The following is a 55267-nucleotide window of genomic DNA, read 5'->3' on the forward strand; positions in this document are numbered from 1 at the left end:
TGTAACAGGCGTTCACGGTGCCACCGTTCGGCGGTCCGGCGTCCTTGTCGGTCCACTCGTAGCCGGAGTGGACGTCCGGCGACCCGTACGGCCACGCCAGCATGAAGACGTGTCCCAGCGTGTAGTTCGCGCCGTCCTTGTAGTTGAGGGTGTCCCCGCCGCGCTCGGTGTCGTGGTTGTCGACGAAGACCGCCGACTTCCCCGACTCCATGTACCCCCACCCCTCGCCGTAGTTCTTCAGATACGCGAGGTTCTCGTTGTTGAAGACCCGCTTGAGGTCACGGGCGTACCGGAACTCCTGAACATCCCCCGATCCCAGGTACTCGCTCGGCGAGACCGCCTCACCCGCCCCGTAGATCGCCTCCAGCTTCCAGTAGACGCCGGGGTTCGACAGACGTGACTTGATGTTGGCGAGGTCGGCGGCCGGCATGTGCTTGGCCGCGTCGATGCGGAAGCCGTCGACGCCGAGCGAGAGAAGGTCGTTCAGATAGGCCGCGATGCGTCCGCGTACGTAGTCCTCACCGGTGTCCAGGTCCGCGAGCTGGACCAGCTCGCAGTTCTGGACGTTCGCCCGGTCCTGGTAGTTGGTGATCTGCGACCGGCAGTCGTCCATGTCGGCGCCGGAGTAGATCCCCGGGTAGCCGTACTTCGTATACGACGAGCCTCCGGTGCCGGTCCCGTCCGCCGAGGCCATGTGGTTGATCACCGAGTCGGCGACGACCTTGACGCCCGCCGCGTGACAGGCACTCACCATGCTGCTGAACGCGGCGCGGTCGCCGAGCCGTCCGGCGATCTTGTAGCTGACGGGCTGGTACGAGGTCCACCACTGGCTGCCCTGGATGTGCTCCTGGGGCGGGGAGACCTGGACATAGCCGTAGCCGGCCGGGCCCAGGGTGTCGGTGCACGCCTTGGCGACCGACGAGAACTTCCACTCGAAAAGGACAGCCGTGACGTCCTTGTCCCCCGGCGGGGCCGCCTGCGCGGGGCCCACCGGTGCAATCACACTCACCGCCGCGCCCGCCACAAGGGCGAGCGCCGCGGCAAGAGGTCTGCCGGCCATGTTTCCTCCTGCATGGGGGGAGGTGCGGGTGACGGTGCAGCCTTGTCCGGCAACGCGCCGTGCCCGTAAGGCCTTTGATGGTTCCGATGATGTCTCTGACGGTTCTTGCTGCAAGAACGCAGAAAGTTATTGCGGTCGCGACCGTACGAGCCTCCCCGGCCCAGGGTCAACCCTTTGGACACACTCTCGTCGCGCCGCAGAAATCTTGCCGTTTCCCAACTGCAAGACCTTTCGCAAGTTTTGCAGTGGTGTTACGTTCAACCATGACTCCGGGCCGGTCGGCCGGGGGCCCGGCAGGTACGGGCCCCACGCGCCCGGCCGACCGGTCCGGTCACGCGCCTACCGGCGTGCCTGCGCGGTGGTGCCCCGGACCACGAGCTCGGGCTGGAACACATATTCCGTGCTCTGTACGGGACTTCCCTGCAGCTCCTCCAGCAGCGCGCCGACCGCCGCGGCCGCCATCGCCTTCACCGGCTGGCGGAGCGTCGTCAGCGGCGGATCCGTGAACGCCACCAGCTGCGAGTCGTCAAACCCGACCACCGAGAGGTCGTACGGCACATCGAGTCCGCGCTCCCGGGCCGCCCGGACCACGCCGAGAGCCATCATGTCGCTGCCGCAGACGATGGCGGTGCACCCCTTGTCCAGCAGCGCACCGGCCGCCGCGTGGCCACCCTCGACGCTGAACAGCGAGCGCTGGACCAACTGTTCGGCCGCCGCGGCTGTGTAGCCCAGGATGGAGCGGAGAGCGTCGGTGAAGCCCTCGGCCTTACGGTGGGCGGGCACATAGCGGAGCGGGCCGATCGCGAGGCCGATCCGCTCGTGCCCCAGCTCGGCCAGATGGTGCACGGCCGTCCGCATCGCCGCCCGGTCGTCGCAGGAGACGCACGGCGCGCTGATGTGTTCGCTGTAGCCGTTCATGAGGACGAACGGGACTCCCCGGTCCACGAGTTCGGCGTACCGTGCGTGATCGGCCGAGGTGTCGGAGTGCTGCCCGGACAGGAACACGATGCCGTTGACACCGCTCTCCTGGAGCTGTTCGACCAGCTCCTCCTCGGTCGCGCCGCCCGGCAGCTGGGTGCAGAGCACCGGGGTGTAGCCGTGCCCGGCCAGAACCTGCTCGACGGCCTGGGCGAAGGCGGGGAAGATCGGGTTGGTGAGCTCGGGGGTCAGCAGGCCGATGAGGCCCGCGCTGCGCTGCCGCAGCCGTACGGGCCTCTCGTATCCGAGCACGTCGAGCGCCGCGAGCACCCGCTGACGGGTGCCGCTCGCCACCCCCGGTTTGCCGTTCATGACCCGGCTGGCGGTCGCCTCGCTGACCGACGCCTGGGCCGCGATGTCCGCGAGCCGCGGGGCGGCGCCGGACTGGACGGCGCCGACCCGCGACGGGGAAATCGTCACACCGTCCACCACACAGCGCTGTCCGCGGGCAGTTCGGCCTCGCCGTCGGCCGGCTCCACGGCGCTGCTGGCCAGCAGGACCCGGCCGGGGGCCGGTATCCGTACAGGCGCGCCCGTCGTGTTGACGGTGCAGACGAAGCCGCCCGGGCGCCGCAGCGCGAGCACCCCCTCGGGGGCGTCCAGCCACTCGACCGCGTCGCCCGCGCCGAGTGCGGGGTGCTCACGGCGGGCCGCGAGGGCGCTGCGGTACAGCTCCAGGGTCGAGTCCGGGTCACCGGTCTGCGCCTCGACGCTGAGACCGGCCCAGCTGTCCGGCTGGGGCAGCCAGCTGCCGCCCGCGCCGAAGCCGTACGAAGGGCCGTCGGCGGTCCACGGGATCGGCACCCGGCAGCCGTCGCGGAAGCCGTCCTGGCCCTCGGTGCGGCCGAACGCCGGGTCCTGGCGGACCTCGTCGGGCAGGTCGGTGACGTCGGGAAGTCCCAGCTCCTCGCCCTGGTAGAGGTAGGCGGATCCGGGCAGCGCCAGCATCAGCAGGGTCGCGGCGCGGGCCCGCCGGAGGCCCAGTTCACGGTCGCCGGCCTCACGGATCTGGGTGCCGGCCGACGGGCCCGCGAAGCGGGTGGCGTGCCGGGTCACATCGTGATTGGAGAGCACCCAGGTGGCCGGGGCGCCGACGGGCCGCATGGCGTCAAGCGACGCATCGATGACCCGGCGCAGCTCGGCCGCGTCCCAGTGGGTGCCCAGGTACTGGAAGTTGAAGGCCTGGTGCAGCTCGTCGGGGCGCACGTAGTTGGCGGTGCGCTCGACGGTGGGGGTCCATGCCTCGGCCACCGCGATGCGGTCGCCCGGGTACTCGTCCAGGATCGTGCGCCAGGCGCGGTAGATCTCGTGGACACCGTCCTGGTCGAAGAACGGCATGACATCGTTGCCCAGCAGCTTCAACTGGTCGCTGCCGCCGATGTCGGGCAGACCCGCCGCCTTGACCAGGCCGTGGGCGACGTCGATGCGGAAGCCGTCGACGCCCATGTCGAGCCAGAAGCGCAGGATCGAGCGGAACTCGTCGGCGACGGCCGGGTGTTCCCAGTTGAAGTCGGGCTGCTCGGGGGCGAAGAGATGCAGGTACCAGTCGCCGGGGGTGCCGTCCGGGTTCCGCGTACGGGTCCAGGCGGGGCCGCCGAAGATGGACTCCCAGTCGTTGGGCGGCAGTTCACCGTCGGCGCCCTTGCCGGGAAGGAAGTGGTAGCGGTCGCGCAGCGCGGATCCCGGGCCCTCCTTCAGCGCACGCTTGAACCATTCGTGGGCGTCGGAGGAGTGGTTGGGCACCAGGTCGACGATGATGCGCAGCCCGAGGTCGTGCGCGTGCCGGATCAGCGCGTCGGCGTCGAGGAGCGTGCCGAACATCGGGTCGATGGCCCGGTAGTCGGCGACGTCGTAGCCGGCGTCGGCCTGCGGCGATGCGTAGAAGGGGCTCAGCCACACGGCGTCGACGCCGAGTTCCTTGAGGTACGGCAGTCGGCTGCGGATGCCCGGAAGGTCGCCCATGCCGTCGCCGTTCCCGTCGGCGAAGCTGCGGGGGTACACCTGGTAGATGACGGCGTCTCTCCACCAGTCCGCGCAATCCGCGGGCAGGTCGGCGTGATGGGCGTCAGCCAGGTACTGGGTCATTCTCGATCCCTCTGAGGCTCGGTGCAGCGATTCGGGCGGAACATCAGGCAGCGGGGGCACCCGGCCGGTCAGGCAGCCGGGTGCCCCGGTTCGTGGGGTCAGGACTTGGCGGCGCCGGCGGTGAGGCCGGTGACCAGGTGGCGCTGGACCAGATAGAAGAACAGCGACGCGGGGATGGCGATGAGCACGGAGGTCGCGGCCATCAGGTCCCACTGGGTGTCGTGCTCGCTGATGAAGGTGGTCAGGCCGATGGCGAGGGTGTACTTGTCGTCGCTGAGCATGAACACCGACGCATAGGCGACCTCGGCCCAGGCGGTGAGGAAGGTATAGAACGCGGCCACCGCCAGGCCCGGCCGGGCGAGCGGCAGGATCAGCCGGTAGAAGGTGCCGAACGGGGTGAGTCCGTCGATCCGGCCGGCTTCGTCGATCTCCGCGGGGATGGTGTCGAAGTACCCCTTGAGCAGCCAGGCGCAGTACGGGATCGCCGTGGTGCAGTAGACCAGGATCAGGGCCCAGTAGGTGTCCAGCAGACCCAGGTTGGCCAGGATGTTGTAGAGCGGCACCATGAGGATGGCGACCGGGAACATCTGGGTGACCAGGAAGGTCCACATCAGCTGGCGGTGGCCGGGGAAGCGCATCCGGGAGACCGCGTAGCCGGAGCTGGCGGCGATGAAGACGCCGAGCAGGCAGGTACCGAGCGCGACGATCAGCGAGTTGACGAACCACTGGAGGAACGACGTGTCGTTCAGGACCGTCGTGTAGTTCTCGAAGCTGATCTTGTCGGCGATCTTGCCGGGGTGGAGGAAGTCGGTCTTGTCCGGGCCGAGCGAGATCCAGGCGATCCAGCCGATCGGGAAGGCGGCGATGAAGCTCGCGATGATCAGCACGGTGTGGATCAGCACGGATGCGGAACGGGGACGCTCTCCGCGCTTCAGCTGCCGCTTGTCCGCGGGACGCTTGCGGGGCGGGACGGCGGTGGCCGCCTCTGCCGCTCCCGCGACCGGAAGTTCTGCTGTGGTGCTCATGGGGTTGGCTGCCCTCTCTTTCGTCATGGCTGGTTCCTTATCCGGGGCGGCCGTCAGACGGCCTTCTCGTTGCGAGCCAGCCAGCGCCGGTAGAAGGAGGCGAAGACGATGAGCATCGACAGGATGATGACGCCGTACGCGGCGGAGCCGGCGTAGTCGCGCGGGTCCTGTCCGAAGCCCAGGCGGTACGCCCAGGTGACGAGGATCTGGGCTTCGGTGCCCGAGTTGTTGCCGAACAGCAGGAAGATGACGACGAACTGGTTGAAGGTCCAGATGACGCCGAGCAGGACGACGGTGCTGCTGACCGAGCGCAGGCCGGGCAGCGTCACATAGCGGAAGCGCTGCCAGGGCGTTGCGCCGTCCACCTCGGCGGCCTCGTAGAGCTCGGGCGGGATCGACTGCAGGCCGCCGAGAAGAGAGACCATCATGAAGGGGACGCCGACCCAGGTGTTGACCATGATGGCGGCGGTCTTCTGCCAGAAGGGATCACTGAGCCAGGCCGGGGTGGGCAAGTGGGCCCATTCCAGAGCCATGTTGAGGACGCCGCCGTCGTCGGCGAGGATCAACCGCCAGGCGAAGACGGTGACAAAGGTCGGCACCGCCCACGGCAGGATCAGGACCATCCGGTAGAAGGTGCGGCCGCGCATCTTGCGGTTCAGCAGCTGGGCGAGCCCCAGGCCGATCCCGTAGTGCAGGGTCACACAGACGATCGTCCAGACGATGGTCCAGGTGAAGTGGGGCCAGAACTGGTGGTCGCCGCCGGAGAGGATCTCCGTGTAGTTGTCGAAGCCCACCCACGAGAAGCTGTCGGGGATCTTGTTGACGCCGATCGTCCGGCCCACGTTGGTGCTGTCGGCATCGGTCAGCGACAGGTAGATGCCGCGGCCCAGGGGGTAGAGCACCAGCACGCCGATGACCGCGACGACCGGGGCCACCATCGCCCAGGCATACCAATTCCGGTTGTACGACTGCCTGATACGGCTCATCGGCCCCGGGCGCGGTGCATTTCCACGCTGGGTCTTTCGGCTTCCGCCCTCGACGGCGACGGTCATCTTCGACACCTTTACGACAGATTCTTGAGCGGGTGTACGGCGTGGTGGTACGGACCGCCCCGAACGGGGGCGGGGCGGTCCGTACCACCACGGGCGGCCGTCCGTCCCGTCCCTGTGCGGGAGCGGTCCGGACGGCCGGTGGGTGCCTTAGGAGAAGTCCTTGAGCAGCTTCTTGTAGGACTCGGCGGTGGTGTCGAGGCCCTTCTGGGTGCTCACCTTGCCCTGAAGGATCGCGGTGAGGTTGGTGCCGAGGTCGGCGAAGAGCGAGCTGTACTCGGGCAGTTCCGGACGGGGCCGGGCGGAGCCGGAGAGGATGCTCTGGAACTCGGCGATGCCCGGGGTGGCCTTGACCTCGGCGGTGTAGGCGGAGGTGCGGGTCGGCAGGGTGCCGTTCTTCAGCGCGATCTTGGCCTGGGTCTCACCCGAGGTCATGAAGCCGACGAACTTCTGGGCCGCGACCTGGTGCGCCTTGTCGGAGCCGGCGTAGACGGCGAGGTTGTGGCCGCCGGTCGGGGCGCCGGCCTTGCCGGTGGAGCCGGCCGGGACGCCGGAGATGCCGAGGTTGGCCTTGTCCTTGAAGGCGGCGCCCTTGTAGATGTTCGTCAGCTCCCACGGGCCCTGGACGATCATCGCCACCTTGCCGGTGTTGAACGCGTCCATCATGTGGGCGTAGGAGTCGGCGGTCACATCGAGCTTGGCGACACCCGGCGAGGCGAGCAGAGCCTTGCTCTGGTCGACGGCCTTGACGGCCTCGGGCGAGTTGACCGTGATCTTCTTCCCGGCGGCGTCGACCATGTCGGTGCCCTCGCCGAAGAGGTAGGGCAGCTCGAAGTAGGCGTCGGCGCGGAGCTGGAAGCCGTCGACTCCGGCCTTCTCCTTGACCGCCTTGGAGACCTTCTTGACCTCGTCCCAGGTGGTCGGCGCCTTGTCGAAGCCGGCCTTCTTCAGGATCTCCTTGTTCCACATCAGGCCGAGGGAGTCGGTGACGAACGGGGCACCGTAGGTCTTGCCCTGGTACTGGGCCTGCTTGAGCAGCGAGGGAGTGATGTCCCCGGTGTCCTTGAGCGCGTCCGTGCCGTCCAGCGGGGCCAGGAACTGCGACTTCGCCCACGAGGCGGTCCAGCCGACCTCGGCGCGGATGATGTCGGGAGCGCCCTTGCTGCCGGCCGCGGTCTGGAACTTGTTCTGCGCCTGGTCGAACGGGACGTTGACGTACTTGACCTTGATGTCCTTGTTCGCCTTCTCGAACTCGGCGATCATCGCCTTGTACGTCGGCGCTTCGTTGGTGGCGTTGGACGTGTCCCACCAGGTCAGGGTGACCGGGCCGTCGGCCTTGTCACCGCTGTCGCCCCCACCGCACGCCGTCGCTGCCAGTGCCAGTGCCGCTACCAGAGCGGTGGCCGCTATGCCACGCCGCATGTGAACTCCTTCAGAGATGCCCGAGATGGCGGAGGCGACCAGGCCCCCTGCCGACCGCTCCCTCGCGGCGCCGGGTTCGGCAGGAACGTAACAAGGATGAAAGAGAGCCGAAAGACCTTGCGGCAATTTTCTGCAAGAGCGGAGGATCGTTACATCCATGTGTCCTGAGGGTTGCCATAGCATCGCTTGACGGCGGCCCACTTGCGCTACTCGGGGGCACCCCGCAGAGGGTTGCAAAGACCATCGCAAGCCCTTGCAGAGACTGTTATTTTGGTCCTCAGCCCACCGTCACTACGCGCCCGCACCCACGTTGACCTCGTTAGATGTACGTCCCCCCGCCCCGGACAGTAACGAGAGGGACCCCTTATGACCCACGAGCTCGCCGCCGCCATCGGCCTTCCGGCGCCCACGGCCGCCGAAGGGCCGCACCCTGCAAGCTCTTCCACCGAGAGCCCGGGCTGGTGGCGCGATGCCGTCATCTACCAGGTGTACGTGCGCTCCTTCGCCGACAGCGACGGTGACGGCATCGGCGATCTGCGCGGGGCCACCCAGCGTCTGCCGTATCTCGCACAGCTGGGCATCGATGCCGTCTGGCTCACGCCCTTCTACGCCTCCCCGCAGGCCGACGGCGGCTACGACGTCGCCGACTACCGGGCCGTCGACCCGCTCTTCGGTGATCTCGCAGACGCGGACGATCTCGTACGCACCGCCCACGAGTTGGGCCTGAGGGTGATCGTGGACGTCGTCCCCAACCACACGTCGGACCAGCACCCCTGGTTCCGGGCCGCGCTCGCGGACCATGCCGGAGGAGCGGCCCGCGCGCGCTACCACCTCCGGCCGGGCAAGGGCCCTGCCGGCGAGCTGCCGCCCAACGACTGGGAGTCGGTCTTCGGCGGCCCCGCCTGGACCCGGACACCGGACGGTGAGTGGTACCTCCATCTCTTCGCGCCCGAGCAGCCCGACCTCGACTGGGAGAACGAGGAGGTGCACGAGGAGTTCGACTCGGTGCTGCGTTTCTGGCTGGACCTCGGCGTCGACGGCTTCCGTATCGATGTCGCGCACGGCATGGTCAAGGCGGCGGGCCTGCCGGACATCGGCCACAAGGAACAGGCCAGGCTGATCGGCGCCCAGACACTGCCCTTCTTCGACCAGGACGGCGTGCACGAGATCCACCGCTCCTGGCGCAGGCTCCTCGACTCCTACCCCGGCGACCGGATCGGCGTCGCCGAGGCCTGGGCCCCGAGCCCGGACCGGCTCGCGCTGTACGTACGCCCCGACGAGCTGCACCAGGCCTTCAACTTCCAGTTTCTGCGGTGCCCTTGGGACCTCGAGGCGATGCGCAGCGTGATCGACGAGTCACTGGCCGCCACCGCCTCGGTGGGGGCGCCGACCACCTGGGTGCTCTCCAACCACGACGTGGTCCGCCACACCACCCGCTACGGCGGCGGTCAGCACGGGCTGCGCCGGGCCCGCGCGGCCGCGCTGCTCATGCTCGCGCTGCCCGGTTCGACATACATCTACCAGGGCGAGGAGCTCGGACTGCCCGAGGTCACCGACCTGCCGGACGAGGTGCGCCAGGACCCCGCCTTCTTCCGGGCGGCGGGGCAGGACGGCTTCCGCGACGGCTGCCGGGTGCCGATCCCGTGGTCCGGCCAGGAGCCGCCGTACGGCTTCGGCCCCGGAACCAGCTGGCTGCCCCAGCCCCGGGCCTGGCGGGAACTGTCCGTGGCGGCCCAGACCGGCGACCCGTACTCGACGCTCGAGCTCTACCGCTCGGCGCTGGCGCTGCGCCGTGCGCTGCCGGGCGGCCCGATGCGGTGGCTGCCGGGGCCCGAAGGGCTGCTCGCGCTGTCCCGTACGGGCCTGGTCTGTACCCTCAACACCACCGGATCGGAGATCGAACTACCCCTGCCGGGACGGCTGCTGATCTCCTCCGAGAGCATGGAGCCGGTGGGTGACACAGCCCGTATTCCGGCTGATTGCTGTGCGTGGTGGGCAATCTGACGTGCGACCGGTAAGGTCCAGTCCCGTGACCGCACGGCTTGCCGACATCGCAGCCCAGGCGGGGGTCAGCGAAGCCACAGTCAGCCGCGTGCTCAACGGCAAGCCCGGTGTGGCCGCGGCCACCCGCGAATCCGTACTCGCCGCGCTCGACGTGCTCGGATACGAGCGCCCCGTGCGGCTGAAGCAGCGCAGCGCCGGCCTGGTCGGCCTGATAACACCGGAGCTCGACAACCCGATCTTCCCGGCGCTCGCCCAGGTCATCGGCCAGGCTCTGACCCGGCAGGGCTACACCCCGGTGCTTGCCACCCAGACCCCGGGCGGCTCCACCGAGGACGAGCTCACCGAAATGCTGGTGGACCGCGGGGTCTCCGGAATCATCTTCGTCTCGGGCCTGCACGCGGACACCACCGCCGATATGCAGCGCTACGACCAGCTGCGCGGACAGGGCGTCCCCTATGTCCTCCTGGGCGGCTTCTCGCCCAAGGTGAAGGCCCCCTTCGTCTCGCCCGACGACCGGGCCGCGATGCATCTCGCCGTGACCCATCTCGCCTCACTCGGCCACACCCGGATCGGCCTGGCGGTCGGCCCGAAGCGTTTCGTTCCCGTACTGCGGAAGATCGAGGGCTTCCAGCAGGCCATGGAGGCCCGACTCGGTCTTGCCCCCGAGGAGTCCGAGGAACTGATCCAGCACTCCCTCTACACCCTCGAAGGCGGCCAGGCCGCGGCGGGCGCCCTGATCGGGCTCGGGTGCACCGCAGTGGTGTGCGCGAGCGACATGATGGCGCTCGGCGCGATCCGGGCCGCGCGTGGGCGGGACCTGAATGTGCCGCGCGATGTCTCTGTGGTGGGCTTCGACGACTCCCCGCTCATAGCGTTCACGGACCCGCCGCTGACCACCATCCGGCAGCCGGTGCAGGCCATGGGACAGGCCGCTGTCCGCACCCTCCTGGAGGAGATCGGCGGGACTCCCGCTCCGCACAGCGAATTCGTCTTCATGCCGGAGCTGGTGGTACGGGGATCGACCGCCGCGGGGCCCGTACAGCGCCCCTCACAGGGACCCGGTGGAGACCGTCGTCCCTAGGGCGTAGACAATGCAAACAGGACCAGACCGGGGGATGATCAGTGTGGAGCCAGCATCTGGCAGACTCTCGTCCCATGGGTGAATCGACCGTGAAAACTATGGAAGGCCGGACGGCCACCCCGTCACCCATGGCGGACGAGGTCACCGAAGCGCCTTCGCGCGGCCGGCTGCAACAGCTACGGTCGCCGAGCCGCCCGCGGATCTGGTTCGAAATCCTGCTGATCGCGGTGAGTTACTGGACGTATTCGCTGGTCCGCAATGCCGTTCCGGAACAGAAGGCACAGGCACTGCGCAACGCGGACTGGATCTGGGATGCCGAGCAGTCACTCGGCATGGCAGTGGAGCAGTCGGTCAACCACGCCGCGAATTCGGTGACATGGCTGATCGTCTCGATGAACTACTACTACGCCACGCTGCATTTCATTGTGACGATCGGCGTGCTGGTGTGGCTCTACCGCAGCCATCCGGGCCGCTATGCGGCTGCCCGTCTTGTCCTGTTCGCCACGACAGGCGTGGCGCTGGTCGGTTACTACCTGTACCCGCTCGCGCCGCCTCGGCTGATGAACGGCAACGACTTCATCGACACGGTCCTGGTCCACCACACCTGGGGCTCGATGGCCTCGGGCAACCTGAAGAACATGTCGAACCAGTACGCCGCGATGCCGTCGATGCACATCGGCTGGTCGCTCTGGTGCGGCATCATCATTTTCGCGCTGGCCTCGGCGCCGTGGGCGAAGATCCTCGGTCTGCTCTATCCGACGTTGACGCTGGTCGTCATCGTGGCCACCGCGAACCACTTCTGGCTGGACGCGGTGGGCGGCATGATCTGCCTGGCCTTCGGCTTCGTGTTGTCGTACGCGTGGTTCCAGGCGTATCCGCACCAGCTGTCGCGGCGGGTCCCGGCGGTGGAAGAGGAGGCGAGCCGCCCGCGGGTGGTTCGCGCGCTGGGGTTCTCGCGCCGCTAGGGCGACCTGGGGGGCGCCGATGCCCACGCCCGCCAGGGGGCGATGCCCAGGCCGACGCCAGGGTGCGACCCCGGGCCCGCACCCTGGCATCCCTGCCCCTACGCCCCGTAGAACAGCTCCTCCACGACCGCCCGCGCCCTCCGCGTAATCCGCCGGTAGTCGTCCAGCATGTCCCCCACATGTCCCGGCCCGTACCCCAAGTACCGCCCCACCGCCCCGAGTTCGCGCCCGTCCGACGGGAACGTGTCCCCCGCGCGGCCGCGGACCAGCATCACGCCGTTGCGCACCCGCGTCGCCAGCACCCACGCCTCGTCCAGGATCTGCGCGTCCTCCGTCGCGATCAGGCCCGCCGCGTGGGCAGCCGCCAGCGCCTCGCGGGTCCGCGTCGTGCGCAGGCCCGGTTCCGCCCAGCCGTGGCGCATCTGGAACAGCTGGACCGTCCACTCGACGTCGCTCAGCCCGCCCCGGCCCAGCTTGGTGTGGAGCGTCGGGTCCGCGCCCCGCGGGAGGCGTTCGGACTCCATCCGGGCCTTCAGCCGGCGGATCTCGCGTACGGCGTCGTCGCCCAGACCCTCGGCGGGGTAGCGCAGCGGATCGACCAGGTCCACGAACCGCCGGCCCAGCTCCATGTCGCCCGTCATCGGCTCCGCCCGCAGCAGCGCCTGGCTCTCCCACACCAACGCCCACCGGTGGTAGTACGCCTCGTAGGAGGCGAGCGTGCGCACCAGCGGGCCGCTCTTGCCCTCCGGCCGCAGATCCGCGTCGATCAGCAGCGGTGGATCCGTCGTCGGCACCTGCAGCAGCCTGCGCATCTCTGTGACGACGGTGTTCGCGGCGCGGGCCGCCTCCTGCTCGTCCACCCCCTCGCGCGGCTCATGCACGAAGAGCACATCCGCGTCGGAGCCGTAACTCTGCTCGTGCCCCCCGAAGCGGCCCATGCCGATGACCGCGAACCGCGTCGGCAGCGTGTCGCCCCAATGCTCCCGCACCGCCGCCCTGAGCGCGCCCGCGAGCGTCGCCGCGTTCAGGTCGGTGACCGCGTTCCCCACCCGGTCCACCAGTGACCCCGGGTCCGCCTCGGCCGGGCTGTCCTCGGTGCCGTACGAGCCGATCAGATCGGCCGCGGCGGTACGGAACAGCTCGCGACGCCGTACGCCACGGGCCGCGGCGACCGCCGCCTGCGCGGTGTCCGCGCGCCCGACAGCCGCCAGGATCTCTTGTTCCAGATGGTCCCGGCCGCGCAGATTGAGGCCCTCCGGGTCGCCGAGCAGAGCCACCGCCTCGGGCGCCCGCAGCAGCAGATCGGGAGCGAGCCGCCCGGCGGACAGCACCCGGGCCAGGTTCTCCGCGGCCGCGCCCTCGTCCCGCAGCAGCCGCAGATACCAGGGCGTCTTGCCGAGCGCGTCGGACACCTTGCGGAAGCCCAGCAGCCCGGCGTCCGGGTCGGCCGAGTCGGCGAACCAGCCGAGCAGCACGGGCAGCAGGGTCCGCTGAATCGCGGCCTTGCGGGTCACGCCCGACGACAGGGCCTCCAGATGGCGCAGGGCGGCGCCGGGATCGGCGTAGCCCAGAGCCTCGAGCCGCTGCCGCGCCGCCTCCGGGCTGAGCCGCGTCTCGCCGGGCGTGAGCTGTGCGACGGCGTCGAGCAGCGGCCGGTAGAACAGCTTCTCGTGCAGCCGCCGCACCACCGACGCGTGGCGCTTCCACTCCCTGTTGAGCTCGGCGACCGGGTCCGTACGCAGTCCGAGTGAGCGGCCGATACGGCGCAGATCTGCCTCGTCCTCCGGCACCAGATGCGTACGCCGCAGCCGGTACAGCTGGATGCGGTGCTCCATGGCGCGCAGAAAGCGGTACGCGGAGTCCATCTGCGCCGCGTCCGCCCGCCCCACATACCCGCCTGCCGCCAGTGCCCGCAGCGCATCCAGCGTGCTGCCGCTGTGCAGGGTCGCGTCGCCGCGCCCGTGCACCAACTGCAGCAGCTGTACGGCGAACTCGACGTCCCGCAGCCCGCCGGGACCCAGCTTGAGCTCGCGCTCGACCTCCGCGACCGGGATGTTGTCGACGACGCGGCGGCGCATCTTCTGCACGTCAGCGACGAAGTTCTCGCGCTCGGCGGCCTGCCACACCAGCGGTGAGACGGCCTCGATGTACTCCTCGCCGAGCGCGGGGTCACCGGCGACCGCCCGGGCCTTCAGCAGCGCCTGAAACTCCCAGGTCTTGGCCCAGCGCTGGTAGTACGCGAGATGGCTGGAGAGGGTGCGCACCAGCGGGCCGTTGCGCCCCTCGGGCCGCAGATTGGCGTCGACGGGCCAGATCGTGCCCTCGACCGTCGTCTCGGAGCAGATCCGCATCAGGTGGGAAGCCAGCCGGGTCGCGGCCTGCATGGCCTTGCTCTCGTCGGCGTCCTCGGCCGGCTCGCCGACGAAGATGACGTCCACGTCGGACACGTAATTGAGCTCGTGGCCACCGCACTTGCCCATGGCGATGACGGCGAGCCGGCACAGCGCGGCGTCGCCGGGCGCGGCGGTCCGGGCGATGGCGAGGGCGGCCCGCAGCGTGGCCGTCGCAAGGTCGGCCAGTTCGGCGGCGGTCTCGGCGACATCCGTCGTGCCGCACACATCGCGGGCCGCGATGGAGAGCAGGCACCGCCGGTAGGCGATCCGCAGCGTGACCGGGTCGTTCGCGTCGGCGAGGCCGCGCTCGAACTCCTCGACACCCGGGTGCAGATCGGCCGCCTCGTAGGTGACGAGGGCCTTCCAGTCGCTCGGATGGCGGGACAGATGGTCGCCGAGCGCCTCGGATGCGCCGAACACTCCGAGCAGCCGGTCGCGCAGGGGCTTCGCGCTGACCAGGGTGTCGAGGAGACTCTGCCGGACCGCCGGTTTCTGCGCCTCCACGAGCCGTACGAGGCTGCGGAGCGCGAGGTCGGGATCGGCGACCGCGCCGAGCGCGTCGAGGAGCACCGGGTCGGTCCGTACGGATGCCATGTCGGGGAGGCCGAGGAGCCGCTCGGCGGCGGAGGGATCGGTGAAGCCGTGCCGCAGCAGCCGCGTGAAGGTACTGCTTCTGCGTCCCGGCACCGTCATTCCGGCGTCTCCCGTCCTGCCCGATCAAGGTATGTCCGGCTCGATCCCGATCAAGGTACGGAGTCGAGCCTAGCCGCAGGGGCCCTCGGGGGACCCCGGTGATCCTCACCGTTGTGCGCGGCCCGGCATCCGGCGGGATGACCGCCGGCCGATGAGTACGGGGGCCGGGCGCGGTCAACACATTCGGTGACCCCGAATGCGATAGGACCGCGCCATGCCTGAAAGCACGCACCTGCCCGAGCGGACCCCGGTGGCCGAGCTGGACGCCCGCTACAGCGACCCGAAGGCCACTGCCGCCGACTGGGCCCTGGCGGTCGCCCTCCTGGAGGCCGCCGAGATCTTCTGGCTGTCGACGGTCCGCCCCGACGGCCGCCCGCACGTCACCCCGCTGATCGCCGTGTGGCAGGACGGTGGGCTGCACTTCTGCACCGGCGCCGACGAGCGCAAGGCCAAGAACCTCCGCGACAATCAGGAGGTGGTCCTCACCACCGGCGCCAATGCCCTCAAGGAGGGCTACGACCTGGTGATCGAGGGCGCGGCGGTGCGCGTGAGTGACGAGACGCGACTGCGCTCACTGGCCGCCGCGTACACCGAGAAGTACGGTGCGGACTGGCAGTTCGACGTCCGCGACGGCACCTTCGTGGGCGACGGCGGCCCCGCCCTGGTCTTCCGCGTGGAGCCGCGGACGGCCTTCGGCTTCGGCAAGGGCGATCCGTACGCCCAGACCCGCTGGCAGTTCACTCAGTTCGCACAGTGATTCGCACAGTGATGGGAGCAGCACCGATGGAATGGACGCTCGAAGTCGTCGACGTTCCGGTCACGGACCTGGACCGGGCGAAAAGCTTCTACGAGGACAACTGCGGTTTCAAGGTCGACACCGACACCCGCATCGGCGACGACATCCGCATCATCCAGCTGACCCCACCGGGCTCCCGCTGCTCGATCGCCCTCACCTCGGGCATGCCCCCCGCCCCGGGCCAGCGCGAAATGGAGCCCGGCTCGCTCCAGGGCCTCCAGCTGTGCGTGACGGACATCCACACGGCCCACGCCGAACTGTCCGACCGCGGCGTGGAGGTCAGCAACGTCCAGCACCTGGGCGCGAACGGCTGGGAGGACGGCAGCGGCGACACCTGGAACTCGTTCATGTTCTTCAGGGACCCGGACGGCAACGGCTGGGTGGTCCAGCAGGCCCCGGCACCGCTGGCCGACCGCTGAACGGGACGACTGGGCGGATCTGACGGGCCGCAGTGGGCCAGTGTTCCGGATTCATCGGTGCGCAGAAGTGGCAGGTGCCGGGCGGTTCAGCCGAGCGGCATGTCCAGTACGGCCTTGCGGTGGCTGAACGTCTCCAGCGAGTAGCGGCCGTGGTAGTTGCCCATGCCGCTCTCGCCGACACCTCCGAAAGGCAGATCGGACACCGTGAGATGCGCCAGCGGGAGGCCGAACCCGACGCCACCCGAGGAGGTCTCCGCCAGCAACCGGTCGCGGGTTGTGGCGGATTCCGTGAACGCGTACAGCGCCAGCGGCTTGTCCCGCTCGTTGATGAACGCAATGGCCTCGTCGAGGCCGGCGATCTCCACGATCGGCAGAATCGGGCCGAAGATCTCCTCGGACATGACCGGGGAGTCCGGCGCCACTCCCGCCAGTACGGTCGGGGCGAGGTAGCGGCTCGCGCGGTCGTGCTCGCCCCCGACGACCGGACGGCCCGAGCCGAGGAGGCCGGTCAGCCGGTCGAAGTGCCGTTCGTTGACGATCCGGCCGTATTCGGGCGAGGCAGCCGGATCGTCGCCGTACGTCTGCTGCACAGCCGTCTCCAAGGCGTCCTCGAGCTTGCTCGCGGTCACCGGGTCGGTGAGCACATAGTCCGGGGCTACGCAGGTCTGCCCCGCGTTGAGGAACTTCGTGGCCACGAGCCGGGAGGCCACCGTCTGCAGGTCCGTGCCCTGGTCGACGAATGCGGGCGACTTCCCGCCGAGTTCCAGAGTCACCGGGGTGAGGTGCTCGGCGGCCGCGCGCATCACGATGCGGCCCACGGTTCCGTTGCCGGTGTAGAAGATGTGGTCGAAGTGCTGCTCCAGCAGGGCGGTGGTCTCGGGGACGGCACCTTCAACCACGGCCAGCGCGTCGCTGTCGACGAACTGCGGCAGGAGCTCGGCGATGACCCGGGAGGTGGCCGGAGCCAGCTCGCTCGGCTTGGCGACGACGCAGTTGCCCGCGGCGAGCGCGCCGACCACCGGCGCGAGCAGCAGGTGCGCCGGATAATTCCACGGCGCGATGACCAGTACGACACCCAACGGGTCATGCACCGTCCATGCCGTCGCCGTACGGAGACGTTCGGGAACCTCGGCGGGCTCGGGCCGCAGCCACTCCTCCAGGTGTTCCAGCGTGTGGTCGATCTCGCCCACGGTGGAGCCGATCTCGGTACGGAACACCTCGCGCTCGCTCTTGCCCAGGTCCGCACGGAGCGCGGCGACGAATTCCTGACTGTGCTCGGTCAGCATGGTCCGCAGGCCGATCAGCTGCTCCCTACGCCAGGAGAGCGGCTTGGTACGCCCGGTGCGGAAGGTGGCACGCAGCCGGGCGACGACATCGCCGGGGTGTTCAGCGTTTGAGTGCACCATGGCTCCTCGATACGGATGTAGGTGTATCTACCAACAATGCGATGCGGCCAGCACTTCCCTCGTCGCCGAACAGATTTCGGCAGCCCTCGCCGACTCGGCACCCGTGGCGTCGCGCCTCAGTGCGCCCCCGTCTGTGCGGGAAAGTCCTGCTGGAGCCACCTTGCCGGTTCCCCGGCGGGGCGGCATCCGGTGAGCCGCCGGCCGGGCTACGGCCCCGCATGGGCGTTCTCGCCGGTGGGAACCCGCGCTGCGCGCGCCGCCGGCAGAGCGGCGACCACCTCGACCTCGAGCAGATACTCCGGTGCGAAGAGGGCGGGCACGCCCACCAGTGTGCTGGCGGGCGCCTGCCGGATGCCCGCCCGCAGCGGTCCGAAGATCGCGGGCAGCAGTGCGGGGCGGTAGTCCACGACGTAGACGGTTTCCTTGATGATGTCGTGCCGGGTGGCGCCGACCGCCGCGAGAGCCGCTTCGATGTTGCGGGCGATCTGTGTGGCCTGGGCCTCGTGGTCCCCAGGCCCCACGGCCCGCCCTTCGGCGTCCCAGGCGACCTGGCCGGAGAGATGCACCAGCCACTCGCCGTCGGTGGTGACGACCTGGCTGATCATCCCTGACGGGCTGTGCACGGCGGGGGGATTGACGCGTTGTATGGGCATGATCGTGTCCTTCTGGGATTCAGGAGGCCGTTCCGGCCCAGGCGGTCAGCGCCTCGCGCCGCTCGTCACGGCGTGCGTCGATGTCGGTCGTGCGCGTGGCCCAGGCGACATGGCCGTCGGGGCGTACGAGGACTTCGGTCACTCCGTCCAGGTCCGCGTGGTCGTCCCGCTCGGTGACGTTGGCCGCGGTGACGCGCGAGCCCCACCCCGGCGTGACGGCATCCTCCAGGTCCGGGTCGCCCGCAAGGTTGAAGTGGACGAAGCGGCCCGCAGGGAGCAGGTCGTAGACCCGTGTCGCATCCGACGCGGCGGCGGTCAGCACGATGTCGGGCATCCGCCGTCCCACCAGCGGGTCGGCCCCAGGCGTCGCGGGCCGATAGACGGTGCCGAGCGCGGAGACCTGTGCGGCGAGAGTGCGGTTGACCTCCTCTATGCCGAGGAGTTCGTTGAGGAGCTTGCGCAGGGCCGCGCCGGGGCGCTGGTATTGCCGGACGAGCGTCAGTTCCGCCAGCAGGGTCTGGACCTCGGTGTTCTCGGTGACCGCCTGTCCGACCGGATTGCGCTCCTCGTCATAGCTGTCCAGCAGCCGGACCGGCGCCCAGCCGTTGACCACGGCGGCCAGCTTCCAGCCGAGGTTCATGGAGTCCTGGAGGCCGGTGTTGAGCCCCTGGCCCGCCGCGGGGAAGTGGATGTGGGCGGCGTCGCCCGCCAGCAGGATGCGGCCGGAGCGGTACCTTGCGGCGAGCCGGGTGGCATTGCCGAAGCGCGACAGCCAACGGGGCTCGGCGATACCGCAGTCGGAGCCGCAGACCCGGATCAGCGAGGTGCGGAACTCCTCCAGGGTCACGGGCTCGCCGGCAGGCACCCGCATCCGCTCCGGGTCCAGATAGACCAGCCGGGTCAGGCCGCCCTCGAGCGGCGCGACCAGCACACCCCGGGCGCTGGCGGCGCCGAGGACCACGGGGTCGGCGTCGATCAGCGCGAAGTCGCCGAGCACACCGGTGAGGGTCTCGTCGGTACCCGGGAAGTCGATGCCGGCGGCCTGCCGCACCACGCTGCGTCCGCCGTCGCACCCGACCGCGTAATCGGCGCGCACGGTCTCGACGCTGCCGTCGCGGCCGCGCACCTCCACGTTGACCCCGTCGCCGTCCTGGCTCAGCCCGGCGACCTCGTGTCCGCGCAGGATCTCCACACCCAGTTCCAGGGCCCGCTCCTCGAGCAGCGCCTCGGTGCGTGCCTGCGCGAGGAACAGGGTGTAGCCGTGCCGGGAGTCCAGCCTGGAGAAGTCCAGATGGGTGGGGAGCTGGGCGAAGTGCCAGCCGGGCACCGTCCGGCCGAGCGGGAGGAACCGGTCGAGCAGCCCACGCTGGTCCATCAGCTCCACGCTGCGCGGGTGCAGGCTGAGCGCCCGCGAATCCCGCTGCGGTTCGGCGCGGCGCTCCAGGATCCGGGTCCGCACACCGGCCAGCGCCAGCTCGCACGCGAGCATCAGCCCGGTCGGGCCCGCACCCACGACGACTACATCGACGTTCATCGGAGTTGTCCTCCCACATTTAGTGAACGGCGTTCACGTGAACAATGTTCACTACAGGGAGGTCCATGAGCTCCCCGTCAAGCCCGGCGCGTGGGCGAGAGCAGCACGGTGAAGGGGCGTACAGATGTCGCGGTTCGGGTGATTTCTTGGTTCACATCACTCAGCGTGGCCACCCGCACCTACTCTGAACAGCAACGACGTCGGCACGCAGCGTTACTGTCCGGGCCGGGTCAGCGTCGGTCCGGACAGTGCGAGTGCGCGGAGGAGGGCGGCATGGACGACGGTACGGAGCAGCAGAGTTGGGACGACGAGAGCGGGGCGGTCCTCAGGGCGGTCGGCCGCCAGCTCAAGGCGTGGCGGGAGGCGGCGGGGCTCCGGCAGGCGGAGCTGGGGACGGCCATCGGGTACAGCGAGGAACAGGTCTCGTCGGTGGAACGCGGACGCCGAGCGCCGAAAGAGGCGTTCTTGGTCAGAGCGGATGACGTCCTGGGGGCGGGCGGCAAGATCTCCGCGATGCAGAGGGATGTGGAGGAGGCCAGGTATCCGAAGAAGGTCCGGGACTTGGCGAAACTGGAGGCAGAGGCGGTTGAACTCGGCGCGTACAACAGCTCAGTTATCCAGGGGCTGTTGCAGACGGAGGACTACGCGCGGGCACTGTTCGGCGGTCGGCGTCCGCTGCTCAGCGAGGAGGTCATCGAGCGGGCCGTCAGCGCCCGCATGGCCAGGCAGGAGTTCGTCGACAAGACGAGGACGCTGCCTGTTTTCAGCTTCGTACAGGACGAGGTGACCCTACGGCGCCCGCTCGGCGGCAGAATGGTGCACCGACGGCAGCTCGAACGGCTGTTGGAGGTCGGGCAGTTCCGAAACGTCGAGATCCAGGTGATGCCGACAGACCGGGAAGAGCATGCTGGCCTCACCGGCGGATTCCGGCTCTTCAAGCTCCGGAGCGGCGCCACCCTCGGCTACACGGAGGTACTGCGCTTCACCCGCCTGATCTCCGAGCCGAGGGAGGTGCAGTTCCTGGAGATGCAGTATGGAAGCATTCGGGCGCAGGCTCTTACTCCACGGGAATCGCTGGCCTTCATCGAGAAAGTGCTGGGAGAGACATGAGCATCGAGCCCAAGCTCGACTGGTTCAAGAGCAGCTACAGCAGCGCCGAGCCCGACTCTGACTGTGTCGAGGTAGCAGGCACCCCCAGCGCCATCCACGTCCGCGACTCCAAGAACACAACCGGTCCACAACTCGCCTTCGCGCCGGAGGCATGGGCAGACTTCGTCACGCACACAGCCAACCGCTGACCGCTCAGGTGGCACCGGGCATGGACTGGACGCTCGAAGTGGTCGTGGTCCCCGTCTCGGCCGTGGACCGGGCCAGGGACTTCTATCGCGACAAGCTCGGCTTCGAGGTCGACGTCGACGTCGACAAACAGGTCACCGCAGACATGCGCATCGTCCAGCTGACGCCTCCCGGCTCCGGGTGCTCGATCGTCATCGGTGAGGGCATCGGAGGCCCGGACGGCGGCCCGAAGCCCGGCTCCTACGCCGGGCTGCAGCTCGTCGTCGCGGACATCAAGGCTGCCCACGCCGAGCGCATGGCGCACCCCGGCCACACAGACATCGGCGGCCAGGGACGCGGAACCAACGCTTCCGCGCCCTCAGCCGCCGCATGAGGTGATCCGAGACCGCATCACGGTCAGGGCTGGGGCGGTTCTTCCCGGCGGTCCGAGCCGTACTGCTCCTTCAGCTTGTCCTGGCCGGTGTCGACCTGGCCGCTGTACTTGCTCTGGGTCTTGTCGTCGACGTGGTCACCCGCCTTGTCGACGCCCTTGTCGGCCTGTGCCTCATGCCCCTTGAGCATGCTCTTGAGCTTGTCCATCATGGACATTCGGTCATCCTCCTCGCGCATGGGCCCCCACACCTCCAGGGTCACCGCACACCACGCGCTTCGCATCCGCACGGACGGCCGGGCTCCTGTCGGGCCCGGCCGTCCGCTGCGTACGCCCGGCTACAGCACCGGCAGGTTCTTGCGGAGCTCGAAGGCCGTGACCTCGCTGCGGTACTCCTCCCACTCCTGCTTCTTGTTGCGCAGGAACTTGTACCGCATGGCACAGTCCTCGACTGATTCACGCAAAGGAGCCTGTGGCCTGCCGCGGAGCGGTCAACTCTGGTCGTTGTTGGTCACTGTGGGCCGCCCCTCGACGGCCCACAGACGGCCCGGCTCGGGCCCCAAGGGTTGCTTACGGCCCTTCATACGCGCTTGACTCGGGGGCATCCTGTTACGGACCAAGCCGCGGATCACTCAAGGGTGGCGCAATCAACGAAACGCGGGACAAGGACGCGCTACTTGGCCACACTTGGGCCCATGACGAATACCCAACGCCGCATCCTCTGGGGTGGCACAGTCGCCATAGGCATCCTGCTAATCGGAGCGGGCGCTTTTCTTGGCCTTGAGAAGGCAGAGAAACTGAGCGGTATTGCCAGTGCAGTCCTTGGCCTGATCAGTGTTTCGATAGGCATCTACCAGCTATTCAATTCGACCACCCCAAGTATCACACCAACGCAAACGCAACGCGGTGGAGATAATTCGGTCAACCTCCAAAGCGGAAATGACATCAACATCGGGGATAGCAACAGATTTGGACAGCCGTAGATGGGATGGGAGTACAGCAGGCAGGAATCCGGCGATGGTTCACTGAATCTTCAGGCTCGGCGAGACATCAACGTCGGACTTGGATATCGTGACGTCAAGGACATTGCCAAGGATACGGCCATGGAAGTCTTTCAGATGAACTTCGAAAGACTCTCTCGGGATGCACACAGCCTGGCCTATTCGCGAGCGTCAGAGTTTTTTGACAATTTCATGACCGAGGCGCTTATTCGAGATCCCAACATTCTCAACCATCTGCAAGATCCAGGCACTCAAGCGGCCATCCTTGAGGCGCAGTCTGGCTACGCGAAGACGGGCGACCGGGATCTGGGTGAAATACTGATTGAGATTCTGATCGAGCGAACTAGAAATGACGCACGAGACACTTCACAACTTGCCATGACTAGAGCACTGACGGTCGCCCAGAATATCTCCAAAGGCCATTTCTCGCTACTTTCATGCAATATGACACTTAAGCAGCTCAGTTTTTCCGAAATCGAGAGTGTTGACAGTCTAACGACACAGCTAGAAGGAGCCCTCTCCCCCTTCGTGGACGATCTATATAGAGTTGTGCCGACAGACCTTGACTACTTGACTGGACTCGGATGTGTCATTGCAACTGCTGGCTCTATGTCCCCCGGAAGGTACGTGGGAATCAACTATCCGGGACTTTTCACTAGAGGCTTCAATGATAAGGAGCTGGTTCACGCTGAGCTACTCATCGGAACACCACTAGTGAAACCCCTTGAGGGAGATCCAAGCCGGTATAAGATTGACGCCATTACGAGCCTTGAACTTCAACCCCTGATCGATTCCTACGACCTACATGATATTCACGATTTGGCGCTGGCGGCCTTGAAGGCCACGGTCCTAGATGAGCGGGAGATCGAGCGAAGGCTGATTGCCAGCAACCGGGCGCTGGAGTCAATTTTCAATCGCTGCACAAGCCTTGAACTCGACGGTTACGTAAACACAGCCATTGGATCGGCAATCGCCCATTCCAATATGCGACGAATCATTCCAGAATTCACATTGCCCTTCTCAAGCTTGTTGGGCTGAATCTGGCTCCGATTACTTTACTTCGTGCTTCCTCGGGCCTTTTTGGACAGTCGGATGCCTGGGACAGCGCGCACGATGGCTTGCGTTGGCCGTCCCCGGCCGTGGGAAGCTGAAGGTAGTGGGCCCACGAGCGTGATCATCGAAGGGGAGGCTGCTAAGTGCCGCAGGCCAGTCCGCGAGGAACGTACTTGCAGGTCTCTGAGGCTCTGCGTCAGAAGATCGAGGAGGGGGAGATTGCTGAGCAATTGCCCTCTCAAGCGAAGTTGATGAGCGCCTTTGGCGTGAGCCGCAGCACCATCGAGCGAGCACTCAGCGCGCTCAGGGGGAAAGGCGTGATCGAGTCCGTCCAGGGGGCCGGGTGGTACGTGGCGGGGACCGGCGACCGGCGTCCGCTGGTCGAGAGGGTGACTGACCTCCTGCGTGCCCACGGGGTCGAGGTCGGCGATCGCTTCCCCACTGAGCAGGAGCTGTGTGACCGGTTCCAGGCTTCGCGGACCGCGGTCCGTTCCGCCATCGCGCAGATGGAGGGGCAAGGCCTCATCGGCAAGGGGGCGACGCGAGGGCGCGAAGTTCGGGCTCTGCCGGTCGGTCAGAGGGGCCAGACGGCATGACGACAAGCGAGCGCACCGCGTTCGACGCCGCGGCGGCAAAGAGCATCTTGCGGAGGGCATGCGCCCTCGCCGACGTGGACCCCGACGGCATCGAGATGCTGCGATTCGGTGATCACGCCGTGTTCCGCATCGACGGCGGCCGGATCGTCTCGCGGGTGGGCCGCAGCCCCGACCGGCTGCCGTCTGTGCGGAGAGAGGTTGCCGTAGCGGGATGGCTCGCGACCGAGGAGTATCCGGCCGCGCGACTGGTCACGGAGGCGGAACAGCCTGTCGTCGTCGACGGGCACCCCGTGACCTTCTGGGAGGGGCTGGCCGACGGGGACACATACGCCAGTACGCGGGAGATGGGTGAACTACTAAGGCGACTCCATGAGTTGGAGCCTCCGACTTTCTCCCTGCCTCAGCTCCGCCCCTTCGACAGGGTCGAACAGCGTCTGGAACGCGCCGTGATCCCGGCCGAGACCCGCGGATATCTCACCTCTTTGGCAGAGGAATTGGCATCCGAGTACGACCGCCTACGGTTCGCCCTCCCGGCGGGTCCGCTGCATGGTGACTTCAACATCGGAAATGTCCTGCGCGACGCCAAGGGACGCCCAAAGGTCATCGACCTGGACGGCTTCGTGACCGGCCCACGGGAGTGGGACCTCATGCAGACGGCGATGTACTACGACAGCTTCGGCTGGCACACGGAGCGCGAGTACGCCGACTTCGCGGACGGCTACGGCTTCGACGTCCGACAGTGGTCCGGGTATGCCGTGCTCCGCAGCGTCCGCGAGCTGCTGATGGTCACGTGGCTCTCGCAGAACGCCGGCACGAATCCGCGCGCAGCCGACGAAGTCGAGAAGCGCGTAGAAACCCTGCGCTCAGGCGGCTCGCGCCGCGACTGGGCACCGTTCTAGGACTGTGCCCCGACCTGTCGCCAGAGGCGGAAGCCGCGGGCCTGGTCCGTGAAGTCGCGGAACTCCGCGGCCCGCTTCATGCCGGCGGTAATGCGCCCCTGGAACTCCTGCACATACTGCACGCAGCGCGCCGACTTCAGGCCCTCTCCCAGCCGCAACGCGCTCAGCGCGACGTCGAACCCTCGGCTGGCCTCGCCCTGATTGATGTACGCCTCTGCCTGCACCATCGTCGCGAAGAAGTCGCTGCGGTTGTTGAGGCCGTCGCCGAAGATGGAGCCCGCGCCCCGTTCCGTGGCCTCCACGGAGCGCCCCAGGTCGCGGAAGCAGTGCCCGAACTCGGCTGCCAGCTCCACTTCGTCGAAGTACGCGATATACGCCGGATCGCTGTCCGGTGTGCGCTGGCTGAGCTGACGTTCCGCCTCGGACAGTGCGAGGTCGCAGCCTCGCGCGTCGCCCAAGCGCGCCAGTGCTCGCGCCTCCATCGCGCGGAACTGCGCGGCCAGCGTCGGTGTGAGGCTCGCGGCTGGACCCGTAAGCGCGGCACGCGCCAGGGTCGCAGCCTCGCGGTAGCGCCCGACGAAGGTGGCCTGGTGGCTCATTGCGGAGAGGATGCTCCCGCCGAGCAGCTTGTCACCGGCTGCCTGTGTCATGCGAAGGGCCTGAATGAAGTAGCGCTGCGCGATGCCGTGTAGGCCGCTGTCGTACGACATCCACCCTGCGAGCAAGAGCGCTTCCGCTGTTGCGGAGTGGAGCTGCTTCCCTACGGCGTCGAAGTACTTGCCGTCGAGCATGGGCCGCACGTCGGTGTGCAGGTACTGAATAAGCGCGCGCCTTGCATGGCCCCCACCAAACTTGCCGTCAAGCATGCTGAACGCGTCAGCGGTCGAGCGCACCATGTCGACGTCCACGGCCCCAACGGACCGGCTGCCGGAACGCGTGAGTTCGCCGTCCGGCGGTGAGACGAGCCACTGCACGGACGCCTCGTTCCATGCGGCGGAGTCCGGCAGCGCTCGAACAAGCGGTTCGGCTTCCGCGAGATCGGCGCGCCAAAGGTCGGCCACAGTGGTGGTGACCGACTCGGGGCGGTCCGCGAAATCAAGGCCCAAGTCAGGCCGTACGGCCGAGACCGCCGCGTCACCCATCCCGATGTCGTCAATGGTGAGTCGGCGCCCCAGCTTCCGCCCGATGGTGTCGGCGATGAACCGTGGCATGTCGCCGCGCGGGATGGAGCCCTTGAGCCATCGACTCACATAGGTGTGATCACAGGTGATGTCCTCACCTGAGCGAGCGGCGGCCACGATCACCGAGCGAGCGAGCGACTTGTGCGAGAAGCCGCCTTCATCCATGAGCGCGGCCAGTCTGGCGTTCCGGTCTGCCATTGATCCCCCACGGAGCTGCCGAAGTCCCAGCTTGACGCACTGTCACTCTACGCAGGTCAGACCGGGCGGGCAGAGCGTTTGCACGTCGGAGTGCACGAGTGCACCCCCAAGTGCACGCTCCTGAAGTCCCTTCCCTTTGGCAATAGTTGAGTCACCGCCGCCAGGCAGATCGACGGTTCCGGGATCAAAAAAGCCAGAGCGCTTGACGACGCGGAATCGATCTGCCAACTTGAGTGGTAGGTAATACACACCACGCTTCGATGGTGTATGCGCCCGGAGGGCTCCGTGAAACGGGCTCGAAGGAAGCGTCCGTTCTTTGAGAACTCAACAGCGTGACGAGGTCACCGCCTCCTCAGTAAAGGCGGTCAGCGCGGCTCAGGGCCGCGCACACCCGATGGCCGCAAGGCCGATCAAGACGACTACGGCGCGCGGCCCCGGTGCTGTCACACCGGGGCCGCTGTTTGGGCCGTTCCACCTGAGAGGAGCACGACCCATGAAGCACATCGTCACTGTTCAAGCGGTTGTTACCGCCACCGAGTTGGACCGCGAGCCGACCGCCGCGGAGCTGGAGGCGATCGAGCGCGAGATGCCCGTCATCACGGCGGAAGTCGAGCTGCTGGACGCGCAGATCACGACGCTGGACCGTCCGGCGTCCGAGCTGGACGAGCGGCGGATCCGGCGGGCCCGCCGCAAGGTGCTTGCAGCCCGCCGGGAGCTCGCCAACCAGGCTGCCACGACGAGCGTGCCGGGGGTGGGGGCATGACGCCGATCACCCACACCGAACGGGCGCTGTTACTGCTGGCGCGGCTGCGGGTCGGTCTGGCGATCGCGGGTGTGGCCTGGCTGTTGGGCTACTCCCCGTCGATCTGCGGCCGGATCACGGTCGGCGTACTGGTCGTTGGCGTTCTCCTGCTGGACGCGGCGGCGGCCACCGTCCGCGAGCCGGTCACGGTCACCATCGGTCGACGCCCGCACGGGGGTGCCCGATGAACCGGAAAGGCAAGATCCTCCTCATCGCAGCGCTGATCGCGGTGGTCGGCATGGCCTTCCGGGTTTCCTGGAACGCGCTGCACGACGTGGCCAAGGCGGTAGGTGCCGACGCTGACGCGGCGACGCTGTACCCGTTCGTGGTCGACGGCCTGATGGCCCTGGCGCTGGTCGCCACCCTCGTACTCACGGAGCGAACCGCCAGGCGCTTCGCGCTGCGGGTGCTGGCTGGATACACGGTCGCGTCGCTGGTGCTGAACTACGTGCACGGCCTGGTGCCGGAGCTGCACGGTGCGTCGGTCGACTGGAGCCGACTGGCCGACTGGGACCCGGCGAACTACGCGCTGGTGCTGCTGGCCACGTCGCTTCCGGTCGGGTCGATCTACTTCGGCTCGGACCTGGTGGCGAAGGTCCTGCACCACCGACCCGGCACCACCACAGATGCTAAGAAATCGACTCAGGTCGATGGAAATCGGTCTACCCCTGATCTGGGGGAGTCGACTTCCGAGCCCCCGGCTGCGGTTGCCCCGCCCGCTCGTGAGCGCGTTCTGGAGGGTCTTGGGCTGCCGACCGAGCCGATTCCTGTAGTTGCGCACACACCGCGTCGGCCGACTGGTCGGGTACCGCAAGCGGCCCGCACGCCTCGACCGACCCGCACCCCCGAGCAGCTGCTCGCCGAGGCCCGGAAGGTAACGGCCGACTGGACGGACGGGCAGTTGACGGCGGAGGGCATCCGCAAGGCGGTGCGTACGTCGGCGGACAAGGCTCGTGGGCTGCGCGACACTCTGCGGGCTGAGCGCCGGGGCGGCACGGATGCGGCGGCTGCCTGATGTCCCCGGCGTTCGGCAAGTGCTTCGACCCGTCCGGGGCCCGGTTCGGGATACCGACCTATCCGTGGCGCTACGCCCCCGAAGGGCTGGCGACGCGACGGCAGTTACGGGCCCGTGGGCTGCGGCCCGGCGGGCAGGCCATCGCCGCGCAGGTGATGCGGCAAAACCGCCGCCGTGGCGGTGTGCAAGTCGCCTTCATGTACCGCCTCGATGCGGCCCGCCCGGTACGGCCCATGACCCCGGGCAAGCGCGCGGCGCTCGCCAAGGCGATGCTCGCGCGCCGCACCTGCCCCTCCTGCCGGACCGATGCCGGGTACTGCATCCCCGCCTCGCTCGGCATGTGCGTGACCTGCGCCTACCCCGAAGAACAGCGCACCGCCTGACCACCCCAACGCATTGAGGAGATCCACCGTGACCACCGCCACCGCGACCACGGCCTTCCACTACGTCATGACCGTGCAGACGGCCGATGGGACGCAGGGCACCTTCAGCGCCACCGTCGACCTCGACACCAGCCGCCCCGGTGCCACCCGCCACGACATCTACCAGCAGGTGCGGGCCTACGCGGCCCAGCAGATGGGGGCGGACCGGGTGACGGTCCTGCTCTTCACCATCGCGCCGAACCAGCTCTGACCTCGCACCACCACCCCACCACTTCGGGGCCCGGACGCCTGCCGGCCAAAGCGCCGTCCGGGCCCCTTCTCACTCCCAGAACAGGAGCAGTCCCATCGTGACCGAGCACGCTGCACGCTCCAACTCCACCCCCAACGTGGTGGACCTGAACGACTACCGCACCACCGGGCCCCGGATCATCGAGGGCACGGTCCTGGACAAGACCGACCCCTACCCCGACTTCACCTCGTTCGCCGACTTCGACGACGACCCGGCGGCCGACGCACCCCTGATCCCCGCCTGGATCCGCTCCAAGGCAGGGCGTCGGGCCCGTCTGCGGTACGTCCGCCGTCTGTCCGTGCGGGCTGCGCGACGCAACGTGCGCCGTCAGATGACGACGCATGGCACGCTGCCCCGGGCGTTCCGGGGTGCGCGGCGTACGCATGAGTGGGTGCGCGGTACGGAAGGCATCCGCGTCACGACAGCGGCCGACCGTGCGCACCACAAGGCCAAGCTCGCTCGCACGGCGGAGCGCAAGGCTAGGTGGACGCTGATGGATCGCGACATCGCCGCGAAGAAGGCCGACAAGGCCAAGGACGAGGCGGACCTTGCAGCGCTGGAGCACGCCAAGCTGAGGAAGGCCTCCCGTCGGGCAACGGCTCTTCGCGGCCTTGCCGCGTACGGGCCCATTGCCGCGCTGGAGACCGGTGGCTACGTCCTTGAGCGGGGTCTGGGCATGGCCGTGGCGACCCTGCTCACGGTGTCCGTGGCCGCGTGGCGCGGGCGCCGGTTGAATGAGGATGAGGCTGCGTTCTACGACGACCCGGACCGCTCGATCCTGGACCCGGGTATGACGCCGCGGGCGTTCGGCCGGATGCTGCGCGACGCCCTCGAAGAGGACCTGGGCGTGAAGGTCACCGACCTGCACGTCATCGCCCACGCCTGGGGCTTTGAGGCGAAAGTGCAGCTCAACAAGGCCAAGCCCGCCGACGTCACGGCCAAGCTCGATGACCTCGAAGCCGCCCTCATCGCCCGACCGGGCTCGCTGCTGTTGCAGCAGTCCGCCAAGGCACGCCCGCTGTTCACGCTGCGGGCTCTGGGTGAGAACCCGTGGGAGGGGCAGCAGCCCATCCCTTACCGCGCGCCCAAGTCGGTGTCCTGCCACGACAAGGCCGACCTGGGAGTGGAGCTGTCGCAGCGTCCGCTGCTGATGAACTTCCTGCGCACGAACGCGGTGTTCGTCGGCGGGCCCGGATCGGGCAAGTCCAACGCACTGCTCTCGGTCGCGGAGTATCTGACCGCGTGCCGTGACGCGGTGGTGTGGGACATCGACCTGGGCTCCGCCGGGGCCGGACTCGACCCCATCAGCGACGGCATCGCACGGCGGGCGACGAACAAGGCTGCTGCCCAGCAGATACTTGAGGACGCGCTCGCGATCTCCATCACCCGCCCCAAGCTGTTCAAGTCCCTGGGCATGGGCCGGAACTGGGAGCCGTCCGAGTCGCATCCCGCGATCTACCTCATCATCGATGAGTACCCGGCTCTGGTCGCGGCCGGTCTGTGGCCGCTGGTCGCGGAGATCATCCGGACCGGGCGTAAGAGCGCGGTGAACCTGGTCATGGCCGCGCAGGGCGCGACCAAGTCTTTCCTCGGCTCGGCCGACCCGGGCGCGGTACAGAACCGGGTAGCGCTGCCGTGCCGGCCGCAGGACGTGACGCAGCTCTTCGACGGCGGCGCGATCGGCGAAGGATGGGCGGCGCACAAGCTGCGACCGGCGGAGGGCAAGACCCTCAACGACGTGTCCGTAGCCTACGTACGCGGCGGCGACCACATCGAACCCGTGCCCAAGCGGTTCAACTACCTCGATGACGACAGCTTCGAGGCCCGCGGTGCCGAACGGAAGACGGCCGGTCTGGTCGCCGTCGACAGCGACTCGCTGACCATCGCCGCCGTGGACCTGGACGCCGAACTGCCCACCGGGGCAGACGCGTTCGAGAAGCGCATCCACGTGGTTGAGGACATCGAGGATGCCGAGAGCGCGGTGGAGCTGCCGGCAGTGCTGGCGGCCTCCATCGAGGTCCTGCAAGACAGCGGCGAGACCGCGCTGACCCCCGGCGATCTGCTGGCCGCGCTTAAGTCCCGTGACGCGGCAGCGTTCGGGGACCTCAACCCGATCACGTTGGGGCGCGGTCTCTCCAGCCTCAACGCGGGGGCCCGGCCGTGGGGCAACGCCCGGGGCGTCTACCTCTCCGACCTCCTCACCGCCGCTGCCACCTACCGGCGCGAGGCGGCGCAGAGCGCCTGAACCATCCGTCGGAGCATCCGTCCGCGCCGACAGATGAACCGTCGGAGCACCGACGGATCCGACACATCCTGCGACGGATCGAAAACCATCCCTGAGCTGCACAGACGATCCGTCCGACGGATCCGACAGATGCCGCACGCCACACCCCCTCCAACGCACGGAAACCCCCTCAGCGGGCCCCTCACGCCATGCGTCGGCACGGGGGCCCGCCTCACAGAAGGAGGCACCGCCATGACCCACCACGACCCGCCCGAGAGGTTAGCCCCGCACATACCCGCCGACATCTACCGCCAGGCCGAACGCGAAGGCCGCCCCATCATCGTCGTCGTCCAGGCCGCCCCGGCCGCCCGGACCGCGCACACCTACCTGGTCCCGCTCGGCCTCGGACTCGCCACCGCCATCGGAGTCGCGGGCACCGTCGCCGCAATCCTCGCGCTCTTCGAGTTCGCCATCCACACAGCAACCCTCATCGCCGGAGCCGCCGGACCCATCGGAATCGGCGGCCTCACCTTCAAGCTCACCCGCCCCAAGCAATGACGCCCGGGGCGGCCCCCACTCACGCCAATGACTTGGGGCCGCCCCGGCATCCAGCACTCTTCACAGAACTGGAGACAACCAGCATGACCCAACCGACCCCCATCCGGCGAGCAGCGCTGGAACTCGCCGCCTTAGGGCTGCCCGTGCTGCCCTTGCGGCGAGGCAAGGTGCCATTCGGCAACTGCCGCACCTGCGCCGACGGTGCCTGCGGCGGGCGCCCGAACATGAAGAGCGCGGGCACCTGCCAGTGCCCCACCGTCTGCCATGGATGGGCCGCAGCCACCACAAACCCCCGCGTCATCACCTCCCCCGCTTGGGCCCGGGCATGGCATGACGCTGTGGGCCTGGCCTGGCATCCGGGCGGGGCAGGACTGACCGTCGTCGACCTCGACCACGCCGAAGCCGTCACATGGGCGCGCGAGACCCTGCCCGCCACCCGCACTGTGCCGACGACGCGAGGGCAGCACCGGATCTACCGAGGCGCCATGCGCTCCGTGAACGCCGTCCGTGACGGCGTCGACATCAAGTCCACGATGGCCTACGCCCGGTGGCTCGGTCCCGGCACCGGCACCATGACGGCGTTGCCGACGGTCGTGCGCGCGCTGGCCGTGAAGGAACCCTCCACCGTCCGGCCAGCGCTGCATGCCATCACTGTGCCCGCACGGGCCGGGAACGGGGAGTGCCGCCATCGCACGCCCGCCTACCTGGACCGTGGCATCGCCATGGCCGAGCAGCGCATCACAGAGGCCCGTGACGCTGTCCACACCACCGTCTACCGGACCTTCCTCGCCGTGCTGTCTGCCCACGGCCGGTGCGGCTGCCTCACCGACGCCCACATCACCAGGCTGTTCACCGCCGCGCAGACCAAGGGCGAATCCCCCCGGCACTGCACCGACGCGTGGACCAACGCCCGTACCAGGTTGGGACTGTAGCCATGTCCGACGACGAGAAGACTCCCGCACGCGAGGTCATCGCCGACTACGCGCAACAGCACTTCCGGTACTTCCGCACCGCTGATGGGACGGTGTTCGCGCAGAAGAACGGCCACCCCGTGGCCCGTCCGATCCGCTCTCAGGGCACCTCGGGCAGCCACCGGCAGGAACTCATGGTCGGCCTCTTCCACGACGGGCACGGCGTGTTCAACGGGACCGCGCTCAAAGAGGCGCTGGACCTCATCGAAGCACTGGCGATGAGCCAGGACGTGCAGCCCGTCCACATCCGCGTCGCGCCGGGATTCGACGGCGCGACGTGGCTCGACCTGGGCCGCAACGACGGACAGTCCATCCGTATCCACCCCACCGCCTGGGACATCGTCACCCCCGACCCGCGCGAGGTGTGCTGGCGACGCACGCAGCTCACCGACGAACTCCCCCTGCCCGCCAAGGACACCGACGGCAAGGGCATCGACCTCCTGCTACGGCTGTGCAACTTCGCAGGCGCGGAGACCGAATGCCTGGCCGTCGCCTGGCTCATCGGCTGCCTCGGGCCGTCCGTTCCCGTACCCGCTCCCTTCCTCACCGGCCCCCAGGGTGCGGGCAAGTCCACCGGAGGACGGATGCTCGTCAGGATCATCGAAGGCATGAGCGGCGACCTGCGCCGTGCCCCGAAGGACGAAGAGAACCTGATCGCGGCTGTGGCAGCCGGATGGGTCACCGCACTGGACAACCTCTCCCACCTGGCCCCGGACCTGTCCGACCTCATGTGCTGCATCGTCACCGGCGCCGAGACCATCAAACGCGCCCTGTACACCGACGGCGACGTGGTCCGCGCCCGCTACCGCCGCCCCCTGCTCCTGACCGGCATCGACGTGGGCGTCATCCGGCCCGACCTCGCCGAACGCCTCCTCCCGCTCCGCCTGGAACGCCCCCGAGTGAGGCGGACCGAGGCCGAACTGTGGGCGGAATTCGAAGAGGTCCTGCCCGTCGTCCTCGGGTCCCTCCTCGACCTCACCGTCAAAGTCCGCGCAGCCGAGGCCGACATCCCCACCGATCTGCGCATGGCCGACTTCGCCCACCTGTGCGCACAGCTCGACGCGGCGACCGGCCTCGGAGCGCTCAACGCCTACCGGATCAGCCTGGACGACCTCAACGACGACGTCATCGAAGGCGACCTCCTCGCACAGACCGTGCTGAAGCACGCCGCCGACCTCGAACCGGGCGCGGAGTCGCGGATGGCCTCCGCCGAATGGCTCCACTGCCTCACCCGCCTCTACACCGGCGACGACTTCCGACCCCTGCCCAAGGGCTGGCCCACCACGGGCAAAGTCCTCTCCGACCGCCTCAAGCGTCTCCAGCCGACCCTCGCCGCCCGTGGCGTCCTCATCGACTGGGGCCGCACCAAAACGGCCCGCTACATCGAGATGACCCGACCCCCGGCCCCGGAGCAGGAGCCGATGCTCTGACCTGCGACGCCACGGCCGCCCTGTACAAGCAAGAGGAGCACCGCGGCCCGGACGTGCTCCTCTTGCTGTTCGGCGGCAACGCCGCCGCCCGATGGTCGCGCCGCGAAGCGGCTCCTTCTTCACGCCGTGAGGCGCAGCGCACCACAACAGACACCCCCTTCTCTTGTCCGAAGAAAAGGGACGCTGCGTCACCTGCGTCACCCAAGGACGGAAAACGGCCCGTGACCTGCCGCTACAGCGGTGACGCAGGACGGCCGTGGCTGCGTCACCCCGCGTCACCCGCGTCACCGATGACAGAGACCACGCGCGCCGGTGACACACCCCCGGGACCTCTGCGTCACTCAAAACCGCAGGTCAGCCGCGCAAATGACGCAGATGACGCGGTGACGCAGAATCCCGCACCTCGGACAGGCGCGAACTCCTGAGAAGCCCCCGAAGCCGACAGCAATGTGACTCAACTTCCGAGGAGCCCATGAGCCGAACCCGGCCCGCTCAACCCGACCCCCGCGCCACCCTCCGAGGCGGCCTACCCGACCGGTACCTCACCCCCGACGACATCGCCGAAATCTTCGACGTGCCCAAAGAGACCGTCTACCAGTGGCGCAAGAAGCGCACAGGCCCGCCCGGATTCCGCATCGGCAGACACCTGCGCTACGACCCCGGCGACGTCCACGCCTACGTCACCGAACGCCGCAAGACCGACGCCAGCGCCGCCTGACAAACCAGCACCCTCCATCCCCCAGGGAGGGCCGCCACCGGGCGGCCCTCCCTTCGTCGTCCCCGGAAGGGAAACCGCCTCATGGCAGGCCACATCCAAGACCGCTGGTACAAAACCGAACCTGGCCCTACCGGCAAAGTCGTACGGGTCAAGACCGAACGCCACGGCACCGGCATGCGCTACCGCGCTCGCTACATCGGCCCCGAAGGCACCGAGAAGAGCAAGTCCTTTCCCGACCGGCAGAAGCGCCTCGCAGAACAGTGGCTAGCCCACATCGAAGCCGACATGTCACGCGGGCAGTACATCGACCCTCGTGCCAGCCGGACCACATTCCGGGAGTACGCCGAGAGGTGGCTCAGGTCGCAGACAACTGACCTGAGCACGCGGACAACGGTGGAGGTGCAACTCCGCCGGCATGCGTTCCCGTACATCGGTTCTCGCCCGCTGGAATCGTTTCTGCCCGCCCACATCCGCGACTGGGTAAGCGAGCTGGAGCACGACCTCCCGGCGTCTTCGTACCGACGCGTCATCTTCGGCAGTGTCTCGGCTGTCCTGAGCGCAGCCGTCGATGACGCATTGCTCGCCAAGAATCCGTGCCGCGCCCGGTCGGTGCGCGCTCCGAAAGCTTCACCGCCGCGAGTGCAGCCGTGGTCTGCTGAGCGCATCTTCAGGCTGCGGGCCGCACTGCCGGAGCGGTATCGAGCGGTGATCGACCTGGGAGCCGGCTGCGGTCTGCGTCAAGGGGAAATCTTCGGCTTGCCGGCGGACGCAGTCAGCTACGCGTCTGGGTGGCTTCACATCGGCTGTCAGGTGAAGGTCGTCAACGGGCACCTGGTGTTCGCCCTGCCAAAGCGCGCCAAGGAGCGGGACGTGCCGCTGCCACCGCGAGTGGGGCACGCGCTCAAGGCTCACCAGGAGGCGTTTCCGCCAACGGAGGTCACGCTGCCCTGGGAGCGGCCGGACGGTCCACTCGTCACGAAAGCGCTGCTGTTTTCACTCGTGGGTGGAGGTGCCGTCCGACGAACAGACTTCAATACACGCGTATGGAAGCCCGCGCTCGTGGCGGCCTGCGTCATCCCGCAGCCGGCGAAGGGCAAGCGGCACGCGTCAGCGCGCGAGCACGGCATGCACGCACTTCGGCACTTCTACGCCTCGGTCTTGCTGGACGCAGGCGAGAACATCAAGGCTCTCAGCTCGTACCTCGGTCATACGGACCCGGGCTTCACCCTCCGGACCTACACGCACCTGATGCCGAGCAGCGAGGGGCGTACGCGGCAGGCCGTGGACAGCATGTATGAGCTCAGTAGTGGTCACTCCCGGCCCGCATCCTAGGATCCGGTTTCCAGGGCTGATGTCAGAGTCGGGAGCAGCAGGGTGTTTCCCTAAACGCTCCCGCCTCTTGAGCCACAGCCCTATCATGACGCGTATGTCTGATCGCCCAATTCCCTCTCCCAGTAGCGATGACGTCATCAGCGCTCTAGAGCGCACCGGGTTCCTACTTGAACAGCGCGTAGCACGCAAGGTCAGAGAGTTTGGCTTCTCAGTGACTACAGGGAGAGCATTCGAGGACCCCCAGGAGGGTAAGTCGCGAGAGGTTGACGTATTCGCGATAAGGAGGGTTTTCGGCGACTCGAACCTGGACGTGCAAGTGACCGCGCAAATAATCATTGAGTGCAAACAGTCGACTGGCCCCTACGTGATTCTTGGAAGGTCACCCAATCAAGGCGAGAAATCAGCTCCCCCACACTCACACACCATGCCAGTAAAGGTTGTTGGATGGTACGGCATAAAAGACGGGAGACCCACCTACTATTCTGGTCTTCCGACATGGAACTGGCTGGAGTTTAATGATCTTCCGCACAGCCCTAATCGTGACGAAAAGAAGGGGATTCAGCTAGTACGGCTTCACCTGAATGGCAAGAGGTGGCAGGCAGATAATGCCTCGATATTCGAATCCCTAACTCTTCCACTCATGAAGGCGGTGGAGGCTTTTAGGCCGCCGCGAGACAAACAAAAGCCGCCTTCTTATGCCCACCTGAACCTATGCTTCCCCGTTGTAGTTACCAGTGGCGAGCTATATTACGTGGACGGTGAGGAGAATACTCCAACGGCAGAGCCAGCGGATTGGGTGGCGCTCGATAGAGACATCAAAATGCAGTCCATGACAGGTCTCTTCAATATGGATGTAGTTACCTTCTCTGCACTAGATCGCTACCTCCGCGACCGAGTACTCTCCTTCTGCGAGGAGGTGGGCAGAGAAGTGGCCAAAGACCCCGCGAGACTGAGGATGGATACGATCGAGCCGCCCCCTGGGCACCCCTGAGACAACAGACGGTGCGACGCAACACGGCCCAGAGACGGCCCATGACCGCTGAGACGGCTCCGGGCCGATGGCGCGCCGCCACCGGCTCGGAGCCGTTGTCATGCCAGGTAAGGGCTCTGACCTGCGCCTACAGCACCGGCAGGTTCTTCCTCAGCTCGAAGGCCGTGACCTCGCTGCGGTACTCCTCCCACTCCTGCTTCTTGTTGCGCAGGAAGAAGTCGAAGACATGCTCGCCCAGCGTCTCGGCCACCAGCTCGCTGCGCTCCATCAGCGCGATCGCCTCACCGAGGTTCTGCGGCAGCGGCTCGATCCCCATCGCCCGGCGTTCGGCGTCCGAGAGCGCCCACACGTCGTCGTCCGCGCCGGCCGGGAGTTCGTAGCCCTCCTCGATGCCCTTCAGGCCCGCCGCCAGCAGCACCGCGTACGTCAGATACGGGTTGGCGCCGGAGTCGATCGAGCGGACCTCGACGCGCGCGGAGCCCGTCTTGCCCGGCTTGTACATCGGGACGCGGATCAGCGCCGAGCGGTTGTTGTGGCCCCAGCAGATGTACGACGGGGCCTCGCCGCCCGCGCCCGCGCTGCGGGCCGAGCCGCCCCAGATGCGCTTGTAGGAGTTGACCCACTGGTTCGTCACGGCCGAGATCTCCGCGGCGTGGGTGAGCAGGCCCGCGATGAAGGAGCGGCCGACCTTGGAGAGCTGGTACTCCGCGCCCGACTCGTAGAAGGCGTTCCGGTCGCCCTCGAAGAGGGAGAGGTGGGTGTGCATCCCGGAGCCGGGGTGCTCGCTGAAGGGCTTCGGCATGAATGTCGCCTGGACACCCTGCTCCAGCGCGACCTGCTTCATCACCAGGCGGAACGTCATGATGTTGTCGGCCGTGGAGAGCGCGTCCGCGTACCGCAGGTCGATCTCCTGCTGGCCCGGCGCGCCCTCGTGGTGGCTGAACTCCACCGAGATGCCCATCGATTCGAGCATGGTGATCGCCTGCCGGCGGAAGTCCATGCCGACGTTCTGCGGGGTGTGATCGAAGTAGCCGGAGTTGTCCGCGGGGGTGGGGCGTGTGCCGTCCAGCGGCTTGTCCTTCAGCAGGAAGAACTCGATCTCGGGGTGGGTGTAGAAGGTGAAGCCCAGGTCCGAGGTCTTGGCCAGGATGCGCTTGAGGACGAAGCGCGGGTCGGCGAAGGACGGGGAGCCGTCGGGCATGAGGATGTCGCAGAACATCCGGGCCGTGCCGGGGGCCTCGGCGCGCCACGGCAGGATCTGGAAGGTGCTCGGATCCGGCTTGGCGATCATGTCGGATTCGTAGACTCGTGCGAAGCCCTCGATCGCGGAGCCGTCGAAGCCGATCCCCTCGTCGAAGGCCTGCTCCAGCTCGGCGGGAGCCACCGCGACCGACTTCAGAAAGCCGAGCACATCGGTGAACCACAGGCGCACGAAGCGGATGTCGCGCTCCTCGAGCGTACGGAGCACAAACTCCTGCTGCTTATCCATTTCCACCCATCCTTGCTGGTCAAGCCGCCTGCTCCGTACGAGCATGCCACCCACGCGTTTCAGGCGCGTTGCGTACCCCGTCCAATGGCCGCTGTACCGGCTGAGCCCATTGTGGGTCAGGACGTGCCCTGAGACGACCCTGAGGGTCCGCCGATAGCTTGCTTACGGGCGTTTCCCAGCGATTACCGGCCCCCGTATGAGGTGCCGGGCGCGCCCGCACACTACGATCTGCGGCCATGGGGGGTTCGCGGCTCAACCACATCGCGCGCACCGCGCGTCCCATGGCGCTGCTCAGTGCCGTGGCGACGCTCCTCGGCGCGCTCTTCATCTGTACGAGCCCGGCCGCGACCCCCTCCGGCCCGCACCACACACGCGCGATCTCCGCGAAATCCGCGATCTCCGCCTCGGACGTCGAGACCGCGTACACCTGCCCGTACGACAGGGGCGCCTGCGGGCTGCTGCCGCTGGTCAGGCCCGCCGTGCTCACCGCGCCGCCGCTGGACGCCCCGCTCGATGCGGGGGCGCAGCCCCCGCACCTCGGTCCCCCGCCGCCCGCCTCCCGGCTGCCCCGCTCGGAAGCGCTGCCGCGCGCCCCGGGCCTTCACGTTCTTCAAGTGCTGCGGACGTAGCAGGCCCCGCCTCCCCCCAGCCCCTTGATCGCCGCAGACTTCACGAAGGACGACACCACCATGGCTTCCCGCAACAACGACCGCCGGGCCCGAATAGAGCAGATGCGCCGCGCCGAACAGGCCCGCGAGCGCCGCGGCCGCATCATCACGATCGCCGTCAGCGGTGTCGTCGTGGCCGGTCTCGTCGGCTTCGGCGTCTTCGTACTCAACAAGGAGTCGGAAAAGAAGGAGCAGAAGGTCGCCGAGGCCAAGGCTCCCGTCACCGGTGAGAAGACCTGGGACGCGAAGAAGCTCGGCCGCAAACACGTCGACAAGGCGGTCAGCTACCCGATGAAGCCGCCGGTCGGAGGCGACCACAACCAGGTGTGGATGAACTGCAACGGCGACGTCTACAAGGAGCCGGTCCCCGACATGAACGCCGTGCACTCGCTCGAGCACGGCGCGGTCTGGGTGACCTACAACGACAAGGCTCCGGCCACAGACGTGACCAAGCTGAGCGAGAAGGTGAAGAAGACGACCTACTCGCTGATGAGCCCGGTCAAGGAGCAGGCCGGCGCGATCATGCTGAGTGCCTGGGGCAAGCAGCTCACCGTCGACAGCGCGGACGACCCGCGCGTGAGCCAGTTCTTCACCAAGTACGTGCAGGGCGCGCAGACGCCGGAGCCGGGTGCGGCGTGCACGGGCGGGCTGGGCGCTCAGTGACCCGTCCGCCCCGTACGCACTGGGCGGCGATCACGGCGGTCGTGCTCGCCCTGCTCTTCGCGGGGGCCGCCACGGTGGCCTCCGCGGGCGGCGGCGAAGACGCCAAGTCCCGTACTCCGACGCCGACGGCGGCTTCGGCGGACGCGGGCTTCGCGCGCGACATGGCGGTCCATCATCAGCAGGCGGTGGAGATGTCCTTCATCGTGCGGGACCGTACGCAGGACGACGAGGTGCGACGGCTCGCGTACGACATCGCCAACACCCAGGCCAACCAGCGCGGCATGATGCTGGGCTGGCTTGATCTGTGGGGTCTGCCCAAGGTCTCCGCGGACAGCGAGCCGATGGCCTGGATGCAGAAGGACGAGCACGGCGCGCACTCCGGACACAGCGCCGGGCATCAGGCCAAGGACGGCTCGCTGATGCCGGGCATGGCGACCAATGCGGATCTGGCGCGGCTCGGAAAGGCCAGTGACAAGCAGGCCGAGATCGAGTATCTCCAGCTGATGATCAGCCACCACAACGGCGGGATCACCATGGCCGAGGGCTGTGTGAAGCTCTGCACCGTCGATACGGAGCGGAGTCTCGCCCAGGGGATGGTGGACGCCCAGCACTCGGAGGTCGACCTGATGGTCGACCTGCTGCGCAAGCGGGGCGCTGAAGCCCGCACCTGAGCACCTGAGCACCAGAGCACCTGAGGTCCTCGCCTGATCTCGTATCAGGCGTCCGCCCCGGTCGGCCGCCAGCTGATCCGGGGCGGACGGACGGCCGCGCAGAGCGGCATGCCCTGCCCGTCCGTCAGCCCGAGCCAGGTTTCGACCGCGCCGCCGGACAGGGCTTCGTCGGGCAGGTCGGCGAGGAAGAGCTTGGCCCGCCGGAACATCGCGAACTCACCGCCCGGCGGCAGCTCGCCCCAGGTCAGATAGACGAAGCGCTCACCCCGCCGCCCCTGGACGTACGGGCCGCGGAAGTCGGCGGTGCCGTCGGACGCGGTGACCGTCTCGACGGGGATCTCGAAGACCGCCTCGGCCGCGTCGGCCGGCACCAGCTGGTCGGGCTCCCTGCCGCGCTGCGTACCTACGTGAATGTGGCGGTATTCGCCGCACGCGCTGCCGGGCAGCTCGCGGCCGGTGATCCTCAGGGTCAGCAGTGCCATGCCCAAGGCTCCTTCCACGTCTTCGGGCCGTGTTCGGGTCGGCCCCGCGTCGGCCCCCCGTCGTCCTCGCCTCGTCCTCGCCTCGCAGCGGTCGCGTACTCCGAACGGCCCAACGACAATGGGTGCGCTGGGGGGCATACCGGACGCAGGAGGTAGGACCCATGACCACCGCCAAAGACATCATGCACCCCGGGGCTCAGTGGATCCCCGCGCACGAGACCCTCGACCGTGCGGCGCAGCTGATGCGCGAACTGAATGTGGGTGCGCTGCCCATAGCCGACGCCGACGAACGACTCTGCGGCATACTCACCGATCGCGACATCGTGGTCGGCTGTGTGGCCCTTGGACACGACCCCGCACAGATCACCGCGGGCGAAATGGCCAAGGGCACGCCGCGCTGGATCGAGGCGGGCGCCGACGTGGACTCGGTGCTGAACGAGATGGAGGGCCACCAGATCCGCCGGCTCCCGGTGATCGAGAACAAGCGGCTGGTAGGCATGATCAGCGAGGCCGATCTGGCCCAGCATCTGAGCGACGAGCAGATCGCCGAGTGGGTCGAGCGGGTCTACGCCCACCGCTGAGGAGTACCGGAGCCTGCCCGGACCTCTCGTAGGGCTTGCCCGTCACCGCCGGCCCCTGGCAGGTCGAGAATCGCCCGGGCCACCGCGTCCGGGCGGTCCAGCATCATCAGATGCCCCGCCGGTGCGACCGCCTCGAAGCGGGCGCCGAGCTGCCGGGCCAGTGCGCGCTGCCGCTCGATCCAGCGTTCTCCGCCGGCTGCCGCGGCGAGCACCGCGACCGGGGTGTCCGGCAGAGCGTGGTGCTCGCGCAGGGCGAGGAGTTCGGCGGCGACCGCGAGGTAGTGGGTGTTCTCCAGGAGCGCACCCTGCAGCACCCGGGACGTGGCGTAGCAGCGGCGTACGAGGGCGGCGGGGGCCGGGTCACCGCCGGCGGTGCGGGAGAGGCGGACCACGGCGCGACGGGTGAGGGGCCCGAGGGCGGCGGGCGCGCCCACGGCGGACAGGGCGGCACCGACACCGCGTGCCACCGCCGTGCGGACCGCGGGCGCGGCGGGCACGCGCGCGTGCTCCTCGACGCTGGAGTCGACGAGCACGACAGCAGCGGTACGGGCGGGGTGCAGACGGGCGAAGGCCTCCGCGTGGAACCCGGCGATCGAGTGCCCGACGACGACGGCGGGTCCGTCCAGGCCGAGCGCGTCCAGTACGCCCGCGATGCGGTGGCCCTCCCCGGCTGCGGACGGCGGCACGGCCGCCGGGCCACTCAGCCCGTGGCCCGGGCGGTCGAAGCGGACGACGGTGAGGTGTGGGGCGAGCAGCGGCACCACGGGGTCCCAGTCGAACCAGCTCATCGCGAGCCCGGCGCTCAGTACGCAGACCGGGCCGCTGCCTTCGACGACCACATGGTGCGGTACGCCTCCCACTCGTACAAAGGTCACCCGTCGCTCCTTCGCCCCCTCCCGCGCCAGGGACAGCGCGAGCACCGACGGTCAGCCTGCCACGAAGAGCACTTGGAGCCGTTGCCCGGCCCCCCAGTGACCAGGTGCCGCCGGGGGCGGCGCGGACACTTCCGCACATTGTGGGCTCATAAGGGCGGGTCGCCTGTTGACGTATACCGGGTGGGGGTAGGCTGCGGATCATGGTCATCGGTCGGCGTGCGCGGTTCGGACAGCTGCTGCTGTTCGTGGCGCTGCTGTTCGGGATCGCCACGATGCACACGGTGGGCCCCCCGGTGCCGGGTCACGGTGGCGGTGCGCAGGAGCACGGTGCGCAGGAGCACATAGTGCCGTCCTCGGCGGTGGAGCACACCGTCTCGTCCTCGGCGGTGGACATGACGCCCCCTGGGGGCGACCACGCCGCCGGTCCCGTGGGCCTGCCGAACACCGGACCGGAGTTGCCGGGCATAGGCACGGACCCGATGACCCTGTACCTCGCCGTGCTGGACACCGTCACCCTCGTCCTGCTGACCGCGGGGCTGCTGCGGACCGACCCCGTCGCTCTGCTCGCGGCCTGGCACGCCCGGATACTCCGCGCGCTCTGGCCCAACCCGCTTCCCCGCAAGACCCTCCTCGCCAGGCTGTCGGTGCTGCGGATCTAGAAGTGCGCCCGGCTGCCTGGGAACCTCCCCGCTCCGAGCGGTGTACCAGAAGCAGCAGACGCGCCCATCTGCCACGCATCACCACACACCACGAGGTGCATTCAGCCATGCGCGCTCACCACACGCGCCGCGCCGTGCTCGGCGCAGCAATCGCCGCCGCAGGTACGGGAGTTCTGGCCGGCTGCTCCGACTCGTCGGGCACCGGCCACGGATCGATGAACCACGGGGGCAGCACTCCGACGGCGACTCCGCAGGACTATGTCGCCCCCGACACCCCGGAGGGCTATGTCGCCCCCGACGGCCCGGAGGTCCTCGGGTACGAGGAGGCGCGAGGCTCCGGCCCTGTCCGCAGCTTCAAGCTGACCGCCACGGCCACCCCGCTGGAGCTCGGCGGCGGCCGGACGGTCAAATCGTGGGCGTACGGAGACCGGCTGCCGGGCCAGGAGGTACGACTCACGGCCGGTGACACCCTCTCGCTCACCCTCGCCAACAACCTGCCGCAGGAGACCTCGCTGCACTGTCACGGCATCTCCATGCGCAATGACATGGACGGGGTGCCGGGTGTGACGCAGCAGCCGATCCGCCCGGGCGCGGAGTTCACGTACCGCTTCGTGGCCGCCCACCCCGGCACGTACTGGTTCCATCCGCACTCGGGTGTGCAGCTGGACCGCGGTATGTACGCCCCGCTGATCGTGGAGGACCCGAAGGAGCCGCTGTCGTACGACAAGGAGTGGGTCATCCTCCTGGACGACTGGGTGGACGGGGTCGACGGCTCCACGCCGGACTCGGTGCTCGCTGAACTCCGCAAAGGCATGGACCACGGCTCCGGGCACCACGGCCACGGGAGTGGCACACCGTCCGGGTCGGCAACGGCGACGGCATCGGGATCGCCGTCGCCGGAGTCCCGCCCGTCCGGCCCGCCCCGGCTGCTGAGAGGCACCAAGAGCAATCTGCTCGGCGGTGAGGCGGGCGATGTCGCCTACCCGCACTACCTGATCAACGGGCGTACGCCGGACGACCCTTCACAGTTCATCGCCAAGCCCGGCGACCGCATCCGGCTGCGCATCATCAACGCCGGGGGTGAGACGGCCTTCCGGGTGGCGCTCGGCGGCCACCGGCTGACGGTCACCCACACCGACGGCTTCCCCGTCCTCCCCACCGAGACCGATGCCCTGCTCGTGGCCATGGGCGAGCGGTACGACGTGCTGGTCACCGCCGAGGACGGGGTCTTTCCGCTCACCGCGCTCGCCGAGGGCAAGAAGGCCTCGTCGATGGCCGTCCTGCGCACCGGCGGAGGGGAGCTCCCCGCGCCGTCCGTGCGTCCGGCGGAGCTGGACCGCAAAGTGCTGAAGTCGGCCGCCCGCCTCAAACCCGACGAGTCCGTGGCCTTCTCCCGGCGCAGGCCGGACCGCATCATGCGGATCAAGCTGACCGGTGGGATGGAGCGGTACGACTGGGCCTTCGACGAGGAGCCCTACTCCCCGGACCGCCTCTATTCGATTCGCGACGGCGAGCGGGTCCGCATGGTGTTCATCAACGCCACGGATATGTGGCATCCCATCCATCTGCACGGCCACACCTTCGCCCTGGCGGGCATCAACGGGTCCGGCGCCCGCAAGGACACGGCGGCGGTGCTGCCGCACCGGAAAGTGACCGTGGACTTCGACGCGGACAATCCGGGCCTGTGGATGCTGCACTGCCACAACATCTACCACTCGGAGTCCGGGATGATGACGACCGTCGCCTACCGCGCGTAGACCCTGGGGCGTGGGGCGCACCACACCTCCCCGCCAGGACATCGCGTCAGACAGACGATTACACTGGGCCGCGTGCCTCAACTACGCCTCGCTCTGAATCAGATCGACTCGACCGTCGGCGATCTCTCCGGCAACGCCGAGGCGATCGTGCACTGGACCCGGCACTCCGCCGAGCAGGGGGCGCATCTCGTCGCCTTCCCCGAGATGGTGCTGACCGGCTACCCCGTGGAGGACCTGGCCCTGCGGTCGTCCTTCGTGGACGCGTCCCGGGCCGCCCTGCGCGCCCTCGCCGTTCGGCTGGACGACGAAGGGTTCGGCGAGCTGCCGGTCATCGTCGGCTACCTCGACCGTTCCGAGCGGGCCCAGCCCCGCTACGGCCAGCCGGCCGGCGCGCCGCAGAACGCAGCCGCCGTGCTGCACCGCGGCGAGGTGGTGCTGAGCTTCGCCAAGCACCATCTGCCCAACTACGGCGTCTTCGACGAGTTCCGCTACTTCGTGCCGGGCGACACCATGCCGGTGATCCGCGTGCACGGCGTCGACGTGGCGCTGGCGATCTGCGAGGACCTCTGGCAGGACGGCGGCCGCGTCCCGGCCACCCGGTCCGCCGGGGCCGGGCTGCTCATCTCCATCAATGCCTCGCCGTACGAGCGCGAGAAGGACGACACCCGCCTGGACCTGGTGCGCAAGCGCGCCCAGGAGGCCGGCTGCACCACCGCGTACCTCGCGATGATCGGCGGACAGGACGAGCTCGTCTTCGACGGCGACTCGATCGTCGTCGACTCCGCCGGTGAAGTCGTCGCGCGCGCCCCGCAGTTCGCGGAGGGCAGCGTCGTCCTGGACCTGGAGCTGCCCGCGGCTTCCGCCGAGCCGCCGACCGGAGTGGTCGACGACGGGCTGCGCATCGAGCGCGTCGTCATCTCCGAGGAGCCGCTGCCCGCGTACGACGCCGAGCTGTCCGGCGGCTACGCCGACCGGCTCGACGACGACGAGGAGGTCTACTCCGCGCTGGTCGTGGGCCTGCGCGCGTACGCCGCCAAGAACGGCTTCCGTTCGGTGCTGATCGGGCTGTCCGGCGGCATCGACTCCGCGCTCGTCGCCGCGATCGCCTGCGACGCGCTGGGCGCGCAGAACGTGTACGGCGTCTCCATGCCGTCGAAGTACTCGTCCGACCACTCCAAGGGCGACGCGGCCGAGCTGGCCCGGCGTACCGGGCTCAACTTCCGTACCGTGCCGATCGAGCCGATGTTCGACGCGTACATGAGCTCGCTCGGCCTGACCGGTCTCGCCGAGGAGAACCTCCAGTCGCGGCTGCGCGGCACCACGCTGATGGCGCTCTCCAACCAGGAGGGCCACATCGTGCTCGCGCCGGGCAACAAGTCCGAGCTGGCGGTGGGCTATTCGACGCTGTACGGCGACTCCGTCGGCGCGTACGGGCCGATCAAGGACGTCTACAAGACGACGGTCTTCCGGCTTGCGCAGTGGCGCAACCGCGCCGCCGAGGAGCGCGGCCAGACCCCGCCGATCCCGGAGGCGTCCATCACCAAGCCGCCGAGCGCGGAGCTTCGCCCCGGCCAGGTCGACACCGACTCGCTGCCGGACTACGACGTACTGGACCGGATCCTGGAGCTGTACGTCGACCAGGACCGGGGCAAGGACGCGATCGTCGCGGCCGGCTTCGACGAGGAGCTGGTGGCGAAGACGCTGCGGATGGTGGACACGGCGGAGTACAAGCGGCGCCAGTACCCGCCGGGCACCAAGATTTCGGCGAAGGGCTTCGGCAAGGACCGGCGGCTGCCGATCACGAACCGCTGGCGGGAGACGACGACGCACTGACCTGCTGCTCCGCGGTACGGGGGCTTCCTGCGGCGATCACGCGGGATGCCCCCGTTTCCGTACGGTCCAGCAGGCCCGCCGTCACCGCGATCGCCAGACCGGCGGCCGCCAGGACCGCGCCGACCAGGGCCGGGGAGCTCCAGCCCCAGCCGGCCGCGATGGCCGCGCCGCCGAGCCAGGCGCCGCCCGCGTTGGCGAGGTTGAAGGCCGAGTGGTTGGAGGCGGAGGCCAGCGTCGGGGCGTCCTGCGCCTTCTTCATGACCAGCATCTGGAGCGGTGTGGTGGTCATGAAGCCGACCGCGCCGAGCACCACGACCGTCACCAGGGCCGCCCACTGGATGTGCACGGTGAACCGGAAGGCCACCAGCACCAACGCAAGCGCGGCCAGCGAGCCGTACAGCGTGGGGCGCAACGCCCGGTCGGTCAGCGGGCCGGCAGCCAGCGCGCCGAGCGTCATGCCGATGCCGAAGAGGGCGAGGACCAGGGTCACGGAGGATTCGCCGAAGCCCATCACCTCGGTCGTCATGGAGGCGAGGTAGGAGTACACCGCGAAGACGCCGGCGAAGCCGAACACCGCGGTGAGCAGGCCGAGTAGCACCTGCCGGTTGCCGAGTGCGCGCAACTCGCGGCCCACGCTCTGGTGCGCGTCGACGGGTACGTACGGAACGAGCCGGGCGAGCGCGGCCATCGCGACCAGGCCGATCACCGTGACGACGAGGAAGGTGGCGCGCCAGCCGAGGTGCTGGCCGAGGAGCGTGGCGGCCGGTACACCGACGATGTTGGCGACCGTGAGGCCGAGGAACATCGTGGCCACCGCGCGCGCCTGCCGCCCGTCCGCGACCAGCCGCGCCGCGACGACCGCGCCGACGCCGAAGAAGGCGCCGTGCGGCAGCCCGGCGAGCACGCGGCCCGCGATCAGCCAGCCGAAGCCGGGGGCGAGGGCGGATGCCAGGTTGCCGACCGTGAACAGCGCCATCAGCAGCAGGAGCATCCGCTTGCGCGGGACGCGGGAGCCGAGGGCGGTGAGCAGCGGGGCGCCGATGACGACGCCGATCGCGTACGCCGATACGAGGTGGCCGGCCGTGGGGACGGAGGTGTTCAGGTCGTCAGCGACATTGGGCAGCAGGCCCATCATCACGAACTCGGTGGTGCCGATGCCGAAGGCGGATACGGCGAGCGCGAGCAGCGCGAGGGGCATGGAGGTGCCTTTCCGAAGTTAGTTCTCCTTCGAAACAAATGCTCGCACGCGGATTGTTCCCACGAATGAACGGGTGGTTGCCGTCACATAGCTGGGGACTCCGCCCCCAGACCCCCGCGCCTCAAACGCCGGCGAGGCTGATTCTCGGGGCTCCGCCCCGGACCCCGCTCCACGGCCGAAGGCCGTACGGGGGTCTGGGGGCTTGCCCCCAGTTCGGGAAGTGGGGGTCCCCCCACGCCCGCCAGGGCGTAGGGGGAGGGTCGGGTAAAGGTCACATCTTGATGCGCGCCGCGATCGGCAAGTGGTCGCTGTCCGTCTGCGGCAGCGTCCAGGACGAGACCGGCTCGACGCCCCTCACCATGATCTGGTCAATGCGCGCCATCGGGAACGACGCGGGCCAGCTGAAGCCGAAGCCGTCGCCCGCCGCGCCCTGCGTCGAACGCATCTGGGAGGTGACCGCGTTCAGCGAGCGGTCGTTCATCGTGCCGTTGAGGTCGCCGAGCAGCACGACCTTGCCGACCCGCTCGCGGGCGATGGCCTCGCCCAGCGCGTCGGCGCTGTTGTCGCGCTGGCTGGCGGTGAAGCCGGCGTTGAGCTTGACGCGTACGGACGGCATGTGCGCAACGTAGAACGCGACCGCGCCCTGCGGCGTCTGCACGGTGGAGCGCAGGGCGCGTGTCCAGCCCAACTGGATGTCCACCGGCGCGGTGTCGGTCATCGGGTACTTGCTCCAGAGCCCGACCGTGCCCTCCACCGCGTGGTACTTGTACGTCCCTGCCAGCGCCTGTTCGTACGTGGAGACCTGACCGACCGGCAGCTCCTGCAGCGCGACCACGTCCGCGCCCGAGGCGGCGACCTGCTTGGCGGTGCCCGCCGGGTCGGGGTTGCCGGCGTTGACGTTGTGCGTGGCGACGGTCAGATCGCCGCCTGCGCCCGACTTGTCGTTGAACAGCAGCCCGCCGAAGAGGTTCAGCCAGACGACGGCCGGGAGCAGCAGGGCGATCAGCGCGGTGGCCGAGCGCCGCAGCACGGCGACGACGAGGATCACCGGGATGAACACGCCCAGCCACGGCAGGAACGTCTCGGTGAGGCTGCCCAAGTTGCCGATCCGGTTGGGGATCTGCGCGTGCAGGATCATCAACAGGGCGATGAAGACGGCGAAGCAGGCGAGGACGACGCCGCGCCGCCAGATGCCGCGGTCGCCGCGGTCTCCGCGCCAGCGCTGGAGCAGGCTCCGGACCCGTGCTCCGGTCCGCCCGGCCTCGGGGCTGCCGTTGGTGCCGTTGGCGGTCTCCGTCTTGTACGCCTGCGCCATGGAGCTGTCCTCACTGCCTTGCCGTCACGCCTCGCCGTCGACACTAGGCGATGGGAGGTGTTCCTCGCCGTCGCCTGACGGCCGTTCTGCCTCGATGACGACAGGGCGGCGCACCGGGTTCCTCGTAACGGGCCAGGTGGGGACGCTGTGACAGAACACGCACACTTCGGACTGCCCCTCGCCGGACGTCGGCCGGGCGTCAGCGGGGCATCAGTGGGGCATCAGCGAGGCGGACCTTCTGCGGGGCGTACGCCCTCCAGCACGGCGTCGACGATCCGTTCCGCGCTGCCCTCTTCCGGCGTGCCCCCGGGGCGCAGCACGGTCCGTACGAGCATCGGGCCGACGAAGAGGTCGCCGAGCAGACCGAAGTCGATGTCGGCGCGGATCTCGCCGTTCGCGATGCCTCGGCGCAGCACTTCGTCCATCCGCTCGCGGCGGGGGGCGATGGAGGTGTGGTGGTACATGCTCCACAACTGGGGATAGCTCTGCATCTGGGCGAAGACGTTGTGCAGGAGGGCGGAGGAACGTTTGGCGAGGCCACGCTGCCGCAGCATCTCGACCATCGCGACGAGATCGTCACGTACGCAGGTGCCGGGCAGCGGCGGGTCCACGGGCTCCATGGAGCGGACGACGTCGACGAAGAGGGCCTCTTTGCCGTCCCAGCGGCGGTAGATGGTGGCTTTGCCGACGCCGGCGGTGCGGGCTATGCGCTCGATGGAGAGCTCGGAGAACGGCACGCCGTCTTCGAGAAGCCGCACAACGGCCCCGACGATCGACCGCTCGACGGCCTCGCTCCGGGGCCGCCCACGCCGTCCCGTGGCCGGGGTGCCGCGCCGCGCGGGGGGCTCGCCGCTCTGGCCGCGGTTGTCCTGGTGGTCCTTCACCGGCACGTCCGGTCCGCCTCTCGCCCTCGTCATCGCCGGCAATTCTCGCCGACGGGCCCCTGGCCACCGGGCAGCACCTGCTCCGGCCCTCGTTCGGCACTCTTCAGCTCCGGCCCGGGGTCCGGCGCCGGCTCCTTCTTCCGGCCGTCCGGCATGAAGAAAGCCACCACCAGCGCGCCGATCAGCGCCACACCCGCCGAGACCAGCGCCGTCAGATGCATCGCGTGCAAGAACGCCTCGTTCGCCGGGACGATCAGCGCCTTGCCCGCCGGGCCGAGTCTCTCCGCGGCCGCGAGCGTCGCCTCGATCGATTCACCCGCGGCCTGCCGGGCGCCGCTCGGGACCGCCGCGAGGTGCCCCTCGATCGCACCCCGGTACTGCGTGGACAGCAGCGAACCGAGCACCGCGACACCCAGTGCCCCACCGACCTGGCGGAAGGTATTGCTGACCGCCGAGCCGGACCCCGCCTTCTCGCGGGGCAGCGACTGCATCACCGAGACCGTCACCGGGGGCGTGATGAGCGCCATCGCCGTGCCCTGCACGAAGAGAACCATTTCGATCACCCACAGCGGGGTCGAGGCATCGAACATCACGAAAGCCCCCAGCACCATGGCGACCAGCAGCATGCCGACCGTGCACACCGTCCGCGCCCCGAACCGGTCGACGATCAGCCGCGCGCGCAGCGAGACGACCATCTGCGCCACGGCCAGCGGCAGGATGAGCAGGCCCGCTTCCAGCGCGCCGTAGCCGCGCACGCTCTGCAGATAGAACGCGGAGAAGAAGGTCACGCCCGTCAGCGCGAAGAAGACCAGCGCGATCGCGGCGACCGCCGCCGCGAAGGCGGGCCTCTTGAAGTACGAGATGTCGATGGCCGGATGGTCGCTGCGCCTCTCGTGGAGTACGAAGCAGACGAGTACCACCAGACCGCCCAGCATGGGCAGCAGCACGGACGGCGTCGAGAAGTCCGCCAGCTCGCCGCCGCGGATGATTCCGTACACCAGCAGGATCAGCCCGATGACGGACAGCGCTACGCCGAACGGGTCCATACGCCCCGGGTCCGGGTCCCTGGAGTCCGGCAGGAGCAGCGCCATCGCGATCAGCGCGACGACCACGACCGGCACGTTGACCAGGAAGATCGAGCCCCACCAGAAGTGCTCGATGAGCAGCCCGCCGGTGATCGGGCCGATGGCCATGCCGACGCCGACGCTGCCCGCCCAGATGCCGATGGCCCTGGGCTGCTCCTGGCGCTCGAACACGTCCATCAGTACGGCGAGGGTCGCCGGCATCACGAAGGCCCCGCCCAAGCCCATCACCGCGCGGTACGCGATCAGCTCGCCGGGCGAGCCGGAGAACGCCGCGAGGGCCGAGCCCACGCCGAAGACCGCGACGCCGAAGAACAGCGCCTTCTTGCGGCCGAAGCGGTCGCCGAACAGGCCCGCGGTGAACAGCAGCCCCGCGAAGACGAGCGTGTAGGAGTTGATCGCCCACTCCAGCTCGCTCTGGGTCGCGCCGATGCCCGTGGGCTCGGGGCTGGCGATCGTCCTGACCGCCACATTCAGGATCGAGTTGTCCAGTACGACGATGAGCAGGCTGAACATCAGGACGGTGAGGATCACCCAGCGCCGCCGGTGGACGGCCTCGGGTATGCGGGGAGGGGCAGGTGGGCCGGACGGAGTCGACATGATCCCCTGCCTAGCCTAATTTCGATACGAGACCGTCTCGTATCGGACACTTTACCCAACGTACGGGTCCTCTTCCGCCGGAGCGGCACGAGGTGCCACCATGGGGGTGATCCGGGGACGCCGTGAGGGCGCCTCGAGATGACGAAGGAGCCGTTAGCCATGACGCTTCAGGCTGCCCAGAAGCCCACCGACAGCAGCAAGGCGCTGTACGGCGGCAAGGGCACTCGCCGTATCACCGTCCACGACATCGCCGCCGCCAAGGAGCGCGGCGAGAAGTGGCCGATGCTCACCGCATACGACGCGATGACCGCGTCCGTCTTCGACGAGGCCGGCATCCCGGTCATGCTCGTCGGCGACTCCATGGGCAACGTCCATCTCGGCTACGAGACCACCGTGCCGGTCACGATGGACGAGATGACGCTGCTGTCCGCCGCCGTCGTACGGGGCACCAGGCGGGCCCTCATCGTCGGCGACCTTCCCTTCGGCTCGTACCAGGAAGGCCCCGTCCAGGCCCTGCGCAGCGCCACCCGGCTGGTCAAGGACGCGGGCGTCGGCGCGGTCAAGCTGGAGGGCGGCGAGCGCTCGCTCGGACAGACCGAACTGCTCGTCCAGGCAGGCATCCCGGTCATGTCGCACCTCGGCCTGACCCCGCAGTCCGTCAACACCATGGGCTATCGCGTCCAGGGCCGCAGCGACGAGGCCGCCCACCGGCTGGTCCGCGACGCCAAGGCGGCGCAGGACGCGGGCGCGTTCGCCGTCGTCCTGGAGCTCGTCCCGGCCGAGGTCGCCGCCGAGATCACCCGCAGCCTGCACATCCCGACCATCGGCATCGGCGCGGGACCCGACACAGACGCCCAGGTCCTCGTCTGGACCGACATGGCGGGCCTGACGGGCGGCAAGGTGCCACGCTTCACCAAGCAGTACGCCAACCTGCGCCAGACGCTCGGCGACGCCGCGAAGGCCTTCGCCGACGACGTCGTCGGCGGTGCGTTCCCGCAGGAGGAGCACACCTTCCACTGAGCACCACCCACCGGCCACCCCCGGCACAGACGACAGCCCGCCGACATCCCCCATCGGCGGGCTGTCGGCGTGCGGGAGACCCCCCGGGGGCCGCGGCGTAGCCTGGAATGGAAACTCGGGGCCGCCCCTCTCTCCGCCGGGAGGCGGATGACCATGACCGGAATCGTTTCCAGGAACTTCGACTCGGCCGACGAAACCCGGCCCTTCGAGGACGGCAAGGGGAAGCTCGCCCTTCTCAACACCGACCAGGGTCCCGTCGGCAGGGCCGTATTCGAGCCGGGCTGGCAGTGGTCCAAGCACGTCAAGCCCATTGCGGGCACCGAGAGTTGCGAGGCCGCTCACGCCGGATACGTCATCAGCGGGCAGATGAAGATCGTCATGAACGACGGCGAGTCCGTGGACACGGGACCCGGCGACTTCATCTCCGTCGCGCCCGGCCATGACGCATGGGTGGTGGGGGACGAGCCGTGCGTCGTGCTCGACTGGGCCGGCTTCGGGGACTACGCCAAGCCCGCGTAGTACTGATCCCCGCGTCGTACCGATTCCCGCGCAGTACTGGCCTTGCACGGGGCGTGATCTGCCACGCCCCCTTTGTCGGTGCGGCCGTCACTGGCTTGTCGGTGATCTGTCGGCAGTCTGTCGGTGGCGGCTGGAACCGTGTACGCCATGACGCGAATCGACAACAACGCCGTCGAGGTACGAGGCCTCGTAAAGCATTACGGCGAGACGAAGGCGCTGGACGGGGTGGACCTGGACGTGCGCGAGGGCACGGTCGTCGGTGTCCTCGGCCCCAACGGCGCCGGCAAGACCACACTCGTACGCTGCCTCTCCACCCTCGTCATCCCGGACGCCGGCCAGGCCGTCGTCGCCGGCTACGACGTGGTGAGGCAGCCGCGGCAGCTGCGCCGCACCATCGGCCTCACCGGGCAGTACGCCTCGGTCGACGAGAAGCTGTCCGGCTGGGAGAACCTCTACATGATCGGGCGGCTGCTCGACCTGTCGCGCAGGGACGCCCGCCGCCGCGCCGATGAGATGCTGGAGCGCTTCACGCTCACCGAGGCCGCGAAGCGGCCCGCAATGCAGTACTCCGGCGGCATGCGGCGGCGGCTCGACCTGGCCGCCTCGATGATCGGCAGCCCGGCGGTGCTCTTTCTGGACGAGCCGACGACGGGCCTGGACCCGCGGACCCGTAACGAGGTCTGGGACGAGGTGCGGCGGATGGTCGCGGACGGGGCGACCGTCCTGCTCACCACCCAGTACATGGAGGAGGCCGAGCAGCTGGCGAGCGAGCTCACGGTCATCGACCGCGGGCGGGTCATCGCCAACGGCCGGGTGGACGAGCTCAAGGCGAAGGTCGGCGGCCGCACCCTGCAGATACGGCCCAGCGATCCGGCGCAGCTGTCCGCGATGGCGGCGGCGGTCGCCGACGCCGGCCTGGACGGGCTCGCGGGGGCGCATGCCGTCCCGGACGAGGGACTGCTGTACGTGCCGATCCTCAGCGACGAGCAACTGACCGCGGTGGTCGGCCTGCTGGGCGCCCGCGGATTCGGCATCGCGCACATCGGCACCCATCTGCCCAGCCTGGACGAGGTGTTCCTGGCGATCACCGGCGAGAAGACCCTGTCGTCGGAGATCTCCGACGCGATTCCCGAGGAGGTCGCGGCATGAGCGCGGCAACGATCAACGCTGCGCCGGCCAAGGCGCTTCCCGGCGAGGGCCGGATCGGCCTGCGGGCCAATGCGCGGCACATCGGCGCGCTGGTGCGCCGCAACGCCCTGCAGATCAAGCAGGATCCGGAGTCGATGTTCGACGTCCTGCTGATGCCGGTCATCTTCACGCTGCTGTTCGTGTACGTCTTCGGCGGCGCGATCTCCGGCACGGGCAATCAGCAGGAGTACGTGAACTATGTGATCCCCGGCCTGATGGCAATGATGGGCATGAACATCGCCATGGCCGTCGGCACCGGTGTCAACGACGACTTCAAGAAGGGCGTGATGGACCGCTTCCGGTCCATGCCGATCGCCCGGTCCTCCGTCCTCATAGCGAAGATCGTGGTCGAGATCGGCCGGATGCTGGTCGCCACCACCGTCCTGCTCGCCATGGGCTTCCTGCTCGGCCTGCAGATCCACACCTCGGTCCTCGAACTGGCCGCGGCGGTCGGCCTGTCCATGGCCTTCGGCGCCTCACTGATGTGGATCTTCATCCTGCTCGGTCTCACCATGAAGACGGCCCAGGCCGTCCAGGGGACGGCCATGCTCGTACTGATGCCATTGCAGTTCGGATCGTCGATCTTCGCCCCGCCGACCACGATGCCCGGCTGGCTGCAGAGCTTCACCGACTACAACCCGCTCTCCAACCTCGCGGACGCGGCACGGAATCTGATCAACGGCGGCCCGGTCGCCGAATCCGTATGGATGACGCTCGGCTGGGCTGCGGTCATCACAGCGGTCACGGCGCCGCTCGCCGTCGCCAAGTTCCGTAAGAAGACCTGATCCTGACGCAGGGTCACTCGGTCATACCAGGGCGGTGGCCTCATCGAGAGTGAGGCCGCCACCCTCGGCGTACGCGGCCTCGTAGGCGGCGTCGCCGAGCACTGCGCGCACCGCGGCCTCGGAAGAGGC

At 68.6% G+C, this 55267-nt stretch carries 54 protein-coding genes and 2 pseudogenes (2 of these 56 cut by a window edge); 35 read left to right on the top strand and 21 right to left on the bottom strand.

Annotated elements, in window-relative coordinates:
• The 6 genes from ACZ3H8_RS13255 to ACZ3H8_RS13280 all read right to left on the bottom strand — a co-directional run.
• Positions 1–1060, bottom strand: partial view of a carbohydrate-binding module family 20 domain-containing protein gene (locus ACZ3H8_RS13255; protein ID WP_467400975.1) — the 5' portion only. The gene continues 626 nt to the left of window position 1, outside the view; the window shows 1060 of its 1686 coding nt (coding positions 1–1060); it begins with the start codon at positions 1058–1060; its stop codon lies off the left edge, out of view.
• Between the two features lie 339 nt (positions 1061–1399).
• Entirely contained in the window at positions 1400–2470 is a 1071-nt protein-coding gene (locus tag ACZ3H8_RS13260) for a LacI family DNA-binding transcriptional regulator (protein ID WP_467400978.1), read from the bottom strand.
• Complete coding sequence (locus tag ACZ3H8_RS13265; RefSeq protein WP_467400980.1) at positions 2455–4122, bottom strand: glycoside hydrolase family 13 protein; 1668 nt, start codon at positions 4120–4122, stop codon at positions 2455–2457. The genes ACZ3H8_RS13260 and ACZ3H8_RS13265 overlap by 16 nt, the downstream gene beginning before the upstream one ends.
• A gap of 98 nt (positions 4123–4220) precedes the next feature.
• Positions 4221–5147, bottom strand: coding sequence for a sugar ABC transporter permease (locus ACZ3H8_RS13270; RefSeq protein ID WP_467401300.1), 927 nt, complete (start codon positions 5145–5147; stop codon positions 4221–4223).
• Positions 5148–5200: 53 nt separating this feature from the next.
• Positions 5201–6199: a carbohydrate ABC transporter permease gene (locus tag ACZ3H8_RS13275; protein ID WP_467400982.1), complete on the bottom strand. Its 999-nt coding sequence runs from the start codon at positions 6197–6199 to the stop codon at positions 5201–5203.
• A 147-nt stretch (positions 6200–6346) separates the two neighbouring features.
• Positions 6347–7618 carry an extracellular solute-binding protein gene (locus ACZ3H8_RS13280; protein ID WP_467400985.1) on the bottom strand — a complete coding sequence of 424 codons (1272 nt, stop codon included), beginning with the start codon at positions 7616–7618 and terminating at the stop codon, positions 6347–6349.
• 366 nt (positions 7619–7984) lie between these two features.
• On the opposite strand from ACZ3H8_RS13280, the gene ACZ3H8_RS13285 reads away from it, so the two are divergent.
• From ACZ3H8_RS13285 to ACZ3H8_RS13295, 3 genes are all read left to right on the top strand, one after another.
• A complete protein-coding gene (locus ACZ3H8_RS13285) occupies positions 7985–9622 on the top strand; it encodes a glycoside hydrolase family 13 protein (protein ID WP_467400987.1) in 1638 nt (545 codons plus the stop codon).
• Positions 9623–9647: 25 nt separating this feature from the next.
• Positions 9648–10703 (top strand): LacI family DNA-binding transcriptional regulator, encoded by a 1056-nt coding sequence (locus tag ACZ3H8_RS13290; protein WP_467400989.1) that lies wholly within the window; start codon positions 9648–9650, stop codon positions 10701–10703.
• Between the two features lie 74 nt (positions 10704–10777).
• Positions 10778–11668 carry a phosphatase PAP2 family protein gene (locus tag ACZ3H8_RS13295; RefSeq protein WP_467400992.1) on the top strand — a complete coding sequence of 297 codons (891 nt, stop codon included), beginning with the start codon at positions 10778–10780 and terminating at the stop codon, positions 11666–11668.
• Between the two features lie 98 nt (positions 11669–11766).
• On the opposite strand, the gene ACZ3H8_RS13300 is transcribed toward ACZ3H8_RS13295, so the two are convergent.
• On the bottom strand, positions 11767–14754 hold the full coding sequence (locus tag ACZ3H8_RS13300; RefSeq protein ID WP_467400993.1) for a bifunctional [glutamine synthetase] adenylyltransferase/[glutamine synthetase]-adenylyl-L-tyrosine phosphorylase: 2988 nt from the start codon (positions 14752–14754) through the stop codon (positions 11767–11769).
• A 214-nt stretch (positions 14755–14968) separates the two neighbouring features.
• Here ACZ3H8_RS13300 and ACZ3H8_RS13305 point away from each other — a divergent pair, with 214 nt between their 5' ends.
• Together ACZ3H8_RS13305 and ACZ3H8_RS13310 are read left to right on the top strand one after the other, a co-directional pair.
• Positions 14969–15511, top strand: coding sequence for a pyridoxamine 5'-phosphate oxidase family protein (locus tag ACZ3H8_RS13305; protein WP_467400996.1), 543 nt, complete (start codon positions 14969–14971; stop codon positions 15509–15511).
• Between the two features lie 26 nt (positions 15512–15537).
• Positions 15538–15969: a VOC family protein gene (locus ACZ3H8_RS13310; protein ID WP_467400998.1), complete on the top strand. Its 432-nt coding sequence runs from the start codon at positions 15538–15540 to the stop codon at positions 15967–15969.
• An 86-nt stretch (positions 15970–16055) separates the two neighbouring features.
• On the opposite strand, the gene ACZ3H8_RS13315 is transcribed toward ACZ3H8_RS13310, so the two are convergent.
• From ACZ3H8_RS13315 to ACZ3H8_RS13325, 3 genes are all read right to left on the bottom strand, one after another.
• On the bottom strand, positions 16056–17375 hold the full coding sequence (locus ACZ3H8_RS13315; protein WP_467401000.1) for an aldehyde dehydrogenase family protein: 1320 nt from the start codon (positions 17373–17375) through the stop codon (positions 16056–16058).
• Between the two features lie 206 nt (positions 17376–17581).
• Positions 17582–18028 (bottom strand): RidA family protein, encoded by a 447-nt coding sequence (locus tag ACZ3H8_RS13320; RefSeq protein WP_467401002.1) that lies wholly within the window; start codon positions 18026–18028, stop codon positions 17582–17584.
• A 19-nt stretch (positions 18029–18047) separates the two neighbouring features.
• Positions 18048–19562: a monooxygenase gene (locus ACZ3H8_RS13325; RefSeq protein ID WP_467401004.1), complete on the bottom strand. Its 1515-nt coding sequence runs from the start codon at positions 19560–19562 to the stop codon at positions 18048–18050.
• A gap of 273 nt (positions 19563–19835) precedes the next feature.
• On the opposite strand from ACZ3H8_RS13325, the gene ACZ3H8_RS13330 reads away from it, so the two are divergent.
• The 3 genes and pseudogenes from ACZ3H8_RS13330 to ACZ3H8_RS13340 form a co-directional block, all read left to right on the top strand.
• A complete protein-coding gene (locus ACZ3H8_RS13330) occupies positions 19836–20672 on the top strand; it encodes a helix-turn-helix domain-containing protein (RefSeq protein ID WP_467401006.1) in 837 nt (278 codons plus the stop codon).
• Positions 20669–20860, top strand: a complete 192-nt coding sequence (locus ACZ3H8_RS13335) for a DUF397 domain-containing protein (RefSeq protein WP_467401009.1) — start codon at positions 20669–20671, stop codon at positions 20858–20860. Before ACZ3H8_RS13330 ends, ACZ3H8_RS13335 begins: the two co-directional genes overlap by 4 nt.
• A 20-nt stretch (positions 20861–20880) precedes the next feature.
• Positions 20881–21159, top strand: a pseudogene (locus ACZ3H8_RS13340) (VOC family protein); the annotation flags it as partial.
• A 95-nt stretch (positions 21160–21254) separates the two neighbouring features.
• Here the strand turns inward: ACZ3H8_RS13340 and ACZ3H8_RS13345 are convergent.
• Positions 21255–21446 (bottom strand): antitoxin, encoded by a 192-nt coding sequence (locus ACZ3H8_RS13345; protein ID WP_467401302.1) that lies wholly within the window; start codon positions 21444–21446, stop codon positions 21255–21257.
• Between the two features lie 120 nt (positions 21447–21566).
• Positions 21567–21653 (bottom strand): annotated as a pseudogene (locus ACZ3H8_RS13350) (glutamine synthetase); the annotation flags it as partial.
• A gap of 270 nt (positions 21654–21923) precedes the next feature.
• Between ACZ3H8_RS13350 and ACZ3H8_RS13355 the strand changes: the two are divergent.
• The 4 genes from ACZ3H8_RS13355 to ACZ3H8_RS13370 all read left to right on the top strand — a co-directional run bounded on the left by ACZ3H8_RS13355 (position 21924) and on the right by ACZ3H8_RS13370 (position 24777).
• Positions 21924–22211 (top strand): hypothetical protein, encoded by a 288-nt coding sequence (locus ACZ3H8_RS13355; RefSeq protein WP_467401011.1) that lies wholly within the window; start codon positions 21924–21926, stop codon positions 22209–22211.
• Positions 22212–23267, top strand: a complete 1056-nt coding sequence (locus tag ACZ3H8_RS13360; protein ID WP_467401014.1) for an LPO_1073/Vpar_1526 family protein — start codon at positions 22212–22214, stop codon at positions 23265–23267. It abuts the gene before it with no gap.
• Positions 23268–23425: 158 nt separating this feature from the next.
• Positions 23426–23878: a GntR family transcriptional regulator gene (locus tag ACZ3H8_RS13365; protein ID WP_467401016.1), complete on the top strand. Its 453-nt coding sequence runs from the start codon at positions 23426–23428 to the stop codon at positions 23876–23878.
• Positions 23875–24777, top strand: coding sequence for a phosphotransferase enzyme family protein (locus tag ACZ3H8_RS13370; protein ID WP_467401017.1), 903 nt, complete (start codon positions 23875–23877; stop codon positions 24775–24777). Before ACZ3H8_RS13365 ends, ACZ3H8_RS13370 begins: the two co-directional genes overlap by 4 nt.
• Here the strand turns inward: ACZ3H8_RS13370 and ACZ3H8_RS13375 are convergent.
• Positions 24774–26156 (bottom strand): hypothetical protein, encoded by a 1383-nt coding sequence (locus tag ACZ3H8_RS13375; protein ID WP_467401020.1) that lies wholly within the window; start codon positions 26154–26156, stop codon positions 24774–24776. The genes ACZ3H8_RS13370 and ACZ3H8_RS13375 overlap by 4 nt on opposite strands.
• Positions 26157–26649: 493 nt before the next feature.
• Here ACZ3H8_RS13375 and ACZ3H8_RS13380 point away from each other — a divergent pair, with 493 nt between their 5' ends.
• From ACZ3H8_RS13380 to ACZ3H8_RS13435, 12 genes are all read left to right on the top strand, one after another.
• Entirely contained in the window at positions 26650–26919 is a 270-nt protein-coding gene (locus ACZ3H8_RS13380) for a DUF6284 family protein (protein WP_467401022.1), read from the top strand.
• Positions 26916–27146: a hypothetical protein gene (locus ACZ3H8_RS13385; RefSeq protein WP_467401025.1), complete on the top strand. Its 231-nt coding sequence runs from the start codon at positions 26916–26918 to the stop codon at positions 27144–27146. Before ACZ3H8_RS13380 ends, ACZ3H8_RS13385 begins: the two co-directional genes overlap by 4 nt.
• Entirely contained in the window at positions 27143–27973 is an 831-nt protein-coding gene (locus tag ACZ3H8_RS13390) for a DUF2637 domain-containing protein (RefSeq protein WP_467401027.1), read from the top strand. The genes ACZ3H8_RS13385 and ACZ3H8_RS13390 overlap by 4 nt, the downstream gene beginning before the upstream one ends.
• On the top strand, positions 27973–28356 hold the full coding sequence (locus ACZ3H8_RS13395) for an RRQRL motif-containing zinc-binding protein (RefSeq protein ID WP_467401028.1): 384 nt from the start codon (positions 27973–27975) through the stop codon (positions 28354–28356). Before ACZ3H8_RS13390 ends, ACZ3H8_RS13395 begins: the two co-directional genes overlap by 1 nt.
• A 28-nt stretch (positions 28357–28384) precedes the next feature.
• Positions 28385–28606 (top strand): hypothetical protein, encoded by a 222-nt coding sequence (locus tag ACZ3H8_RS13400; protein ID WP_467401030.1) that lies wholly within the window; start codon positions 28385–28387, stop codon positions 28604–28606.
• 97 nt (positions 28607–28703) lie between these two features.
• Positions 28704–30890: a hypothetical protein gene (locus tag ACZ3H8_RS13405; protein WP_467401032.1), complete on the top strand. Its 2187-nt coding sequence runs from the start codon at positions 28704–28706 to the stop codon at positions 30888–30890.
• Positions 30891–31121: 231 nt separating this feature from the next.
• Positions 31122–31427, top strand: coding sequence for a hypothetical protein (locus ACZ3H8_RS13410; RefSeq protein ID WP_467401034.1), 306 nt, complete (start codon positions 31122–31124; stop codon positions 31425–31427).
• A gap of 83 nt (positions 31428–31510) precedes the next feature.
• Positions 31511–32359 (top strand): bifunctional DNA primase/polymerase, encoded by an 849-nt coding sequence (locus tag ACZ3H8_RS13415; protein ID WP_467401035.1) that lies wholly within the window; start codon positions 31511–31513, stop codon positions 32357–32359.
• A gap of 2 nt (positions 32360–32361) precedes the next feature.
• Positions 32362–33828: an ATP-binding protein gene (locus ACZ3H8_RS13420; RefSeq protein ID WP_467401038.1), complete on the top strand. Its 1467-nt coding sequence runs from the start codon at positions 32362–32364 to the stop codon at positions 33826–33828.
• A 472-nt stretch (positions 33829–34300) separates the two neighbouring features.
• Positions 34301–34546, top strand: a complete 246-nt coding sequence (locus tag ACZ3H8_RS13425) for a helix-turn-helix domain-containing protein (protein WP_467401040.1) — start codon at positions 34301–34303, stop codon at positions 34544–34546.
• Between the two features lie 81 nt (positions 34547–34627).
• On the top strand, positions 34628–35878 hold the full coding sequence (locus tag ACZ3H8_RS13430) for a tyrosine-type recombinase/integrase (protein WP_467401041.1): 1251 nt from the start codon (positions 34628–34630) through the stop codon (positions 35876–35878).
• Positions 35879–35972: 94 nt separating this feature from the next.
• Entirely contained in the window at positions 35973–36869 is an 897-nt protein-coding gene (locus ACZ3H8_RS13435; RefSeq protein WP_467401044.1) for a hypothetical protein, read from the top strand.
• A gap of 127 nt (positions 36870–36996) precedes the next feature.
• On the opposite strand, the gene ACZ3H8_RS13440 is transcribed toward ACZ3H8_RS13435, so the two are convergent.
• Positions 36997–38358, bottom strand: a complete 1362-nt coding sequence (locus ACZ3H8_RS13440; protein ID WP_467401046.1) for a glutamine synthetase family protein — start codon at positions 38356–38358, stop codon at positions 36997–36999.
• Between the two features lie 236 nt (positions 38359–38594).
• Here ACZ3H8_RS13440 and ACZ3H8_RS13445 point away from each other — a divergent pair, with 236 nt between their 5' ends.
• From ACZ3H8_RS13445 to ACZ3H8_RS13455, 3 genes are read left to right on the top strand one after another with little or no spacing between them, the layout of a single operon-like run.
• Complete coding sequence (locus ACZ3H8_RS13445) at positions 38595–38987, top strand: hypothetical protein (protein WP_467401049.1); 393 nt, start codon at positions 38595–38597, stop codon at positions 38985–38987.
• Between the two features lie 60 nt (positions 38988–39047).
• Positions 39048–39689, top strand: a complete 642-nt coding sequence (locus ACZ3H8_RS13450) for a DUF3105 domain-containing protein (protein ID WP_467401051.1) — start codon at positions 39048–39050, stop codon at positions 39687–39689.
• Positions 39686–40360 carry a DUF305 domain-containing protein gene (locus tag ACZ3H8_RS13455; protein ID WP_467401053.1) on the top strand — a complete coding sequence of 225 codons (675 nt, stop codon included), beginning with the start codon at positions 39686–39688 and terminating at the stop codon, positions 40358–40360. Before ACZ3H8_RS13450 ends, ACZ3H8_RS13455 begins: the two co-directional genes overlap by 4 nt.
• Before the next feature lie 44 nt (positions 40361–40404).
• Here ACZ3H8_RS13455 and ACZ3H8_RS13460 read toward each other — a convergent pair whose 3' ends face one another.
• Positions 40405–40842, bottom strand: coding sequence for a DUF5990 family protein (locus ACZ3H8_RS13460; RefSeq protein ID WP_467401056.1), 438 nt, complete (start codon positions 40840–40842; stop codon positions 40405–40407).
• 161 nt (positions 40843–41003) lie between these two features.
• On the opposite strand from ACZ3H8_RS13460, the gene ACZ3H8_RS13465 reads away from it, so the two are divergent.
• Positions 41004–41423, top strand: coding sequence for a CBS domain-containing protein (locus tag ACZ3H8_RS13465; protein ID WP_467401058.1), 420 nt, complete (start codon positions 41004–41006; stop codon positions 41421–41423).
• Here the strand turns inward: ACZ3H8_RS13465 and ACZ3H8_RS13470 are convergent.
• Positions 41408–42298: an alpha/beta fold hydrolase gene (locus ACZ3H8_RS13470; RefSeq protein WP_467401060.1), complete on the bottom strand. Its 891-nt coding sequence runs from the start codon at positions 42296–42298 to the stop codon at positions 41408–41410. The two genes, ACZ3H8_RS13465 and ACZ3H8_RS13470, sit on opposite strands and share 16 nt — an antisense overlap.
• A gap of 200 nt (positions 42299–42498) precedes the next feature.
• Between ACZ3H8_RS13470 and ACZ3H8_RS13475 the strand changes: the two genes are divergently transcribed.
• The 3 genes from ACZ3H8_RS13475 (at position 42499) to ACZ3H8_RS13485 (ending at position 46547) form a co-directional block, all read left to right on the top strand.
• Positions 42499–42957 (top strand): hypothetical protein, encoded by a 459-nt coding sequence (locus tag ACZ3H8_RS13475; protein WP_467401063.1) that lies wholly within the window; start codon positions 42499–42501, stop codon positions 42955–42957.
• A 107-nt stretch (positions 42958–43064) separates the two neighbouring features.
• Positions 43065–44714, top strand: a complete 1650-nt coding sequence (locus tag ACZ3H8_RS13480) for a multicopper oxidase family protein (RefSeq protein WP_467401064.1) — start codon at positions 43065–43067, stop codon at positions 44712–44714.
• Positions 44715–44786: 72 nt separating this feature from the next.
• A complete protein-coding gene (locus ACZ3H8_RS13485; RefSeq protein WP_467401066.1) occupies positions 44787–46547 on the top strand; it encodes an NAD+ synthase in 1761 nt (586 codons plus the stop codon).
• On the opposite strand, the gene ACZ3H8_RS13490 is transcribed toward ACZ3H8_RS13485, so the two are convergent.
• From ACZ3H8_RS13490 to ACZ3H8_RS13505, 4 genes are all read right to left on the bottom strand, one after another.
• Positions 46513–47745, bottom strand: a complete 1233-nt coding sequence (locus ACZ3H8_RS13490) for an MFS transporter (RefSeq protein WP_467401069.1) — start codon at positions 47743–47745, stop codon at positions 46513–46515. The genes ACZ3H8_RS13485 and ACZ3H8_RS13490 overlap by 35 nt on opposite strands.
• Positions 47746–48016: 271 nt before the next feature.
• Positions 48017–49060 carry an endonuclease/exonuclease/phosphatase family protein gene (locus ACZ3H8_RS13495; RefSeq protein ID WP_467401070.1) on the bottom strand — a complete coding sequence of 348 codons (1044 nt, stop codon included), beginning with the start codon at positions 49058–49060 and terminating at the stop codon, positions 48017–48019.
• Positions 49061–49281: 221 nt separating this feature from the next.
• Positions 49282–49977, bottom strand: a complete 696-nt coding sequence (locus ACZ3H8_RS13500) for a TetR/AcrR family transcriptional regulator (RefSeq protein ID WP_467401073.1) — start codon at positions 49975–49977, stop codon at positions 49282–49284.
• A complete protein-coding gene (locus tag ACZ3H8_RS13505) occupies positions 49974–51626 on the bottom strand; it encodes an MFS transporter (protein WP_467401074.1) in 1653 nt (550 codons plus the stop codon). Before ACZ3H8_RS13505 ends, ACZ3H8_RS13500 begins: the two co-directional genes overlap by 4 nt.
• A 159-nt stretch (positions 51627–51785) precedes the next feature.
• Between ACZ3H8_RS13505 and panB the strand changes: the two genes are divergently transcribed.
• The 4 genes from panB to ACZ3H8_RS13525 all read left to right on the top strand — a co-directional run bounded on the left by panB (position 51786) and on the right by ACZ3H8_RS13525 (position 55138).
• Positions 51786–52646: a 3-methyl-2-oxobutanoate hydroxymethyltransferase gene (gene panB, locus ACZ3H8_RS13510; RefSeq protein ID WP_467401076.1), complete on the top strand. Its 861-nt coding sequence runs from the start codon at positions 51786–51788 to the stop codon at positions 52644–52646.
• 153 nt (positions 52647–52799) lie between these two features.
• On the top strand, positions 52800–53165 hold the full coding sequence (locus ACZ3H8_RS13515; protein WP_467401079.1) for a cupin domain-containing protein: 366 nt from the start codon (positions 52800–52802) through the stop codon (positions 53163–53165).
• A gap of 147 nt (positions 53166–53312) precedes the next feature.
• Complete coding sequence (locus ACZ3H8_RS13520; RefSeq protein WP_467401082.1) at positions 53313–54314, top strand: ATP-binding cassette domain-containing protein; 1002 nt, start codon at positions 53313–53315, stop codon at positions 54312–54314.
• On the top strand, positions 54311–55138 hold the full coding sequence (locus tag ACZ3H8_RS13525) for an ABC transporter permease (protein WP_467401083.1): 828 nt from the start codon (positions 54311–54313) through the stop codon (positions 55136–55138). Before ACZ3H8_RS13520 ends, ACZ3H8_RS13525 begins: the two co-directional genes overlap by 4 nt.
• Positions 55139–55159: 21 nt before the next feature.
• Here the strand turns inward: ACZ3H8_RS13525 and ACZ3H8_RS13530 are convergent, their stop codons facing one another.
• Positions 55160–55267, bottom strand: partial view of an AfsR/SARP family transcriptional regulator gene (locus ACZ3H8_RS13530; RefSeq protein WP_467401085.1) — the final stretch only. It continues 3276 nt past the right edge of the window; only the last 108 of its 3384 coding nucleotides appear in the window; its start codon lies beyond the right edge, outside the window; the stop codon is at positions 55160–55162.

This window comes from Streptomyces sp. NPDC002868 (assembly GCF_055563295.1).

Excerpts from the sequence above, each read along its gene's own strand:
- ACZ3H8_RS13270 (WP_467401300.1), bottom strand. The coding sequence starts at position 5,147 with ATGAGCACCACAGCAGAACTTCCGGTCGCGGGAGCGGCAGAGGCGGCC.
- ACZ3H8_RS13320 (WP_467401002.1), bottom strand. The coding sequence starts at position 18,028 with ATGCCCATACAACGCGTCAATCCCCCCGCCGTGCACAGCCCGTCAGGG.
- ACZ3H8_RS13410 (WP_467401034.1), top strand. The coding sequence starts at position 31,122 with ATGACCCACCACGACCCGCCCGAGAGGTTAGCCCCGCACATACCCGCC.
- ACZ3H8_RS13390 (WP_467401027.1), top strand. The coding sequence starts at position 27,143 with ATGAACCGGAAAGGCAAGATCCTCCTCATCGCAGCGCTGATCGCGGTG.
- ACZ3H8_RS13330 (WP_467401006.1), top strand. The coding sequence starts at position 19,836 with ATGGACGACGGTACGGAGCAGCAGAGTTGGGACGACGAGAGCGGGGCG.
- ACZ3H8_RS13375 (WP_467401020.1), bottom strand. The coding sequence starts at position 26,156 with ATGGCAGACCGGAACGCCAGACTGGCCGCGCTCATGGATGAAGGCGGC.
- ACZ3H8_RS13500 (WP_467401073.1), bottom strand. The coding sequence starts at position 49,977 with ATGACGAGGGCGAGAGGCGGACCGGACGTGCCGGTGAAGGACCACCAG.
- ACZ3H8_RS13515 (WP_467401079.1), top strand. The coding sequence starts at position 52,800 with ATGACCGGAATCGTTTCCAGGAACTTCGACTCGGCCGACGAAACCCGG.
- ACZ3H8_RS13325 (WP_467401004.1), bottom strand. The coding sequence starts at position 19,562 with ATGAACGTCGATGTAGTCGTCGTGGGTGCGGGCCCGACCGGGCTGATG.
- ACZ3H8_RS13430 (WP_467401041.1), top strand. The coding sequence starts at position 34,628 with ATGGCAGGCCACATCCAAGACCGCTGGTACAAAACCGAACCTGGCCCT.
- ACZ3H8_RS13360 (WP_467401014.1), top strand. The coding sequence starts at position 22,212 with ATGGGATGGGAGTACAGCAGGCAGGAATCCGGCGATGGTTCACTGAAT.
- ACZ3H8_RS13505 (WP_467401074.1), bottom strand. The coding sequence starts at position 51,626 with ATGTCGACTCCGTCCGGCCCACCTGCCCCTCCCCGCATACCCGAGGCC.
- ACZ3H8_RS13385 (WP_467401025.1), top strand. The coding sequence starts at position 26,916 with ATGACGCCGATCACCCACACCGAACGGGCGCTGTTACTGCTGGCGCGG.
- ACZ3H8_RS13355 (WP_467401011.1), top strand. The coding sequence starts at position 21,924 with ATGACGAATACCCAACGCCGCATCCTCTGGGGTGGCACAGTCGCCATA.
- ACZ3H8_RS13480 (WP_467401064.1), top strand. The coding sequence starts at position 43,065 with ATGCGCGCTCACCACACGCGCCGCGCCGTGCTCGGCGCAGCAATCGCC.
- ACZ3H8_RS13345 (WP_467401302.1), bottom strand. The coding sequence starts at position 21,446 with ATGTCCATGATGGACAAGCTCAAGAGCATGCTCAAGGGGCATGAGGCA.
- panB (WP_467401076.1), top strand. The coding sequence starts at position 51,786 with ATGACGCTTCAGGCTGCCCAGAAGCCCACCGACAGCAGCAAGGCGCTG.
- ACZ3H8_RS13445 (WP_467401049.1), top strand. The coding sequence starts at position 38,595 with ATGGGGGGTTCGCGGCTCAACCACATCGCGCGCACCGCGCGTCCCATG.
- ACZ3H8_RS13370 (WP_467401017.1), top strand. The coding sequence starts at position 23,875 with ATGACGACAAGCGAGCGCACCGCGTTCGACGCCGCGGCGGCAAAGAGC.
- ACZ3H8_RS13495 (WP_467401070.1), bottom strand. The coding sequence starts at position 49,060 with ATGGCGCAGGCGTACAAGACGGAGACCGCCAACGGCACCAACGGCAGC.
- ACZ3H8_RS13305 (WP_467400996.1), top strand. The coding sequence starts at position 14,969 with ATGCCTGAAAGCACGCACCTGCCCGAGCGGACCCCGGTGGCCGAGCTG.
- ACZ3H8_RS13380 (WP_467401022.1), top strand. The coding sequence starts at position 26,650 with ATGAAGCACATCGTCACTGTTCAAGCGGTTGTTACCGCCACCGAGTTG.
- ACZ3H8_RS13395 (WP_467401028.1), top strand. The coding sequence starts at position 27,973 with ATGTCCCCGGCGTTCGGCAAGTGCTTCGACCCGTCCGGGGCCCGGTTC.
- ACZ3H8_RS13520 (WP_467401082.1), top strand. The coding sequence starts at position 53,313 with ATGACGCGAATCGACAACAACGCCGTCGAGGTACGAGGCCTCGTAAAG.
- ACZ3H8_RS13420 (WP_467401038.1), top strand. The coding sequence starts at position 32,362 with ATGTCCGACGACGAGAAGACTCCCGCACGCGAGGTCATCGCCGACTAC.
- ACZ3H8_RS13280 (WP_467400985.1), bottom strand. The coding sequence starts at position 7,618 with ATGCGGCGTGGCATAGCGGCCACCGCTCTGGTAGCGGCACTGGCACTG.
- ACZ3H8_RS13450 (WP_467401051.1), top strand. The coding sequence starts at position 39,048 with ATGGCTTCCCGCAACAACGACCGCCGGGCCCGAATAGAGCAGATGCGC.
- ACZ3H8_RS13525 (WP_467401083.1), top strand. The coding sequence starts at position 54,311 with ATGAGCGCGGCAACGATCAACGCTGCGCCGGCCAAGGCGCTTCCCGGC.
- ACZ3H8_RS13460 (WP_467401056.1), bottom strand. The coding sequence starts at position 40,842 with ATGGCACTGCTGACCCTGAGGATCACCGGCCGCGAGCTGCCCGGCAGC.
- ACZ3H8_RS13440 (WP_467401046.1), bottom strand. The coding sequence starts at position 38,358 with ATGGATAAGCAGCAGGAGTTTGTGCTCCGTACGCTCGAGGAGCGCGAC.
- ACZ3H8_RS13285 (WP_467400987.1), top strand. The coding sequence starts at position 7,985 with ATGACCCACGAGCTCGCCGCCGCCATCGGCCTTCCGGCGCCCACGGCC.
- ACZ3H8_RS13300 (WP_467400993.1), bottom strand. The coding sequence starts at position 14,754 with ATGACGGTGCCGGGACGCAGAAGCAGTACCTTCACGCGGCTGCTGCGG.
- ACZ3H8_RS13490 (WP_467401069.1), bottom strand. The coding sequence starts at position 47,745 with ATGCCCCTCGCGCTGCTCGCGCTCGCCGTATCCGCCTTCGGCATCGGC.
- ACZ3H8_RS13415 (WP_467401035.1), top strand. The coding sequence starts at position 31,511 with ATGACCCAACCGACCCCCATCCGGCGAGCAGCGCTGGAACTCGCCGCC.
- ACZ3H8_RS13435 (WP_467401044.1), top strand. The coding sequence starts at position 35,973 with ATGTCTGATCGCCCAATTCCCTCTCCCAGTAGCGATGACGTCATCAGC.
- ACZ3H8_RS13295 (WP_467400992.1), top strand. The coding sequence starts at position 10,778 with ATGGGTGAATCGACCGTGAAAACTATGGAAGGCCGGACGGCCACCCCG.
- ACZ3H8_RS13275 (WP_467400982.1), bottom strand. The coding sequence starts at position 6,199 with ATGACCGTCGCCGTCGAGGGCGGAAGCCGAAAGACCCAGCGTGGAAAT.
- ACZ3H8_RS13425 (WP_467401040.1), top strand. The coding sequence starts at position 34,301 with ATGAGCCGAACCCGGCCCGCTCAACCCGACCCCCGCGCCACCCTCCGA.
- ACZ3H8_RS13465 (WP_467401058.1), top strand. The coding sequence starts at position 41,004 with ATGACCACCGCCAAAGACATCATGCACCCCGGGGCTCAGTGGATCCCC.
- ACZ3H8_RS13315 (WP_467401000.1), bottom strand. The coding sequence starts at position 17,375 with ATGGTGCACTCAAACGCTGAACACCCCGGCGATGTCGTCGCCCGGCTG.
- ACZ3H8_RS13475 (WP_467401063.1), top strand. The coding sequence starts at position 42,499 with ATGGTCATCGGTCGGCGTGCGCGGTTCGGACAGCTGCTGCTGTTCGTG.
- ACZ3H8_RS13335 (WP_467401009.1), top strand. The coding sequence starts at position 20,669 with ATGAGCATCGAGCCCAAGCTCGACTGGTTCAAGAGCAGCTACAGCAGC.
- ACZ3H8_RS13265 (WP_467400980.1), bottom strand. The coding sequence starts at position 4,122 with ATGACCCAGTACCTGGCTGACGCCCATCACGCCGACCTGCCCGCGGAT.
- ACZ3H8_RS13310 (WP_467400998.1), top strand. The coding sequence starts at position 15,538 with ATGGAATGGACGCTCGAAGTCGTCGACGTTCCGGTCACGGACCTGGAC.